The organism is Streptomyces sp. NPDC055966 (genome assembly GCF_042269865.1).
Taxonomy (GTDB): domain Bacteria; phylum Actinomycetota; class Actinomycetes; order Streptomycetales; family Streptomycetaceae; genus Streptomyces.
Genome location: NZ_JBHJYK010000016.1, coordinates 56244 through 113914 on the forward strand (window position 1 = coordinate 56244; position 57671 = coordinate 113914).

Annotated in this window: 52 protein-coding genes, 1 tRNA gene and 1 pseudogene (2 of these 54 cut by a window edge); 42 read left to right on the forward strand and 12 right to left on the reverse strand. The window is 70.9% G+C overall.

The window, feature by feature from the left end; genetic code table 11:
- The 20 genes and pseudogenes from ACFC8N_RS30355 to ACFC8N_RS30450 all read left to right on the forward strand — a co-directional run.
- On the forward strand, positions 1 to 1117 hold the 3' portion of the coding sequence (locus tag ACFC8N_RS30355; protein WP_376291355.1) for a DUF5941 domain-containing protein. 698 nt of this gene lie to the left of the window's left edge; the window shows 1117 of its 1815 coding nt (coding positions 699-1815); its start codon lies beyond the left edge, outside the window; the stop codon is at positions 1115 to 1117.
- Positions 1114 to 1866, forward strand: coding sequence for a phosphocholine cytidylyltransferase family protein (locus ACFC8N_RS30360; RefSeq protein WP_356028340.1), 753 nt, complete (start codon positions 1114 to 1116; stop codon positions 1864 to 1866). Before ACFC8N_RS30355 ends, ACFC8N_RS30360 begins: the two co-directional genes overlap by 4 nt.
- Positions 1854 to 2915, forward strand: coding sequence for an iron-containing alcohol dehydrogenase family protein (locus ACFC8N_RS30365; RefSeq protein WP_356028343.1), 1062 nt, complete (start codon positions 1854 to 1856; stop codon positions 2913 to 2915). Before ACFC8N_RS30360 ends, ACFC8N_RS30365 begins: the two co-directional genes overlap by 13 nt.
- Complete coding sequence (locus ACFC8N_RS30370) at positions 2893 to 3672, forward strand: CDP-alcohol phosphatidyltransferase family protein (RefSeq protein WP_356028345.1); 780 nt, start codon at positions 2893 to 2895, stop codon at positions 3670 to 3672. The genes ACFC8N_RS30365 and ACFC8N_RS30370 overlap by 23 nt, the downstream gene beginning before the upstream one ends.
- Positions 3673 to 3704: 32 nt before the next feature.
- Positions 3705 to 4559: a glycosyltransferase family 2 protein gene (locus ACFC8N_RS30375; protein ID WP_376291627.1), complete on the forward strand. Its 855-nt coding sequence runs from the start codon at positions 3705 to 3707 to the stop codon at positions 4557 to 4559.
- A 60-nt stretch (positions 4560 to 4619) separates the two neighbouring features.
- Complete coding sequence (locus tag ACFC8N_RS30380) at positions 4620 to 5549, forward strand: ABC transporter permease (protein WP_356028350.1); 930 nt, start codon at positions 4620 to 4622, stop codon at positions 5547 to 5549.
- Complete coding sequence (locus ACFC8N_RS30385) at positions 5542 to 6342, forward strand: ABC transporter ATP-binding protein (protein ID WP_376291359.1); 801 nt, start codon at positions 5542 to 5544, stop codon at positions 6340 to 6342. The genes ACFC8N_RS30380 and ACFC8N_RS30385 overlap by 8 nt, the downstream gene beginning before the upstream one ends.
- Positions 6343 to 6701: 359 nt before the next feature.
- Positions 6702 to 7598, forward strand: a complete 897-nt coding sequence (hpnC, locus tag ACFC8N_RS30390; RefSeq protein ID WP_356028355.1) for a squalene synthase HpnC — start codon at positions 6702 to 6704, stop codon at positions 7596 to 7598.
- A complete protein-coding gene (gene hpnD / locus ACFC8N_RS30395) occupies positions 7595 to 8557 on the forward strand; it encodes a presqualene diphosphate synthase HpnD (protein WP_376291362.1) in 963 nt (320 codons plus the stop codon). The genes hpnC and hpnD overlap by 4 nt, the downstream gene beginning before the upstream one ends.
- Entirely contained in the window at positions 8557 to 8727 is a 171-nt protein-coding gene (locus ACFC8N_RS30400) for a DUF6380 family protein (protein WP_376291364.1), read from the forward strand. Before hpnD ends, ACFC8N_RS30400 begins: the two co-directional genes overlap by 1 nt.
- Positions 8658 to 10130, forward strand: a pseudogene (gene hpnE, locus ACFC8N_RS30405) (hydroxysqualene dehydroxylase HpnE); the annotation flags it as partial. The gene ACFC8N_RS30400 and the pseudogene hpnE, both read left to right, overlap by 70 nt.
- A 68-nt stretch (positions 10131 to 10198) precedes the next feature.
- Positions 10199 to 11263 carry a polyprenyl synthetase family protein gene (locus ACFC8N_RS30410; RefSeq protein WP_356028554.1) on the forward strand — a complete coding sequence of 355 codons (1065 nt, stop codon included), beginning with the start codon at positions 10199 to 10201 and terminating at the stop codon, positions 11261 to 11263.
- A gap of 116 nt (positions 11264 to 11379) precedes the next feature.
- On the forward strand, positions 11380 to 13425 hold the full coding sequence (gene shc, locus ACFC8N_RS30415) for a squalene--hopene cyclase (RefSeq protein ID WP_376291366.1): 2046 nt from the start codon (positions 11380 to 11382) through the stop codon (positions 13423 to 13425).
- A gap of 1 nt (position 13426) precedes the next feature.
- Positions 13427 to 14068, forward strand: coding sequence for a 1-hydroxy-2-methyl-2-butenyl 4-diphosphate reductase (locus tag ACFC8N_RS30420; protein WP_356028372.1), 642 nt, complete (start codon positions 13427 to 13429; stop codon positions 14066 to 14068).
- A 5-nt stretch (positions 14069 to 14073) separates the two neighbouring features.
- Positions 14074 to 15102 carry an adenosyl-hopene transferase HpnH gene (gene hpnH / locus ACFC8N_RS30425; RefSeq protein WP_356028375.1) on the forward strand — a complete coding sequence of 343 codons (1029 nt, stop codon included), beginning with the start codon at positions 14074 to 14076 and terminating at the stop codon, positions 15100 to 15102.
- A 4-nt stretch (positions 15103 to 15106) separates the two neighbouring features.
- A complete protein-coding gene (gene ispG, locus ACFC8N_RS30430) occupies positions 15107 to 16240 on the forward strand; it encodes a flavodoxin-dependent (E)-4-hydroxy-3-methylbut-2-enyl-diphosphate synthase (protein ID WP_356028377.1) in 1134 nt (377 codons plus the stop codon).
- 30 nt (positions 16241 to 16270) lie between these two features.
- Entirely contained in the window at positions 16271 to 18205 is a 1935-nt protein-coding gene (dxs, locus tag ACFC8N_RS30435) for a 1-deoxy-D-xylulose-5-phosphate synthase (protein ID WP_376291370.1), read from the forward strand.
- Positions 18202 to 19587 (forward strand): aspartate aminotransferase family protein, encoded by a 1386-nt coding sequence (locus tag ACFC8N_RS30440; RefSeq protein WP_376291372.1) that lies wholly within the window; start codon positions 18202 to 18204, stop codon positions 19585 to 19587. Before dxs ends, ACFC8N_RS30440 begins: the two co-directional genes overlap by 4 nt.
- Before the next feature lie 61 nt (positions 19588 to 19648).
- On the forward strand, positions 19649 to 20272 hold the full coding sequence (locus tag ACFC8N_RS30445) for a helix-turn-helix domain-containing protein (RefSeq protein WP_376291374.1): 624 nt from the start codon (positions 19649 to 19651) through the stop codon (positions 20270 to 20272).
- Positions 20269 to 20391, forward strand: coding sequence for a DUF6126 family protein (locus ACFC8N_RS30450; RefSeq protein WP_071385451.1), 123 nt, complete (start codon positions 20269 to 20271; stop codon positions 20389 to 20391). The genes ACFC8N_RS30445 and ACFC8N_RS30450 overlap by 4 nt, the downstream gene beginning before the upstream one ends.
- A 16-nt stretch (positions 20392 to 20407) precedes the next feature.
- On the opposite strand, the gene ACFC8N_RS30455 is transcribed toward ACFC8N_RS30450, so the two are convergent.
- Entirely contained in the window at positions 20408 to 21205 is a 798-nt protein-coding gene (locus ACFC8N_RS30455; protein WP_356028386.1) for a tyrosine-protein phosphatase, read from the reverse strand.
- 171 nt (positions 21206 to 21376) lie between these two features.
- On the opposite strand from ACFC8N_RS30455, the gene ACFC8N_RS30460 reads away from it, so the two are divergent.
- Positions 21377 to 23461 carry an alpha-galactosidase gene (locus ACFC8N_RS30460; protein ID WP_376291377.1) on the forward strand — a complete coding sequence of 695 codons (2085 nt, stop codon included), beginning with the start codon at positions 21377 to 21379 and terminating at the stop codon, positions 23459 to 23461.
- A 179-nt stretch (positions 23462 to 23640) separates the two neighbouring features.
- Complete coding sequence (locus tag ACFC8N_RS30465) at positions 23641 to 24426, forward strand: SGNH/GDSL hydrolase family protein (RefSeq protein WP_356028556.1); 786 nt, start codon at positions 23641 to 23643, stop codon at positions 24424 to 24426.
- Between the two features lie 57 nt (positions 24427 to 24483).
- Here ACFC8N_RS30465 and ACFC8N_RS30470 read toward each other — a convergent pair whose 3' ends face one another.
- The gene (locus ACFC8N_RS30470) at positions 24484 to 25098 is read right to left on the reverse strand and encodes a TetR family transcriptional regulator C-terminal domain-containing protein (RefSeq protein WP_362821764.1); all 615 of its coding nucleotides are present in this window, start codon (positions 25096 to 25098) and stop codon (positions 24484 to 24486) included.
- 68 nt (positions 25099 to 25166) lie between these two features.
- On the reverse strand, positions 25167 to 26357 hold the full coding sequence (locus ACFC8N_RS30475; RefSeq protein WP_376291379.1) for a Glu/Leu/Phe/Val dehydrogenase dimerization domain-containing protein: 1191 nt from the start codon (positions 26355 to 26357) through the stop codon (positions 25167 to 25169).
- A gap of 182 nt (positions 26358 to 26539) precedes the next feature.
- Here ACFC8N_RS30475 and ACFC8N_RS30480 point away from each other — a divergent pair, with 182 nt between their 5' ends.
- The 12 genes from ACFC8N_RS30480 (at position 26540) to ACFC8N_RS30535 (ending at position 36795) form a co-directional block, all read left to right on the forward strand.
- Complete coding sequence (locus ACFC8N_RS30480; RefSeq protein WP_356028396.1) at positions 26540 to 27712, forward strand: MBL fold metallo-hydrolase; 1173 nt, start codon at positions 26540 to 26542, stop codon at positions 27710 to 27712.
- A 341-nt stretch (positions 27713 to 28053) separates the two neighbouring features.
- A complete protein-coding gene (locus tag ACFC8N_RS30485; protein ID WP_376291381.1) occupies positions 28054 to 30057 on the forward strand; it encodes a sensor histidine kinase in 2004 nt (667 codons plus the stop codon).
- A 112-nt stretch (positions 30058 to 30169) separates the two neighbouring features.
- A complete protein-coding gene (locus tag ACFC8N_RS30490; RefSeq protein ID WP_071382987.1) occupies positions 30170 to 30604 on the forward strand; it encodes a roadblock/LC7 domain-containing protein in 435 nt (144 codons plus the stop codon).
- Between the two features lie 2 nt (positions 30605 to 30606).
- On the forward strand, positions 30607 to 30978 hold the full coding sequence (locus tag ACFC8N_RS30495) for a DUF742 domain-containing protein (protein WP_071376732.1): 372 nt from the start codon (positions 30607 to 30609) through the stop codon (positions 30976 to 30978).
- Positions 30956 to 31555 carry an ATP/GTP-binding protein gene (locus tag ACFC8N_RS30500; protein WP_356028402.1) on the forward strand — a complete coding sequence of 200 codons (600 nt, stop codon included), beginning with the start codon at positions 30956 to 30958 and terminating at the stop codon, positions 31553 to 31555. Before ACFC8N_RS30495 ends, ACFC8N_RS30500 begins: the two co-directional genes overlap by 23 nt.
- A 127-nt stretch (positions 31556 to 31682) precedes the next feature.
- Positions 31683 to 32258 carry a GAF domain-containing protein gene (locus ACFC8N_RS30505; RefSeq protein WP_356028404.1) on the forward strand — a complete coding sequence of 192 codons (576 nt, stop codon included), beginning with the start codon at positions 31683 to 31685 and terminating at the stop codon, positions 32256 to 32258.
- Between the two features lie 207 nt (positions 32259 to 32465).
- Entirely contained in the window at positions 32466 to 33494 is a 1029-nt protein-coding gene (gene tdh / locus ACFC8N_RS30510) for an L-threonine 3-dehydrogenase (RefSeq protein ID WP_356028406.1), read from the forward strand.
- Positions 33495 to 33534: 40 nt separating this feature from the next.
- Complete coding sequence (locus ACFC8N_RS30515) at positions 33535 to 34734, forward strand: glycine C-acetyltransferase (protein WP_376291386.1); 1200 nt, start codon at positions 33535 to 33537, stop codon at positions 34732 to 34734.
- Positions 34735 to 34765: 31 nt separating this feature from the next.
- Positions 34766 to 35671: a LysR substrate-binding domain-containing protein gene (locus ACFC8N_RS30520; RefSeq protein ID WP_356028411.1), complete on the forward strand. Its 906-nt coding sequence runs from the start codon at positions 34766 to 34768 to the stop codon at positions 35669 to 35671.
- A 69-nt stretch (positions 35672 to 35740) separates the two neighbouring features.
- On the forward strand, positions 35741 to 35872 hold the full coding sequence (locus tag ACFC8N_RS30525; RefSeq protein ID WP_376291389.1) for a hypothetical protein: 132 nt from the start codon (positions 35741 to 35743) through the stop codon (positions 35870 to 35872).
- A complete protein-coding gene (locus tag ACFC8N_RS30530; RefSeq protein ID WP_376291392.1) occupies positions 35869 to 36405 on the forward strand; it encodes a GNAT family N-acetyltransferase in 537 nt (178 codons plus the stop codon). The genes ACFC8N_RS30525 and ACFC8N_RS30530 overlap by 4 nt, the downstream gene beginning before the upstream one ends.
- Positions 36406 to 36435: 30 nt before the next feature.
- Positions 36436 to 36795, forward strand: a complete 360-nt coding sequence (locus ACFC8N_RS30535; RefSeq protein WP_356028415.1) for an MmcQ/YjbR family DNA-binding protein — start codon at positions 36436 to 36438, stop codon at positions 36793 to 36795.
- A 44-nt stretch (positions 36796 to 36839) separates the two neighbouring features.
- Here the strand turns inward: ACFC8N_RS30535 and ACFC8N_RS30540 are convergent, their stop codons facing one another.
- The gene (locus tag ACFC8N_RS30540) at positions 36840 to 37769 is read right to left on the reverse strand and encodes a transketolase family protein (protein WP_376291395.1); all 930 of its coding nucleotides are present in this window, start codon (positions 37767 to 37769) and stop codon (positions 36840 to 36842) included.
- A gap of 53 nt (positions 37770 to 37822) precedes the next feature.
- Positions 37823 to 38530, reverse strand: coding sequence for a transketolase (locus ACFC8N_RS30545; protein WP_362821772.1), 708 nt, complete (start codon positions 38528 to 38530; stop codon positions 37823 to 37825).
- Between the two features lie 126 nt (positions 38531 to 38656).
- Here ACFC8N_RS30545 and ACFC8N_RS30550 point away from each other — a divergent pair.
- The 4 genes from ACFC8N_RS30550 to ACFC8N_RS30565 all read left to right on the forward strand — a co-directional run bounded on the left by ACFC8N_RS30550 (position 38657) and on the right by ACFC8N_RS30565 (position 42235).
- A tRNA-Pro gene (locus ACFC8N_RS30550) sits at positions 38657 to 38730 on the forward strand.
- Between the two features lie 1481 nt (positions 38731 to 40211).
- The gene (locus ACFC8N_RS30555; RefSeq protein ID WP_376291397.1) at positions 40212 to 40967 is read left to right on the forward strand and encodes a hypothetical protein; all 756 of its coding nucleotides are present in this window, start codon (positions 40212 to 40214) and stop codon (positions 40965 to 40967) included.
- Positions 40968 to 41005: 38 nt separating this feature from the next.
- Positions 41006 to 41980 (forward strand): ComEC/Rec2 family competence protein, encoded by a 975-nt coding sequence (locus tag ACFC8N_RS30560; protein ID WP_376291400.1) that lies wholly within the window; start codon positions 41006 to 41008, stop codon positions 41978 to 41980.
- Positions 41981 to 42022: 42 nt separating this feature from the next.
- Positions 42023 to 42235 (forward strand): KTSC domain-containing protein, encoded by a 213-nt coding sequence (locus tag ACFC8N_RS30565; protein ID WP_376291403.1) that lies wholly within the window; start codon positions 42023 to 42025, stop codon positions 42233 to 42235.
- Positions 42236 to 42753: 518 nt separating this feature from the next.
- Here ACFC8N_RS30565 and ACFC8N_RS30570 read toward each other — a convergent pair.
- Entirely contained in the window at positions 42754 to 42999 is a 246-nt protein-coding gene (locus tag ACFC8N_RS30570; RefSeq protein ID WP_079176521.1) for an N-6 DNA methylase, read from the reverse strand.
- Positions 43000 to 43172: 173 nt separating this feature from the next.
- On the opposite strand from ACFC8N_RS30570, the gene ACFC8N_RS30575 reads away from it, so the two are divergent.
- From ACFC8N_RS30575 to ACFC8N_RS30590, 4 genes are read left to right on the forward strand one after another with little or no spacing between them, the layout of a single operon-like run.
- Positions 43173 to 43487, forward strand: a complete 315-nt coding sequence (locus ACFC8N_RS30575) for a trypco2 family protein (RefSeq protein WP_071371683.1) — start codon at positions 43173 to 43175, stop codon at positions 43485 to 43487.
- Position 43488: 1 nt separating this feature from the next.
- Positions 43489 to 45651 (forward strand): trypsin-like peptidase domain-containing protein, encoded by a 2163-nt coding sequence (locus ACFC8N_RS30580; RefSeq protein ID WP_376291407.1) that lies wholly within the window; start codon positions 43489 to 43491, stop codon positions 45649 to 45651.
- Positions 45648 to 46664: an AAA family ATPase gene (locus tag ACFC8N_RS30585; protein WP_376291408.1), complete on the forward strand. Its 1017-nt coding sequence runs from the start codon at positions 45648 to 45650 to the stop codon at positions 46662 to 46664. The genes ACFC8N_RS30580 and ACFC8N_RS30585 overlap by 4 nt, the downstream gene beginning before the upstream one ends.
- Before the next feature lie 16 nt (positions 46665 to 46680).
- Positions 46681 to 51147 (forward strand): NaeI family type II restriction endonuclease, encoded by a 4467-nt coding sequence (locus ACFC8N_RS30590; protein WP_376291411.1) that lies wholly within the window; start codon positions 46681 to 46683, stop codon positions 51145 to 51147.
- Positions 51148 to 51608: 461 nt separating this feature from the next.
- Here the strand turns inward: ACFC8N_RS30590 and ACFC8N_RS30595 are convergent, their stop codons facing one another.
- From ACFC8N_RS30595 to ACFC8N_RS30620, 6 genes are all read right to left on the reverse strand, one after another.
- A complete protein-coding gene (locus tag ACFC8N_RS30595; protein ID WP_376291414.1) occupies positions 51609 to 52016 on the reverse strand; it encodes a hypothetical protein in 408 nt (135 codons plus the stop codon).
- A gap of 365 nt (positions 52017 to 52381) precedes the next feature.
- On the reverse strand, positions 52382 to 53179 hold the full coding sequence (locus tag ACFC8N_RS30600) for a hypothetical protein (protein WP_376291416.1): 798 nt from the start codon (positions 53177 to 53179) through the stop codon (positions 52382 to 52384).
- A 364-nt stretch (positions 53180 to 53543) separates the two neighbouring features.
- Positions 53544 to 54572 carry a tetratricopeptide repeat protein gene (locus ACFC8N_RS30605; RefSeq protein WP_376291419.1) on the reverse strand — a complete coding sequence of 343 codons (1029 nt, stop codon included), beginning with the start codon at positions 54570 to 54572 and terminating at the stop codon, positions 53544 to 53546.
- Between the two features lie 444 nt (positions 54573 to 55016).
- Positions 55017 to 55544, reverse strand: a complete 528-nt coding sequence (locus ACFC8N_RS30610; RefSeq protein WP_376291630.1) for an NUDIX hydrolase family protein — start codon at positions 55542 to 55544, stop codon at positions 55017 to 55019.
- A gap of 16 nt (positions 55545 to 55560) precedes the next feature.
- Entirely contained in the window at positions 55561 to 56739 is a 1179-nt protein-coding gene (locus tag ACFC8N_RS30615; protein WP_376291421.1) for an amidohydrolase family protein, read from the reverse strand.
- A 1-nt stretch (position 56740) separates the two neighbouring features.
- Positions 56741 to 57671, reverse strand: the 3' portion of a protein-coding gene (locus ACFC8N_RS30620) for a glutamine synthetase family protein (RefSeq protein ID WP_362821777.1). It continues 473 nt past the right edge of the window; 931 of the gene's 1404 nt are visible here — the last part of the coding sequence; the start codon falls outside the window, past its right edge — the gene reads right to left on this strand; it ends in the stop codon at positions 56741 to 56743.

Consider the following 57671-nt stretch of genomic DNA (forward strand, 5'->3'; position numbering starts at 1 on the left):
CGCGTCCTTCGTGCTCGACTGCACCGACGGCCAGCTCGCCCGCTACGCCCTGAAGTACTCCACGCTCGGCGCCTGGCTCGACGCCACCTTCGACCGGGCCAAGGAGTACGCCTACTACGCAGGCCTCGCCCTCGGTGCGGCCCGGGGCGGTGATGACGTGTGGGCCCTCGCGCTCGGCGCGATGATCCTGCAGACCTGCCGGCACGTGGTCGACTTCTCCTTCAACGAGGCCAACCACGACGCCACCGCCAACACCAGCCCCACCGCCGCCCTCTCCGACAGGCTCGACAGCGTCGGCTGGACGGTCTGGCTGCGGCGGATGATAGTGCTGCCGATAGGTGAGCGCTGGGCGATGATCGCCGTCCTCACCGCGGCCACCACCCCCCGGATCACCTTCTGCGTCCTGCTCGTCGGCTGCGCCCTCGCGGCGACGTACACCACGGCCGGCCGCGTGCTGCGCTCCCTGACCCGGAGGGCGCGGCGCACCGACCGGGCCGCCCGGGCGCTCGCGGACCTCGCCGACTCCGGCCCGCTCGGCGAGGCCGTACGGCGGGCGGCCAAGGGGGGCCTGCCCGGCCTCGCCGTGCCGGCCGTCGCCTTCCTCGGCGGTGCCGCGGTCGTCACCAGCTGCGCCCTCACCGCAAACGGCTCGCCGCTGCCCGTGATCGGTGCCCTGCTCTACGTCCTGACCTCGGCACTCGCCGTCGCCCGCCCCCTCAAGGGCGCCCTCGACTGGCTGGTCCCGCCCTTCTTCCGGGCCGCCGAGTACGGCACCGTCCTGGCCCTCGCGGGCAAGGCGGGGGTGAACGGAGCGCTTCCTGCGGCTTTCGGGCTGGTGGCCGCCGTCGCCTACCATCACTACGACACGGTGTACCGCATCCGCGGCAACGCCGGAGCACCCCCGGCCTGGCTGACGCGCGTCATCGGGGGGCACGAGGGGCGGACGCTGCTCGTCGCCGTCCTGGCCGCGGTGCTCACCGCTTCGCAGTTCACGGTCGCGCTCACGGTCCTCGCCGTGTCCGTCGCCCTCGTGGTGCTCGCCGAGAGCATCCGCTTCTGGGTGTCGTCTCATCTCGGAGGCGCACCCGCCGTACACGATGAAGGAGAACCCGCATGATCGGCCTCGTGCTGGCGGCCGGCGCCGGACGGCGTCTGCGCCCCTACACCGACACCCTGCCCAAGGCGCTGGTGCCGGTGGGGCCGGCAGGTAGGGAGGACTCGATCACGGTGCTCGACCTCACCCTCGGCAACTTCGCGGAGATCGGTCTGACCGAGGTCGCGGTCATCGTCGGCTACCGCAAGGAGGCCGTGTACGAGCGCAAGGCGGCGCTGGAGGCGAAGTACGGCCTCACGCTCACCCTCATCGACAACGACAAGGCCGAGGAGTGGAACAACGCCTACTCCCTGTGGTGCGGCCGTGACGCCCTCAAGGACGGCGTGATCCTCGCCAACGGCGACACCGTCCACCCGGTCTCCGTCGAGAAGACCCTGCTCGCCGCGCGCGGCGAGGGCAAGAAGATCATCCTCGCCCTCGACACCGTGAAGTCCCTCGCGGACGAGGAGATGAAGGTCGTCGTCGACGCCGAGAAGGGCATGACGAAGATCACCAAGCTGATGGATCCCGCCGAGGCCACCGGCGAGTACATCGGCGTCACCCTGATCGAGGGCGACGCCGCCCCCGACCTGGCCGACGCGCTGAAGACGGTCTGGGAGACCGACCCGCAGCAGTTCTACGAGCACGGCTACCAGGAGCTGGTCGACCGCGGCTTCCGCATCGACGTGGCGCCGATCGGCGACGTCCCGTGGGTCGAGATCGACAACCACGACGACCTGGCCAAGGGGCGGGAGATCGCGTGCCGCTACTGACCCGGCTGATCCCCTCGCCGGTCGTCGTGGACATCCGCCCGGGTGCCCTGGACGACCTGGCCGGAGTCCTCGCCGACGAGCGCATCGCGCAGTCCGGCCGGCTCGCCGTCGCCGTCAGCGGCGGCTCCGGCGCCCGGCTGCGCGAGCGCCTCGGCCCCTCGCTGCCCGGCGCCGCCTGGTTCGAGGTGGGCGGCGGCACCCTGGACGACGCGATCCGGCTGGCCGGCGACATGAAGTCCGGCCACTACGACGCCGTCGTCGGGCTCGGCGGCGGCAAGATCATCGACTGCGCCAAGTTCGCCGCGGCCCGCGTCGGCCTGCCCCTGGTCGCCGTGCCGACGAACCTCGCGCACGACGGTCTGTGCTCGCCGGTCGCGACGCTGGACAACGACGCGGGGCGCGGCTCCTACGGGGTGCCGAACCCGATCGCGGTCGTCATCGACCTGGACGTGATCCGCGAGGCCCCGGCCCGCTTCGTCCGGGCCGGTATCGGGGATGCGATCTCCAACATCAACGCGGTCGCCGACTGGGAACTGTCGAACCGGGTCAACGGCGAGAAGATCGACGGTCTCGCCGCCGCCATGGCCCGCCAGGCCGGCGAGGCGGTGCTACGCCACCCCGGCGGCATCGGCGACAACGACTTCCTCCAGGTGCTCGCCGAGGCGCTCGTCCTCAGCGGTATCTCGATGTCGATCTCCGGCGACTCCCGCCCGTCCTCCGGCTCCTGCCACGAGATCAACCACGCCTTCGACCTGCTGTTCCCCAAGCGGGCGGCCGCCCACGGCGAACAGTGCGGATTCGGCGCGGCCTTCGCAACGTATCTGCGCGGGGCCCACGAGGAGGCCGCGCACACGGCCGCGGTGCTGCGCCGGCACGGGCTTCCGGTGCTGCCGGAGGAGTTCGGCTTCACCGTGGACGAGTTCGTCCGCGTCGTGGAGTTCGCTCCCGAGACCAGGCCCGGCCGCTACACGATCCTCGAACACCTCGCACTCAAGCCGAACCAGATCAAGGACATCTACGCCGACTATGTCAAGGCCATCGGTAGCTGAACTCCGTCCGGTCGTCCACCCCGCCGGGGTGAAGGACCGGCGCAGTGGTGAGCATTGGATGGGACGCCTCTACATGCGTGAGGTGTCCCTGCGGGTCGACCGCTACCTGGTCGGCACCAGGGTCACGCCCAACCAGCTCACGTACCTGATGACCGTCTTCGGCGTGCTCGCGGCCCCGGCACTCCTGGTGCCGGGGATCTGGGGCGCCGTGCTCGGTGTGGTCTGCGTCCAGATGTACCTGCTGCTGGACTGCGTCGACGGCGAGATCGCGCGCTGGAAGAAGCAGTACTCGCTCAGCGGCGTGTACCTGGACCGGGTCGGCGCCTACCTGACCGACGCCGCCGTGCTCGTCGGCTTCGGCCTGCGCGCCGCCGACCTGTGGGGCGGCGGCCGTATCGACTGGCTGTGGGCCTTCCTCGGCACGCTCTCCGCGCTCGGCGCGATCCTGATCAAGGCCGAGACGGACCTCGTCGGTGTCGCCCGCCACCAGGCCGGCAAGCCGCCGGTCCAGGAGGCCGCCGCCGAGATGCGCTCCTCCGGCATGGCGCTGGCCCGCCGGGCCGCCGCCGCGTTCAAGTTCCACCGGCTGATCCTCGGCATCGAGGCGTCCCTGCTGATCCTGGTGCTGGCGGTGGTCGACCAGGCGCGCGGCGACCTCTTCTTCTCCCGGCTGGGTGTCGCGGTGCTGGCCGGCATCGCCCTGCTGCAGACCCTGCTGCACCTGGTGTCCATCCTCGCCTCAAGCAGGCTGAAGTGAGTGCCGTGAAGGTCGGCGCCGTCATCATCACGATGGGCAACCGGCCCGAGGAACTGCGGGCCCTCATCGACTCGGTCGCCAAGCAGGACGGCGACCCGGTCGAGGTGGTCGTCGTCGGCAACGGCTCGCCCGTCCCGGACGTCACGGAGTTCCCGTCGGTCGTGCGGACGATCGAGCTGCCCGAGAACCTGGGCATCCCGGGCGGCCGCAACGTCGGCATAGAGGCCTTCGGGCCGAACGGCCGGAACGTCGACATACTGCTGTTCCTCGACGACGACGGCCTGCTCGCCCGGCACGACACCGCCCAGCTGTGCCGCGAGGCGTTCGAGGCCGACCCGAGGCTCGGCATCATCAGCTTCCGCATCGCCGACCCCGAGACCGGCGAGACCCAGCGCCGCCACGTGCCCCGGCTGCGCGCCTCCGACCCGATGCGCTCCTCGCGCGTCACCACCTTCCTCGGCGGCGCCAACGCCGTGCGCACCCGCGTCTTCGCGGAGGCCGGGACGCTGCCGGACGCGTTCTTCTACGCGCACGAGGAGACCGACCTGGCCTGGCGGGCCCTGGACGCCGGGTGGATGATCGACTACCGGTCGGACATGGTCCTGTACCACCCGACGACGGCCCCCTCGCGGCACGCGGTCTACCACCGCATGGTCGCCCGCAACCGCGTCTGGCTGGCCCGCCGCAACCTGCCCCTGCCCCTCGTCCCCGTCTACCTCGGCGTCTGGCTGCTGCTCACGCTGCTGCGCCGGCCGTCCGCTCCGGCCCTGAAGGCCTGGTTCGGCGGCTTCAAGGAGGGCTGGACGACCCCGTGCGGTCCGCGCCGCGCCATGCGCTGGCGCACGGTGTGGCGGCTGACCCGGCTGGGCCGGCCTCCGGTGATCTGAGAAGCTTGCTCTTACCTGAAGAGAGCAAGCTTCTTACCAAGAGATTCCGGATTCCCACTCGTGAGTCACACAACCCAAGACGGCGGTGTCGCGGTGAGCGCGATACCGTCGCCCGACGAGGGGCCGACGGCCGCGCAGCTCGCCGCCGCGTACGGGCTCGCCGTCAGCGGCGCCCGTCCCTCGCTCGCCGAGTACGTCCGTCAGCTGTGGGGCAGGCGCCACTTCATCCTCGCCTTCTCGCAGGCCAAGCTGACGGCCCAGTACAGCCAGGCCAAGCTCGGCCAGCTCTGGCAGGTGGCGACCCCGCTGCTCAACGCGGGCGTCTACTACTTCATCTTCGGTGTCATCCTGCACGCGAGCCGCGGCCTGTCCCAGGACGTCTACATCCCGTTCCTGGTCACGGGCGTGTTCGTGTTCACCTTCACGCAGAGCTCGGTCATGTCGGGCGTCCGGGCGATCTCCGGCAACCTGGGCCTGGTGCGCGCCCTGCACTTCCCGCGCGCCTCGCTGCCCATCTCCTTCTCGCTCCAGCAGCTCCAGCAGCTGCTCTTCTCGATGATCGTGATGTTCGTCGTGGCGATCGGGTTCGGCAGCTATCCGAGCCTGTCCTGGCTGCTGATCGTGCCGGTCCTGGTGCTCCAGTTCCTGTTCAACACCGGGCTCGCGCTGATCGTGGCCCGCCTGGGCGCCAAGACGCCGGACCTCGCCCAGCTGATGCCGTTCATCCTGCGCACCTGGATGTACACCTCCGGCGTGATGTTCTCCATCAGCAAGATGATGGAGGGCCGCTCGGAGCTCGCCGTCCGGCTGCTCCAGGTCAACCCGGCCGCGGTCTACATGGACCTCATGCGCTACGCCCTCATCGACGGCTACGGCGCGTCGAACCTGCCCCCGCACGTGTGGGCCATCGCGCTGTTCTGGGCGGTGGCCGTCTTCGCCGGCGGCTTCGTGTTCTTCTGGAAGGCGGAGGAGAGGTACGGCCGTGGCTGAGCAGCTGCACGACCCGACCACGGGCGCGCGCAGGCCCACGGTCATCGCGGACGAGCTCCACATCGTCTACCGCGTCAACGGCGCCAGGACCGGCAGGGGCAGCGCGACGGCCGCGCTCAGCCGCATCGTGCGGCGGGGCTCCGGCGACGGGGCGCGAGGTGTGCGCACGGTCCACGCCGTGCGCGGGGTCTCCTTCGTCGCCCACCGGGGCGAGGCCATCGGCCTGATCGGCTCCAACGGCTCCGGCAAGTCGACCCTGCTGCGCGCCGTCGCGGGGCTGCTGCCGGCCGAACGCGGCAAGGTCTACACCGACGGCCAGCCGTCGCTGCTGGGCGTCAACGCGGCCCTGATGAACGACCTCACCGGTGAGCGCAACGTCATCCTGGGCGGTCTCGCCATGGGCATGTCCCGGGAGCAGATCAGGGCGCGCTACCAGGAGATCGTGGCCTTCTCCGGGATCAACGAGAAGGGCGACTTCATCACTCTCCCGATGCGGACGTACTCCTCCGGCATGGCCGCCCGGCTGCGGTTCTCCATCGCCGCCGCCAAGTACCACGACGTCCTCATGATCGACGAGGCCCTCGCCACCGGTGACCGGGGGTTCCAGAAGCGCTCCGAGGACCGCATCCGGGAACTGCGCAAGGAGGCCGGAACGGTCTTTCTGGTCAGCCACAACAACAAGTCCATCCGTGACACGTGCGATCGCGTCCTGTGGCTGGAGCGCGGCGAGCTGCGCATGGACGGGCCGACCGACGAGGTGCTGAGGGAGTACGAGAAGTTCACGGGCAAGTAGCCTGTTTTCGGCCAGGGGTCCGCCGGCAGCTGTCCGGTCGGCCCCCGGGTCGCAAAGGAAACGTCAACTCCGGTCTGCGCAAGGAATCTTGACGCCAATCGGTGTGTTGTTGTGATGTGCAGGACACCCCGACGGACCTCGATGCGTTGTACAACGTAAGCTGTACCGGTCCGGAAAGCGGCAAGTGGGGCCATAATGCGCGACATCCCGCGCCAGGGCGACCCCGCGGATCGCCGGGCGGCGTGTCCGAAATAGTGTGTATTGGGTCGGCAGTGTAGAACGGGAGATGTGACGGCAATGGCTACGGAAACTCCCCAGCTCAACGCAGCATGTGCCGTCCCCGCCACGGGCTGCGGGCGATGACGGCCACCGAGACGGCGCCGGACCTGGAACGCGCCACCCTGGACAAGGCCGCGAGCGAGAACTTCCCCGTGGCCCCCTTCTTCCTGCCCCGCGCCTGGCGCGACGACCTCATGGCGGTCTACGGCTTCGCCCGCCTCGTGGACGACATCGGCGACGGCGACCTCGCCCCCGGCGGCGCCGACGCCCGCCTGCTCGGCGTGTCGGCCGCCGAGGCCGAGAACCGCCTGGTCCTGCTCGACGCCTTCGAGGCCGACCTGCGCCGCGTCTTCGACGGCACCCCCGCCCACCCGCTGCTGCGCCGCCTCCAGCCCACCGTCCGCCGCCGCGGCCTGACCCCCGAGCCCTTCCTGGGCCTGATCGCCGCCAACCGCCAGGACCAGCTCGTCTCCCGCTACGAGACCTACGACGACCTGCTCGCCTACTGCGAGCTGTCCGCCAACCCCGTCGGCCGCCTCGTGCTCGGCGTGACCGGTACCGAGACGCCCGAGCGGATCCGCCTCTCCGACGCCGTCTGCACCGCCCTCCAGATCGTCGAGCACCTCCAGGACGTCGCCGAGGACCTCGGCCGCGACCGGATCTACCTCCCCGCCGCCGACATGAAGCGCTTCCACGTGCAGGAAGCGGATCTTGGCGCGAAAACGGCAGGCGCATCGGTGCGCGCCCTGGTTGCATACGAAGCACAACGCGCCCGCGATCTGCTGAATGAAGGCGCCCCCCTGGTGGGTAGCGTCCACGGCAGGTTGAAGCTGCTGCTCGCGGGGTTCGTGGCGGGGGGAAGGGCGGCGATCCGGGCGATCGCCGCCGCCGAATACGACGTACTTCCCGGCCCGCCCAGACCCGGCAAGGTCCAGTTGCTGCGTGAGGCGGGCGTGATCCTGCGAGGAGAGGGGTGATCCGGACCGTGGAGTCTCCGTCGCACGTGTCCGCGCCGGTACTCGCCGCCTACAGCTACTGCGAGGCCGTCACCGGGCAGCAGGCCCGTAACTTCGCGTACGGCATCCGGCTGCTGCCCACGCCCAAGCGCCGCGCCATGTCGGCGCTGTACGCGTTTTCCCGGCGCGTGGACGACATCGGCGACGGCGACCTGCCCGGCGAGACCAAGCTGACCCGCCTGGAGGACACCCGGGCGCTGCTCGCCCGGGTCCACGCCGGCGAGGTCGCCGAGGACGACACCGACCCGGTGGCCGTCGCCCTCGCCCATGCCGCGCGCGCCTTCCCGATCCCGCTCGGCGGCCTGGACGAGCTGATCGACGGCGTCCAGATGGACGTGCGCGGTCAGACGTACGAGACCTGGGACGACCTCAAGGTCTACTGCCGGTGTGTCGCCGGTGCCATCGGCCGGCTCTCGCTCGGCGTGTTCGGCACCGAACCGGGCGCGCGCGGCGCCGAACGCGCCCCCGAGTACGCCGACACGCTCGGCCTCGCGCTCCAGCTCACCAACATCCTGAGAGACGTCCGCGAGGACGCCCAGGGCGGCCGTACCTATCTGCCCGCCGACGACCTGGCCAAGTTCGGCTGCTCGGCCGGGTTCGACGGGCCGACGCCACCGGAGGGCTCCGACTTCGCGGGCCTCGTGCACTTCGAAGTGCGGCGGGCCCGCGCCCTTTTCGCCGAGGGCTACCGGCTGCTGCCCATGCTCGACCGGCGCAGCGGCGCCTGCGTCGCCGCCATGGCCGGCATCTACCGCCGGCTGCTGGACCGCATCGAGCGCGATCCCGAGGCCGTGCTGCGCGGCCGGGTCTCGCTGCCCGGACGCGAGAAGGCCTACGTCGCCGTGCGCGGTCTGTCCGGGCTCGACACCCGGAGCGTGACCCGCCATGTCGCGCCCCGGTCCGTCAGGAGGCGCGCCTGATGGACCTCACCGAACCAGCCGAACCAGGGGACGTGCTGCGGCAGGCAACCCTGCGCTCCGGCGTGGCGTCCCAGTCTGCGACGGCTGACCGTGCACCGTTCGACCCGCGCCGGACGGCCGGTCACGGCACCCCCTGCGGGGCGCATGTATGGAAGGACGACGCACGATGAGCGACAGCTCGCGCCCCGCACCGGCGCACGCCGGCCGTGCCGTCGTGGTCGGCGGCGGACTCGCGGGCATCACCGCGGCGCTCGCGCTCGCGGACGCGGGTGTCCGCGTCACCCTGCTCGAAGGCAGGCCGAGGCTGGGCGGCCTCGCCTTCTCCTTCCGGCGCGGCGACCTGACCGTCGACAACGGCCAGCACGTGTACCTGCGCTGCTGCACCGCCTACCGCTGGTTCCTCGACCGGATCGAGGGCACGGCGCTGGCACCGCTGCAGGACCGCCTCGACGTGCCCGTCGTCGACGTCGCAAGGCCCGAGGGCCGGCGGCTCGGCAGGCTGCGGCGCGACGCGCTGCCCGTCCCGCTCCATCTGGGACGCAGCCTCGCCACGTATCCGCATCTCTCGCTCGCCGAGCGTGCCGCCGTCGGGCGGGCCGCGCTCGCGCTCAAGGGACTCGACCTCGCCGATCCGACCCTGGACACGCAGGACTTCGGCAGCTGGCTGGCCGCCCGCGGCCAGTCGGCGCGCGCCGTCGAGGCCCTGTGGGACCTGGTCGGGGTCGCCACCCTCAACGCGGTCGCGGGCGACGCCTCGCTGGGGCTCGCCGCGATGGTGTTCAAGACCGGTCTGCTGTCCGACCCGGGCGCGGCCGACATCGGCTGGGCCCATGTCCCGCTGGGCGAACTGCACGACCGGCTGGCCCGCAGGGCGCTCGACTCCGCGGGCGTCCGTACCGAGGTCCGTACACGCGTCACCTCCATCTCCCTCAACGAGAACGGCAGCTGGAGCGTTCAGGTTCCCGGCGAGACGCTTCACTCGGACGCCGTCGTCCTCGCCGTACCCCAGCGCGAGGCCCACGACCTGCTGCCGCCCGGCGCCCTCGACGACCCCGGGCGGCTGCTCGGCATCGGCACCGCGCCGATCCTCAACGTGCATGTCGTCTACGACCGCACGGTGCTCGCCCGCCCCTTCTTCGCCGCGCTCGGCACCCCCGTGCAGTGGGTCTTCGACCGCACGGACGCCTCCGGGCTCGACCAGGGGCAGTACCTGGCGCTGTCGCAGTCGGCCGCGCAGGACGAGATCGACCTGCCGGTCGCCGCGCTGCGCGAGCGCTATCTGCCCGAGCTGGAACGGCTGATCCCGGGCACTCGTGGCGCGGTGGTGAAGGACTTCTTCGTGACCCGGGAGCGCACGGCGACGTTCGCTCCCGCCCCCGGCGTCGGGCGGCTGCGGCCCGGCGCCCGCACCAAGGCCCCCGGCCTGTACCTGGCCGGAGCGTGGACCGCCACCGGGTGGCCCGCGACCATGGAGAGTGCGGTCCGCAGTGGAGTGAGCGCGGCCGACGCCGCGCTCGGTTCCCTGGGCCGGCCCCGCCCCCGCCGCCTCTTCGCATTCGAGGAGGCGGCCTGATGCTCGGTGAGCGCGCGGCAGGTCCCCGCACCCCCGGTACCGCAACAAGAGGAGAGACTGTGCCCACTGTGCCCCCGGCCTCGACACCCGCTCGGAGGACCGCGGTGGACGTGACCGCGCTGCTGGAGCGCGGCCGTACCCTGGCCACACCGGTCCTGCGGACGGCCGTCGACCGGCTGGCGCCGCCCATGGACACCGTCGCCGCCTACCACTTCGGCTGGATCGACGCGGCCGGCAACCCCGCCGACGGCGACGGCGGCAAGGCCGTACGGCCCGCCCTCGCCGTGCTCTCCGCCGAGGTCACCGGTGCCGGGCCCGAGGTGGGCGTCCCGGGGGCCGTCGCGGTCGAACTCGTCCACAACTTCTCGCTGCTGCACGACGACCTGATGGACGGCGACGAGCAGCGCCGGCACCGTGACACCGTCTGGAAGGTGCACGGTCCCGCCCAGGCCATCCTGGTCGGCGACGCCCTGTTCGCCCTCGCCAACGAGGTCCTGCTGGAGCTCGGCACCGTCGAGGCGGGCCGTGCCACCCGCCGGCTGACCGCCGCCTCCCGCGCCCTGATCGACGGCCAGGCCCAGGACATCTCCTACGAGCACCGCGACCGCGTCAGCGTCGAGGAGTGCCTGGAGATGGAGGGCAACAAGACCGGCGCGCTGCTGGCCGCGTCCAGCTCCATCGGCGCGGTGCTCGGCGGCGCGGACGACGCCACCGCCGACGCCCTGGAGAAGTACGGCTACCACCTCGGCCTTTCCTTCCAGGCCGTCGACGACCTGCTCGGCATCTGGGGTGACCCGGACGCCACCGGCAAGCAGACCTGGAGCGACCTGCGCCAGCGCAAGAAGTCCCTGCCGGTCGTCGCCGCGCTCGCGGCCGGCGGCGCCGCCTCCGAGAAGCTCGGCGAGATGCTCGCCGCCGATGCCAAGAGCACCGACTTCGAGAACTTCTCCGAGGAGGAGTTCGCGGCCCGTGCCGCCCTGATCGAGGAGGCCGGCGGCCGCGACTGGACGGCCGAGGAAGCGCGCCGCCAGCACACCATCGCCATCGAAGCCCTGGACGCCGTCGACATGCCCGGCCGGGTCCGGGACGCCTTCGCGGCGCTCGCCGACTTCGTCGTCGTACGAAAGAGATGATCATTATCGGCTCGATACAGCTCGCGTAGTCGCCGGCCGGTGTCCCTCGACACAGGACACCGGCCGACGGCGGACCCACAGCAGCACGACTCGCACGACTGCACGAAGGGGAAGCCATGACAGCGACGACCGACGGAAGCACCGGGGCGCCCTCGCCGTCCCACGCGGCCGCGGCCAGCGACACCACCATCACCACCCCCGAGGCGGCCGGGGTGCACGACGCCGCCGCACGCGCCGCCCGGCGCGCCACCGACTTCCTGCTCGCGGGGCAGGACGCCCAGGGCTGGTGGAAGGGCGACCTGGAGACCAACGTCACCATGGACGCGGAAGACCTGCTCCTGCGTCAGTTCCTGGGCATCCGCGACGAGCGGACCACACAGGCCGCCGCGCTGTTCATCCGGGGCGAGCAGCGCGAGGACGGCACCTGGGCCACCTTCTACGGCGGGCCCGGCGACCTGTCCGCCACCATCGAGGCGTACGTCGCCCTGCGGCTGGCCGGCGACGCGCCCGACGCGCCCCACATGGCCCGGGCCTCCGCCTGGATCCGCGAGCGCGGCGGGATCGCCGCCGCCCGGGTGTTCACCCGCATCTGGCTCGCCCTGTTCGGCTGGTGGAAGTGGGACGATCTGCCCGAACTCCCGCCGGAGCTGCTGTACTTCCCGACCTGGTTCCCGCTCAACATCTACAACTTCGGCTGCTGGGCGCGGCAGACCATCGTGCCGCTCACCATCGTCTCCGCCAAGCGTCCCGTGCGCCCGGCGCCCTTCGCGCTGGACGAACTGCACACCGACCCGGCGAACCCCAACCCCCCTCAGCCGCTCGCCCCGGTCGCGAGCTGGGACGGGCTCTTCCAGCGGCTCGACAAGGTGGTCCGCGGCTACCGCAGGGTCGCCGTGCGCCGGCTGCGCAGGGCCGCGATGAACAGCGCGGCCCGCTGGATCATCGAGCGGCAGGAGAACGACGGCTGCTGGGGCGGCATCCAGCCCCCGGCCGTGTACTCGGTCATCGCCCTGCACCTGCTCGGCTACGACCTGGACCACCCGGTGCTGCGCGAGGGCATCGCCTCGCTGGACCGTTTCGCCGTGTGGTGCGAGGACGGCGCCCGGATGATCGAGGCCTGCCAGTCCCCGGTGTGGGACACCTGCCTCGCCACCATCGCGCTGGTCGACGCGGGGCTCCCGGTCGACCATCCGCAACTGGTCAAGGCGGCCGACTGGATGCTCGGCGAGGAGATCGTCCGGCCCGGCGACTGGGCCGTGCGCCGGCCCGGGCTGCCGCCGGGCGGCTGGGCGTTCGAGTTCCACAACGACAACTACCCGGACATCGACGACACCGCCGAGGTCGCGCTCGCGCTGCGCCGGGTCCGTCACCACGACCCCGAGCGGGTGGACAGGTCCATCGGACGGGCGGTGCGCTGGAACCTCGGGATGCAGTCGAAGAACGGCGCGTGGGGCGCCTTCGACGTCGACAACACCAGCCCGTTCCCCAACCGGCTGCCGTTCTGCGACTTCGGCGAGGTCATCGATCCGCCGTCGGCCGACGTCACCGCGCACGTGGTGGAGATGCTCGCGGCCGAGGGCCTCGCCCACGACCCGCGCACCCGGCGCGGCATCGACTGGCTGCTCGCCGAACAGGAGGCGAACGGCTCGTGGTTCGGCCGCTGGGGCGTCAACTACCTCTACGGCACCGGCTCCGTCGTCCCCGCGCTGACCGCGGCCGGACTGCCCGGCGCGCACCCGGCGATCCGGCGGGCCGTGACCTGGCTGGAGTCCGTCCAGAACGAGGACGGCGGCTGGGGCGAGGACCTGCGCTCCTACAAGTACGCCAAGGAGTGGAGCGGCCGCGGTGCCTCCACCGCCTCGCAGACCGCGTGGGCGCTGATGGCGCTGCTCGCGGCCGGGGAGCGGGACTCCCAGGCCGTCGAGCGGGGCGTGCGGTGGCTGGCCGACACCCAGCGCGAGGACGGCGGTTGGGACGAGCCGTACTTCACCGGCACCGGCTTCCCCTGGGACTTCTCCATCAACTACCACTTGTACCGGCAGGTCTTCCCGCTCACCGCGCTCGGCCGGTACCTGCACGGCGATCCCTTCGAGCGCCGGCTGCTCGCCAGGAAGCCGCTCACCGAGGCGCAGAAACCTCTCGCCGAGGCCAGGGTGAGCTGAGGTGACCACCCAGCCCGCCCCGGCCCCGCTGCTGATCGCCTGCGCGCTCGGCATCGAGCACGTCGCCCTGCGCACCGGTGACAGGAGCGGGGCGGGCGGGCCGTACTCCGTCGTCCGCACGGGCATGGGCCCGAAGGCGGCGGAGCGCTCCGTCCACCGGCAGCTCGCCCTCCCGGCGTTCGCCGACGCGGCCGTGCTGGCCACCGGCTTCTGTGCCGGGCTCGCGCCCGGCATGCACCCCGGTGACCTGGTGGTCGCCGACGAGACCCGGGACGCGCGCGGCGCCGTCGCCTGCGTGGCGACCGAACTGCTGGTCAAGGAACTCGTGCGCCTGCTTCCCGGGCGCACGGTCCACACCGGGCCGCTCACCGGCTCCGATCACGTCGTGCGCGGTCCCGAGCGGTCCCAGCTGCTCGCGACCGGCGCGATCGCGGTCGACATGGAGTCGGCGGCCACGCTCCTCGCCGCCGTCCGCACCGGTGACCGCCCCGTGGCAGCCGTCCGGGTGGTCGTGGACGCTCCCGAACACGAACTCGTCCGGATCGGCACCGTGCGCGGTGGGATATCGGCCTTCCGCGTTCTTCGTTCCGTACTTCCCGCATTTTTCGAATGGCACCGTTCTTTGCTGCTCCCCCGGAGGTGAGCCAGATGGCCATGCCGTTGCGCCAGACCGTCAAGGTCGCTACATACCTGCTCGAACAGAAGCTCAGGAAGCGGGACAAGTTCGCCCTGCTGGTCGAGCTGGAACCGCTGTTCGCGTGCAACCTCAAGTGCGAGGGCTGCGGCAAGATCCAGCATCCGGCGGGTGTCCTCAAGCAGCGCATGCCCGTCGCCCAGGCCGTGGGCGCGGTGCTGGAGTCGGGTGCGCCGATGGTCTCCATCGCCGGCGGCGAACCGTTGATGCACCCTCAGATCGACGAGATCGTACGGCAGTTGGTGGCGAAGAAGAAGTTCGTGTTCCTGTGCACGAACGCCCTTCTCATGCGCAAGAAGATGGACAAGTTCACGCCCTCGCCGTACTTCGCGTGGGCCGTGCACATCGACGGGCTGCGCGAGCGGCACGACGCCTCGGTGGCGAAGGAGGGCACCTTCGACGAGGCGGTGGAGGCCATCAAGGAGGCCAAGCGGCGCGGCTTCCGGGTGACCACCAACTCGACCTTCTTCAACACCGACACCCCGCAGACCGTCATCGAGGTGCTCAACTTCCTCAACGACGACCTGAAGGTGGACGAGATGATGCTCTCGCCCGCCTACGCCTACGAGAAGGCGCCCGACCAGGAGCACTTCCTCGGCGTGCAGCAGACCCGCGAGCTGTTCAAGAAGGCGTTCTCGGGCGGCAACCGCAAGAAGTGGCGCCTCAACCAGAGCCCGCTCTTCCTGGACTTCCTGGAGGGCAAGGTCGACTTCCCGTGCACGGCCTGGGCGATCCCGAGCTACTCGCTTTTCGGTTGGCAGAAGCCCTGCTATCTGATGAGCGACGGTTACGTGTCCACGTACCGTGAGCTGGTCGAGAAGACCGACTGGGACAAGTACGGCCGCGGCAAGGACCCGCGCTGCGCCAACTGCATGGCCCACTGCGGCTACGAGCCGACCGCCGTGCTCGCCACGATGGGCTCCCTGAAGGAGTCGCTGCGGGCCGCGCGCGAGACGATGACGACGAGCGGGAAGCAGGACTGACGTCATGGCCGCCGTTCCCTTGGGCGTTCCCGGGGTACCGGCCCGGCCCCTCGCGCCGCGGCGCCCGTCGCGGCAGATCCAGGTCGGGCCGGTGGCGGTCGGGGGCGGAGCCCCGGTGTCGGTGCAGTCGATGACGACGACCCGCACGTCGGACGTCGGCGCCACCCTCCAGCAGATCGCCGAACTCACCGCGTCCGGCTGCGAGATCGTCCGCGTCGCCTGCCCCACGCAGGACGACGCGGACGCCCTCGCCACGATCGCCCGGAAGTCCCGGATCCCGGTGATCGCGGACATCCACTTCCAGCCGAAGTACGTGTTCGCCGCGATCGAGGCCGGCTGCGCCGCGGTCCGCGTGAACCCGGGCAACATCAAGAAGTTCGACGACCAGGTGAAGGAGATCGCGCGGGCCGCGAGGGACCACGGCACGCCGGTCAGGATCGGGGTCAACGCCGGTTCCCTGGACCGGCGGCTGCTCCAGAAGTACGGCAGGGCGACTCCGGAGGCGCTGGTGGAGTCGGCCCTGTGGGAGGCGTCGCTCTTCGAGGAGCACGACTTCCGGGACATCAAGATCTCGGTGAAGCACAACGACCCGGTCGTGATGATCGAGGCGTACGAGCAGCTCGCCGCACAGTGCGACTACCCGCTGCATCTGGGCGTCACGGAGGCGGGCCCGGCCTTCCAGGGCACGGTCAAGTCGGCCGTCGCCTTCGGGGCGCTGCTGTCGCGCGGGATCGGCGACACCGTCCGTGTGTCGCTGAGCGCGCCTCCGGTGGAGGAGGTCAAGGTCGGCATCCAGATCCTCCGGTCGCTGGGGCTGCGGGAGCGGCGCCTGGAGATCGTCTCCTGCCCGTCCTGCGGCCGGGCCCAGGTCGATGTGTACAAGCTCGCCGAGGAGGTCACGGCGGGGCTGGACGGCATGGAGGTGCCGCTCCGGGTCGCGGTGATGGGGTGTGTGGTCAACGGTCCGGGCGAAGCCCGTGAGGCCGACCTCGGAGTTGCCTCAGGCAACGGAAAGGGCCAGATCTTCGTCAGGGGTGAGGTCGTCAAGACCGTGCCCGAGTCGAAGATCGTGGAGACCCTGATCGAGGAGGCCATGAAGCTCGCCGAACGGACGAGCCCCGCAGAGCAGTCGAATTGAGGCAAGGCACGGACCGAGAGGGGGCCCAGCGTGACCATTCTGGAGAGCATCCGGGAACCGCGCGACCTGAAGGCGCTGTCCGAGACGGAACTCGGTGAACTGTCCCGGGAAATACGAGAGTTCCTGGTGCAGGCGGTGTCGAGGACGGGAGGTCACCTCGGGCCCAATCTCGGGGTGGTGGAACTGTCCGTCGCGCTCCACCGGGTCTTCGAGTCGCCGGTCGACCGGATCCTGTGGGACACCGGCCACCAGAGCTATGTGCACAAGCTTCTGACGGGCCGTCAGGACTTCTCCAAGCTGCGCGGCAAGGGCGGGCTGTCCGGCTATCCCTCGCGCGAGGAGTCCGAGCACGACGTCATCGAGAACAGCCACGCCTCCACCGCGCTCGGCTGGGCCGACGGCCTGGCCAAGGCCCGCCAGGTGCAGGGGGAGAAGGGCCATGTCGTCGCGGTCATCGGCGACGGCGCGCTGACCGGCGGCATGGCCTGGGAGGCGCTGAACAACATCGCGGCCGCCAAGGACCGGCCGCTGATCATCGTCGTCAACGACAACGAACGTTCCTACGGCCCCACCATCGGCGGCCTCGCCAACCACCTGGCCACCCTGCGCACGACGGACGGCTACGAGAAGGTGCTGGCCTGGGGCAAGGACGTCCTGCTGCGGACCCCGGTCGTCGGGAGCACCATCTACGAGTCCCTGCACGGCGCGAAGAAGGGCTTCAAGGACGCCTTCGCCCCGCAGGGCATGTTCGAGGACCTGGGCCTGAAGTACGTCGGCCCGATCGACGGCCACGACATCTTGGCCGTGGAGTCGGCGCTGCGGCGTGCGAAACGCTTCCACGGGCCGGTCCTGGTGCACTGCCTCACCGAGAAGGGCCGCGGCTACGAGCCCGCCCTCGCCCACGAGGAGGACCACTTCCACACCGTCGGCGTGATGGACCCGCTCACCTGCGAGCCGCTCTCGCCGTCCGGGGGGCCGTCGTGGACCTCGGTGTTCGGCGACGAGATGGTGCGGATCGGCGAGGAGCGGGACGACGTCGTCGCCATCACCGCGGCCATGCTCCACCCGGTCGGGCTCACCAAGTTCGCCGAGCGCTTCCCCGACCGCGTGTGGGACGTGGGCATCGCCGAGCAGCACGCGGCGGTGTCGGCGGCCGGCCTCGCCACCGGCGGGCTGCATCCGGTCTTCGCCGTCTACGCCACCTTCCTCAACCGCGCCTTCGACCAGCTCCTGATGGACGTCGCCCTGCACCACTGCGGGGTCACCTTCGTCCTCGACCGGGCCGGTGTCACCGGCGTCGACGGCGCCTCGCACAACGGCATGTGGGACATGTCGGTCCTCCAGGTCGTGCCCGGCCTGAGGATCGCCGCCCCGCGCGACGCCGGACAGCTGCGCGCCCAGCTGCGCGAGGCCGTCGCCGTCGACGACGCGCCCACCCTGGTCCGCTACCCGAAGGAGTCGGTCGGCCCGGACCTCCCGGCGCTCGACCGGATCGGCGGCATGGACGTGCTGCACCGCGCCGAGGACCCCGAGGTGCTGCTCGTCGCCGTCGGCGTGATGGCGCCGGTGTGCCTCCAGGCCGCCGACCTGCTGGAAGCACGCGGGATCAGCTGCACGGTGGTGGACCCCCGTTGGGTCAAACCCGTCGACCCCGCCCTGCCGGGCCTGGCCGCCGGGCACCGGCTGGTGGCCGTCGTGGAGGACAACAGCCGTTCCGCGGGCGTCGGTTCGGCGGTCGCCCTGGCCCTCGGGGACGCCGACGTGGACGTGCCGGTACGGCGCTTCGGCATCCCGGAGCAGTTCCTCGCGCACGCCAAGCGCGCCGAGGTACTGGCCGACATCGGTCTCACGCCCGTCGAGATCGCCGGGCGGATCAGCGCGAGTCTGGCCGTCACCGACGCCGCCGGCCTCGCCGGGCAGAAGACCCTGAAGAAGGCCGAAGAGAAGGCCGAGGAGAAGGAATGAGCACGGAGTTCGACCTCGGTGCCCTGCTCGCCGAGCGCGGCGCCGAACGCTACGAGCTGCACGCGAAGTACCTCAACCCGCAGCTCCCGCGCATGCTGCACACCATCGGCTTCGACCGGGTCTACGAACGGGCCGAGGGCGCCCACTTCTACGACGCGGACGGCAACGACTACCTGGACATGCTCGCCGGGTTCGGGGTGATGGGCCTCGGCCGCCACCACCCGGTCGTCCGCAAGGCGCTGCACGACGTCCTCGACCTCGGCCTCGCCGACCTCACCCGCTTCGACTGCCAGCCGCTGCCCGGCCTGCTCGCCGAGCGGCTGCTCGGGCACAGCCCGCACCTGGACCGGGTGTTCTTCGGCAACAGCGGCACGGAGGCCGTGGAGACCGCGCTGAAGTTCGCCCGGTACGCCACCGCGAAGCCCCGCGTCCTCTACTGCGACCACGCCTTCCACGGCCTGACCACCGGCTCCCTGTCGGTCAACGGCGAGGGCGGCTTCCGCGACGGCTTCGCCCCGCTGCTGCCCGACACGGCCGTACCGCTCGGCGATCTCGACGCCCTGGCACGGGAGTTGAAGAAGGGCGACGTCGCCGCGCTGATCGTCGAGCCGATCCAGGGCAAGGGCGTGCACGCGGCGCCGCCCGGCTATCTGCGCGCCGCCCAGGACCTGCTGCACCGGCACAAGGCGCTGCTGATCGCCGACGAGGTGCAGACCGGCCTCGGCCGCACCGGCGACTTCTACGCCTACCAGCACGAGGACGGCGTGGAGCCCGACCTGGTGTGCGTCTCCAAGGCTCTGTCCGGCGGGTACGTCCCGGTCAGCGCCACTCTGGGACGGGACTGGATCTTCAAGAAGGTCTACTCGTCCATGGACCGCGTGCTCGTCCACTCGGCGAGCTTCGGATCCAACGCCCAGGCGATGGCGTGCGGCCTCGCCGTGCTGTCGGTGATGGAGGACGAGCAGATCGTCGCCGGCGTGCGCGCCACCGGCGAGCTGCTGAAGTCCCGGCTGACCGCGCTGATCGAGAAGTACGAGCTGCTCGCCGACGTCCGCGGCCGCGGACTGATGATCGGCATCGAGTTCGGCAGGCCGTCCTCGCTGAAGCTGCGCAGCCGCTGGACCATGCTCCAGGCGGCCCGCAAGGGGCTGTTCGCGCAGATGGTGGTGGTCCCGCTGCTCCAGCGGCACCGGATCCTCACCCAGGTCTCCGGCGACCACCTGGAGGTGATCAAGCTGATCCCGCCGCTGGTCTTCGACGCGGCCGACGTGGACCGGTTCGTGGACGCCTTCACCGCCGTCATGGACGACGCGCACAGCGGCGGCGGCCTGATGTGGGACTTCGGCAAGACCCTGATCAAGCAGGCGGTGGCGGGTCGCTGAGCTTGTTTGCCTCTGAGGCAATAAAATTGCCCGTGGGGCAAAGCTGCGGCTGAATGGAGGCATGAACGCCTCAGACGCCGGATCGCCGGCGGAACCGGGCGACGCACTGCCCGTGGTCGCGCCACAGCTGCGCGCACTGCGCCGGCGGGCCGCCCTCACCCTGGAGGCCGCGGCCCGCGCCGCCGGGCTCTCGGCCGCCCATCTGTCCCGGCTGGAGACCGGGCAGCGCCAGCCGTCACTGCCGATGCTGCTCGCCCTCGCCCGCATCTACGGTACGACGGTCTCCGAACTGCTGGGCGAGACGGTCGCCGACCGGGACGCGATCGTGCGCTCCGGCGGCATGGAGCCGACCCGGGCGGGCGGCTGGACGTACTTCCAGGCCGGGGCGCCCGGCCGCGGTATGCAGGCGCTGCGCGTGCGCGTGCCGTACGGCTCGCAGGGCGACGTCGTCCGCGTGCACCCCGGCGAGGAGTGGCTCTACGTCCTCAGGGGCCGCCTGCGCCTGCGCCTCGGCGACACCGTGCACCTGCTCGCGCCCGGTGACAGCGCCCACTTCGACTCGCTCACGCCGCACCGCCTCGCCGCCGAGGACCACGACGGCGTCGAGCTGCTGTTCGTCCACACCCTGCTGCAGAGCCCCACGGCCACGCTGTGCCTGGGGCCGTCGACCGGAGAGCTGCCATGAGCGACTTCGAGACGAAGTTCCCCCGTTCCCTGTGGATCCGCCTGATCATCTACATCGCCGTCGGCCATGTCCTCGCCGCGTTCCTCTACCTGCTGTTCGCGATCGGCGCCAAGGGCTGACCGAGTCGGCCGCCGGTCAGTCCAGCAGGCGCTCGCGCAGTCGCTCGCGGTGGCCGGGGGTGAGGGACAGGCCCTGCTCCAGGTAGGTGTCGACGCCGCCCCAGGTCTCCTCGATGCTGTCGAAGGCCGCCTGGAGGTACTCGGCGCGGGCGTCGAAGAGCGGGCTGAGCAGCTCCATCACCTCGGGCGTGTACGCGGACTCGGCGCTGCCGCTGCGGCGGACCTTGTAGCGCCGGTGCTTGGCGTTGGACTCCAGGTAGTCCGCGACGATCGCGTCACGCTCCACACCGACGGCGAGCAGCGTCACGGCTATGGAGATGCCGGCGCGGTCCTTGCCCGCCGCGCAGTGCATGAGCGCGGGCACGCTGTCCTCCACGAGCGCGTGCAGCACCCGGGAGTGCTCGGCGGTGCGCTCCTTGACGATCGTGCGGTACGAGGCGGTCATGCGGGCCGCGCCCTTGCCGTCGGCGAGGATCCCGCGCAACTGGCCGAGGTCGCCGTCGCGGACCATCGTCCAGAACTCGGCGCCGTCGGCCGGGTCGCTCAGCGGCAGGTTCACGTTCCGCACGCCGGGCAGCGCGACGTCCGGGCCCTCCAGCTTCTGGTCGGCCGCGTTGCGGAAGTCGAAGATCGTGTGCAGGCCGAGGGAGGCGAGGAAGGCCGCGTCGTCCTCGGTCGCGTGCGCCAGGTGTCCGCTGCGGAACAGCACGCCGTGGCGCACCCGGCGCCCGTCCGCGGTCGGCAGTCCGCCGACGTCGCGGAAATTGCGCACGCCGGCCAGCTCCGGCTCGGTCGACGGGACCTGCTGCGTCACGGGGGCTCCTCCCGGTCGGGCCCGCCGTCGCGACTCGTCGGCGGGCGCTCTGTCGACCATACGACATCGGTTTCCTCGGGCAAGGAGTCGTCCACAGGCATTGTCACCAGCGCCGGGCGGCTTGATGATGTTGGCACTTGAGCGGATCTGTTGGCACCTGTGAGGTTGTACGTGCTGGACATCGCAGAAGACGGTCGCACCTGGCTCCTGACGGGGCCCACCAGCGGTTATGCGCTGCATCTCACCGATGCGGACGAACTGCTCCACCTCCACTGGGGGCCCCGCATCGCCCTCGCGGACGCCGAGGCCCTGGCCCGGGACCCGCTGCCCGGCTACTGGCCCTTCGAGTCCCCGCTCGACGGCCGCGAGGAGTACCCCGTCGAGGGCGGCCCCCGCTTCGTCCGCCCCGCCCTGTCCGTGCGCACCGAGGAGCGGCGCGGCACCGAGTGGCGCTTCGTGTCGTACGACACCGCGCGCGAGGGCGGCGACGACGAGCTGCGGCTGCGCTTCGACGACGACGGGATCGCGATCACCCTGCACCACCGGATGCGCGGCGACGTCGTGGAGCGCTGGGTGAGCGTGGAGAACGGCACACGCGCGCGCGTGGAGCTGCTGCGGGCCGACGCGGCCACCTGGACCCTGCCCGACCGCGAGGGCTGGCGGCTGTCCCAGCTGCACGGCCGCTGGGCCGCCGAGTCCCGGCTCACCACCGCCCCGCTCACCTACGGTGAGAAGGTCATCGGCAGCCGCCGCGGCCACACCGGCCACCAGCACCTGCCCTGGGTGGCGCTGGACACCGACGCCACCGAGGAGCGGGGCGAGGTCTACGGCTGCGCGCTCGGCTGGTCCGGCTCCTGGCGGATCGCCGTCGCCCAACTCCCGGACGCGCGCGTGCAGATCACGGGCGGCGCCGGCTACGACGACTCGGGCCTGCTGCTCCTGCAGCCGGGGGAGTCGTACACCACCCCCGTCTTCGCGGGCCTGTGGAGCGACGGCGGCTTCGGCGGCGCGAGCCGCGCCTGGCACGCCTACCAGCGCGCGTACGTCGTCCCGGACGCCGAGCAGGACCGGCCCGTGCTGTTCAACTCCTGGGAGGCGACGAACTTCGACATCTCCGAGGAGCAGCAGCTCGCCCTCGCGCGCCGGGCCGCCGCGATCGGCGTCGAGCTGTTCGTCGTGGACGACGGCTGGTTCGGCGCCCGCACCAGCGACCGCGCAGGGCTCGGCGACTGGACGCCCAACCCCGACCGCTTCCCGCAGGGCCTGAAGCCGCTCGCCGACCAGGTGCACGGCCTCGGCATGCGGTTCGGCATCTGGGCCGAGCCGGAGATGGTCAACCCGGACAGCGACCTGTACCGCGCGCACCCCGACTGGGTGCAGTACCAGCCGGGACGCCGGCGGACGGAACTGCGCAACCAGCTCGTCCTCAACCTCGCCCGCGAGGACGTCCGGGCGTACCTGTGGGACCAGTTGGACACGCTGCTGTCCAGCGCCCCGGTCGACTACGTGAAGTGGGACTTCAACCGCTGCTTCACCGACGCCGGCTGGCCCGGCGAGCCGTACCCGCAGCGGCTGTGGGTGGACCACGTCCGCGGTCTGTACGCCCTGCTGGACCGGCTGCGCGCGGCCCACCCCTCCGTCGCCTTCGAGTCCTGCTCGGGCGGCGGCGGCCGGATCGACCTCGGAGTGCTCAGCCGCACCGACCAGGTGTGGACCTCCGACAACACCGACCCGCTCGACCGGCTCGCCATCCAGCACGGCTTCAGCCAGCTCCACCCGGCCCGGGTCATGGCCGCCTGGGTCACCGACAGCCCCAACACCCAGCTCAACGGGCGTGTCAGCTCGCTGCGGTTCCGGTTCGTCAGCGCCATGGCGGGCGTGCTCGGCATCGGCGGCGACCTGACCGAGTGGAGTGAGGAGGAACTGGCCGAGGCCCGGCGCTGGGTGGATCTCTACAAGGAGATCCGCCCGGTCGTCCAGCACGGCGAGCTGTACCGGCTGCGGCCCCCGGCCGGCGGTCTGAGCGCCGTCCAGTACGTCCGGGGCGAGGAGACGGTGGTCCTCGCCTGGCTCCAGGCGCAGAGCTACGGCGAGCCGGTACCGGCACTGCGGCTGCGCGGACTCGACCCGGCCGCGTCGTACGCGTGCCGCGAAACCGGCCAGGTGCACCGCGGAGCCGTGCTCCTGCACCACGGACTGCGCACCGGACTGACCGGCGACCTGGACGCGACGGTCGTGCGGCTGCGACGCGTCTGAGCCGGGTGTGGAGATCGCACGGTCAACGCGCCCGGCGGCCGGGGTATTCCTGATTCGCGCATTCTTTTGGAGTGTCTCATCTCACCGTTCGTCAACCCCTGCCTACGGTCGCGTAGGTCACATCCGAAGGTGAATCATGGTCCGACGTGGCAGACGATTCGAAGAATGACAACAGATCAGTGATCGGGTCGTACGTGGCGGTGGGGGACAGCTTCACCGAGGGCGTCGGCGATCCCGGCCCCGACGGGGCGTTCGTCGGTTGGGCCGACCGGTTCGCGGTCCTGCTCGCCGACCGACGTCCCGAGGGGGACTTCAAGTACACCAATCTCGCGGTCCGCGGGAAGCTGCTCGACCAGATCGTGGAGGACCAGCTCCCGAAGGCCGTCGAACTGGCCCCGGACCTGGTCTCGCTCTGCGCGGGCGGCAACGACATCATCCGCCCGGGCACCGACCCGGACGAGGTGGCCGAGCGCTTCGAGCGGGCCGTGGCCCGGCTGACCGAGGCCGCGGGCACGGTCATGGTGACGACCGGGTTCGACACCCGGGGCGTCCCGGTGCTCAAGCATCTGCGGGGCAGGATCGCCACGTACAACGGGCACGTACGGGCCATCGCCGACCGGTACCGCTGCCCGGTGCTGGACCTGTGGTCCCTGAAGTCGGTGCAGGACCGCAGGGCGTGGGACAGTGACCGGCTCCATCTCTCGCCCGAGGGGCACACGCGCGTGGCGCTGCGCGCCGGTCAGGCTCTCGGCCTGGAGGTCCCGGCCGACCCGGAGCAGGCGTGGCCGCCGCTGCCGCCCCGGGGCACGCTGGAGATCCGCCGCGACGACGTCCACTGGGCCCGTGAGTTCCTCGTCCCGTGGATCGGCCGCAGGCTGCGCGGAGAGTCCTCCGGCGACCACGTGACGGCGAAGGGCGCCCTGTCCCCGGACGACATCAAGCACCGCATCGCGTCGGTGGCCTGACACCGCCGCTGTCGCCCGTGCCCCGCCGGACCAGCGGGGCGCGGGCGACGACGCGCCTCAGCGCTCGGTCAACGCCTCCCGGGCCAGGCCCAGTTCGCGGGCGAGGGCGTCGTCGACCCACTGCTGGGCCCGGCTGCGCGGCACCGAGCCCGGGTACGACGTCAGCTGCACCGCCAGTCCGTCCAGCAGGGCGGTCAGACGCAGGGCGGCACCGGCCGGGTCGGCGCACGTGAACTCGCCCGCCGCCACGCCCTCGGCGATCACCTCGGTGATCGCCGCCTTCCACTGCCGGTCCAGGTCCCGGGTGACGTCGCGCAGCGCGGGCTCGCGCAGCGCCACGGCCCAGCCCTCGATCCACAGCCGCCAGCCCTTGGCCTGCCCGGTCGGCGCGTACCAGCGCACCGCCGCGCGCAGCCGGCGCAGCGCGGACGTGCGCCGCCCCAGCAGCTTGCGCAGATGCGCGAGATCGTCCTCGGCCGCGTACGCGAACGCCGCGGCGACCAGCCGCTCCTTCGTCGAGAAGTGGTACAGCACCAGCGCGTTGCTCACCCCGAGCGCCGCGGCCACGTCGGCGATCCTGACCGCCGCCACGCCCCGCGCCTCGATCTGCCCGATGGCGGCCCGCAGCAGTTCCTCCCGCCGCTCGGCCACGCTCAACCGCACTCTCGCCACGCGGTCACCCTAATCCGTTGTCATGGGCAGCGCCGAAGTGCCCCGGTTCCCCCGGACGGTTCCGGCCGTCAGCGGTACCACCCGAAGCGTTCCGCGATCGCCGGCAGCCGGTCGGTCACGAGGGCGTGGGCGGCCGCGCGCGGGGTCGTGCCGTCGGCCTCCGCGCGGTCGAGCATCAGGCCGGTCAGGGCGCGCATGGAGTGCCGGATGTGCGCGAAGGCCCCGTCGGCGTCCGCCCCGATGTCGCCGAACAGGGTCCACCACCACCAGGCGTTCGTCGCCGAGTTGACCACCACGTCCGGCAGCACGGTCACCCCGCGCGCGGTCAGCATTTCCTCCGCCGCGGGCAGGACCGGCATGTTGGCGGCCTCCACGATCCAGCGGGCCCGGATCCGCTCCGCCTCGGCGGTGCCGACGGCGTACGACACCGCCGCCGGCACCAGCACCTCGGCGTCGGCCGACAGCCAGGCGTCGCCGGGCAGTTCCCGGTCGCCGGGGCGCAGCACCCGGCGGTCGACCGTGCCATGGCCGTCCCGCGCGGCCAGCAGGGCCTCGACGTCCAGCCCCGCCGGATTCGCGAGCGTGCCCTTGATGTCGGCGACCGCCACCACCGTCAGCCCCGCGCGCGCGAGGAAGCGCGCGGTGGCGCCGCCCATCGTGCCGAGTCCCTGGAGGGCCACGCGCGTGCCCGCGTACGGCACCGACGCCCGGTCCAGCGCCGTGAGCACCGACTCGGCGACCCCGCAGCCGCCCGCCAGTTCGTCCAGGCCGATGCCGTCCACCTCGACGGCGAAGGCGTCCGCGAGCCGCGCGCGTGCCGCCGCCTCGTCGTCCAGCAGCGGATACACGGCCTGGACGCAGGAGACCAGACCCGCCTCGGCCGCCGCCCGGTCGACCAGGTCCTGGGTGAGGCCGAGGTCCTCGCCGGTGGTCCACAGACTCTCGATGTACGGCCGCATCGCGCGCAGATAGCGCACCAGCAGCCCGTACGCCTCCGGGGCCCGGGGATCGCAGTCGATGCCGCCCTTGGCGCCGCCGAGGGGGACGTAGCGGCCCTCGGGGTCGTAGTGCAGCGCCTCCTTCATCGTCATGCCGCGGGCGAGCCCCGCCACCTCCTCCAGCGTGCAGTCCGGGCGCATCCGCAGCCCGCCGCTGGCCACGCCCCGCACCAGCCGGTCCACGACCAGGAAGCCCCGGCGGCCGGTCACGTGGTCGGTCCAGACGAGCGACATCAGGGGCGTGGGGACGGGCGCCGTCATGGGGTCTCCTCGGGCACGGTACTGAATCGCCAGTCAGTATCCGGAGCCGCTCCGGGCCCTGTCAACGCGCCGAACGCAGGGTCGGCGGGGCCCTGTGAGGCAGGCCTCGTGCTCCGGGGGCCCCGGGTTGTCGGAGGCGCCGACCATAATGGGGAACCTCACCCACTTCACCGGGAGGTACCGTGACCGGTTTGCGTTCCTCGATCTCCGGGCTCCGCGCGCTGCGTCCGGAGGCCTTCGGCGCGGACCCGGGCGGTGAGCGCATGGCACGCATCCGCCGCTCCCCCCACTTCAAAGACGGCGTCTTCCAGAACCCCGGCGGCCCCGCGCGCACCCGCCCCTCCGGCTCCTCGCTGGACCTCGCGAAGGTCTTCCTCGACAAGGAGACCCGGCCGCTGCGCGCCCCGAAGGGCACCGTCCCGGTGTACCCCACGACCTTCGCCGACCTGGCCAAGCCGCCCGCCACGGGGCTGCGGCTGACCTGGGCGGGACACTCCAGCGTGCTGGCGGAGATCGACGGCCACCGGGTCCTGTTCGACCCGGTCTGGGGCGAGCGCTGTTCGCCGTTCCCGTTCGCCGGACCCCGGCGGCTGCACCCGGTTCCGCTGCCGCTGGCCGCGCTGGGCCCGGTCGACGTCGTGGTGATCTCGCACGACCACTACGACCACCTCGACCTGCCCACGATCAAGGCGCTGGCCGGCACGGACACCGTGTTCGCCGTGCCGCTCGGCGTCGGCGCCCACCTCGAACGCTGGGGCGTCTCCGCGGACCGTCTGCGCGAGCTGGACTGGCACGAGTCCACCAGGGTCGGCGGTCTGACCCTCACCGCCACCCCGGCCCGCCACTTCTGCGGCCGCGCCCTGCGCAACACCCAGCACACCCTCTGGGCCTCCTGGGTCGTCGCCGGCGAGGAGCACCGGATCTACCACAGCGGCGACACCGGCTACTTCGACGGCTTCGAGGACATCGGCGCCGCCCACGGCCCGTTCGACGCCACGATGATCCAGATCGGGGCGTACAGCGAGTTCTGGCCCGACATCCACATGCGCCCCGACGAGGGCCTGCGCGCCCACCTGGACCTCCAGGGCGGCGCACCGCACGGCGCGCTGCTGCCGATCCACTGGGGCACGTTCAACCTCGCCCCGCACCCGTGGGCGGAGCCGGGGGAGTGGACCAAGGAGGCGGCCGAGGAGGTCGGTCAGGCGGTGGCCCTGCCCCGGCCCGGCGAGCCCTTCGAACCGGCGGGCAAGCTCCCGGCCGAGGCCTGGTGGCGGGGCGTCGCGGCCACGGAGCGCCGGACCTGGCGCTCGGTCGGTGCACTGGTGGCGGAGCCGCCCGCGCGGGGCCGGTCGTAGGACGCGGCCGACGGCCAGGAAGGTCTGCCCGACCGGCCAGCAAAGGCCAAAGCGGATACTCTCCGCAACAATCCGCCCCAGGTGATCGACGCGCGGGCCGGGCCGATTCCATGCCCGGCCGGTTAATCGGTCTGTCGTACGAGGCTTCATACCAGAGCGGGACGCTCCTCGGGGGAGTTTGTCAACTGCCCACCGCACATGATGCTCAGGCCATTACTGTGAGTGTCCGTCGGCTGACGGGTGGCCGGATTTCCCGGCTCCGTCCGCCGACGCTGCGATGACGCATGCCCGCCTCGCACATCCCGCGAGGACAGGCCCGACGGACCAGTACGAGGACGCAGATGTCTCACCTCCGAGCACCGGCCACGCGCGCCGACCGCCGAGAGGGCGGGCGGCACGGGCGGCCGGGCGCCCGAACCGCTCCCGCACTGCCCGAAATGCACATACGGCCCCAGCTCATGCGGCTCGCCGTGCTGCCGCCGCTTGCGGTCGCGCTCAGCGCCAGCGCCGCGGTCCTGTTCAGCATCCGCTCCACCGGCGCCCGCACCGGCCCCGTCCTGTGGGCCGTGCTCGCCGGAGCGGTCACCGTGACCGTCGCCGGCATCCTCATCGCCGCCGTGGCCGCCGACCGCGCCGCCCGCTCGGTCGCCGACCGCGTCGACGTCCTGCGCCGCACCGCCGCGCGCGGCGAGGCCGACCTGCACGCGCTGGTCGACGCGCTGCGCCAGGGCGAGGCGCCGCCGCAGCGCTCCACGCGCCGCCGACTGCCCGCCGACGCCGACGACTTCGAGCTGCTCGCCGCCGACCTGGCCCGTGCGCACGACGGCGCCGTCACCGCCGTCGTACGCGCCGCCCAGCTCTCCAGCCACGCGGGCAGCGAGCAGAAGCTGGAGGTGTTCGTCAACCTCGCGCGTCGGCTTCAGTCCCTCGTGCACCGGGAGATCTCGATCCTCGACGAGCTGGAGAACGAGATCGAGGACCCCGACCTGCTCAAGGGCCTGTTCCACGTGGACCACCTGGCCACCCGGATCCGGCGGCACGCCGAGAACCTCGCCGTGCTCGGCGGCGCCGTCTCCCGGCGGCAGTGGAGCAACCCGGTGAGCATGACCGAGGTGCTGCGCTCCGCCATCGCCGAGGTCGAGCAGTACTCCCGGGTCAAACTGGTGCCGCCGATCGACGGCGAGCTGCGCGGCCACGCCGTCGCCGACGTCATCCACCTGCTCGCCGAACTCATCGAGAACGCCTCGGTGTTCTCCGCCCCGCAGACCCAGGTGCTGCTCCGCGCGGGCCTCGTCACCTCCGGGCTCGCCGTGGAGGTCGAGGACCGCGGACTCGGCATGCCCGTCGGCGAGCAGAACCGGATGAACGCCCTGCTCGCCGACCCCGACCAGGTCAACGTCGCCAGCCTGCTGGCCGACGGCCGCATCGGGCTCTACGTCGTCTCCCAGCTCGCCCGCCGGCACGGCATCCACGTCCGCCTCCAGACCAACATCTACGGCGGTGTCCAGGCCGTACTCGTCGTCCCGCAGGCGCTGTTGGGCACGGCGGCGGCGCCCGGCGAGCCGACAGCGGCTGAAGCGCAGGCGCGGGTCCAGCCACAACCCCACTCGCACCCGCACCCGCACCCGCAGCAGCAGCCGCAGGTTCAGGTTCAGACGCAGGCTCAGGTGTCCGCGGCGGTCTCCCCGCAGGGTGTCGTGGACCGGCCGCCGGCCGCCCACGCTTCCGGCACCGGCCACGCCCCCGGTGAGGTCAGGCGGACCGGTACCGGGAACAGCGGGGCCGAACAGCACGGGGCCCGGGCCGAGTCGAGCCGCCCCGGCGCCGAGGACGCGCGCGGGGAGCGGGACGCCGGGGCGCCCGCGCCGCTGCCCGTGCGGGGCGCCCGGCAGGACCGGCCCACCCCCGCCGCGGCCGTCCCCGGCATCGGCGCCGGGGACCGGTCCGCCGTGGAGGCGCACGCGGGCGTCCTGCCCACCCCGCGCACCGGCGCCGTGCGCGGCACCATGGGCAAGCCCCAACTGCCCCGCCGCCGCGCCCAGGAACACATCGTCCCCGAGCTGCGCGGCGGCCCGGCACCCCGCCGGGACGCCGACACCGTCGCGGGCCACGACCCGGGGCTGATGGCCGCCTTCCAGCGCGGGATCGGACTCGCCGAGGCCCAGCAGCACCTCGAACACCTCGAACACCTTGAGAACACAGCGGCCGTACCCATGGAGCCCCCACCCATGAACGGGGCGGAACTCCTGGGACCGACGCCCATATCCCCAGGGCGCGCCCCCGCGCCCGGAATCGACGGTGCCCATGGCGTCGGCCGGTCCGACGGGAGCGCCCCGGCCGGCTGACCGCCGCGCACCCACCCCCGCCCACCCCCGCTCCACCCGACCTTTCCCCGACCTTCCCCCCTCGACTGTCCGCGCTCCCGCAGACCTTCGTACCCCAAGGAGTCGATCCACCATGGCGAGCGATGCGCCGACCGCCCATGCATCCGACCTCGACTGGCTGCTGAGCGGCCTCGTGCAGCGCGTACCGCACACCACCAGCGCGGTGCTCCTGTCCTGCGACGGGCTGGTGAAGTCCGTGCACGGCCTCGACATCGACAGCGCCGACCACATGGCCGCCCTGGCCTCCGGCCTGTACTCGCTGGGCCGCAGCGCGGGCGTCCGGTTCGGCGACGGCGGGGACGTCCGCCAGGTCGTCGTCGAACTCGATTCGAGCCTGCTGTTCGTCACCACCGCGGGCTCCGGCACCTGTCTCGCCGTGCTCGCCGGGCGCGAGGCCGACGCCGCCGTGCTCGGTTACGAGATGGCGATGCTCGTCAAGAGCGTCCGCCCCTACCTGGTGACCGCGCCCCGCCAGCACCCCGTCGACTCCGCGGCGACGAGGCCTTGAGCGTGGCCGCAGCCGGCGACGGGCCCTGGCTGGATGACGCGGCCGGACGGCTCGTGCGCCCGTTCACGGTCAGCAACGGACGCACCGAGCCCAGCGTCGCCCTGGACCTGATGTCGCAGGTGATGGCCACCGGCGTCGCCCCGCTCGGCTACCTCGGTCCCGAGCACGCCCAGGCCCTGGACCTGTGCCGCGGGCCCGTCTCGGTCGCCGAGGTCGCAGCCCAGCTGAAACTGCCCGCGGTGGTCACCAAGGTGCTGCTCTCCGACCTCGTCGACTGCGGGGCGCTGACCACCAAGCCCCCCGTCTTCCACCACACACCCACTGACCGGTCTCTGCTGGAGGCAGTGCTCGATGGACTACGACGACAGCTCTGACCCGTTCCCGACCGCGCTGAAGATCCTCGTCGCGGGCGGGTTCGGGGTCGGCAAGACGACCTTCGTGGGCGCGGTCAGCGAGATCGCCCCGCTCAGCACGGAGGAGCTGCTCACCACGGTCAGCGTCGGAACGGACAGTCTCGACGGCATCGAGAACAAGATGGAGACCACGGTCGCCATGGACTTCGGCCGGATCACCCTCGATCCGGAGCATGTGCTGTACCTGTTCGGCACGCCCGGGCAGGAGCGGTTCTGGTTCATGTGGGACGAGCTGTCCGAGGGCGCGCTCGGCGCGGTCATCCTCGCCGACACCCGGCGCCTGGAGGACTGCTTCGCGGCCGTGGACTTCTTCGAGGAGCGCGGGCTCGGCTTCATCGTCGCCGTCAACGAGTTCGACGGCGGCTACCGCTACGACCCCGAAGAGGTCCGCGCCGCCATCGACCTCGACCCGGAGATCCCCGTCGTCCGCTGCGACGCGCGCATCTCCAGTTCCGGCGTGCAGACCCTGCTCACCCTCGTCCGCCACCTCCTGGCCCATGCCCCGGCGACCGCGCCGAGCCATGGCGCCCGCCGGTGATCCCGCCCTCTCGCCCACGGAGTTCCCGTATGACGTACACCCGCAGCGCCGAAGCCCCGCCAGGAGCACGGTCACGAGCCGGCACCGCGGCGGGGCCGGGGCCGGACGTACGGCCCGGAGCCCGGCCATGAGCTACGAGCCGCCCCGGCCGGTCCGGGGTCTGCTGCTCACCCCCGAGGACAGGGAGGCCCCCGCCCGTGTGCACCGGCTGCGCCGGCTCGGCCTGGCGGACCGCCCCGACCCGGCGCTGGACTCCTTCGCGGATCATCTCGCCCGGCTCACCGGCGCGCCGTACGCCATGGTCAACTTCATCGGCGAGGAGCACCAGTTCTTCGCCGGCCTGAGCGCCCCCGCCGTCGCGCCGGTCGTCCGCGAGGACGGCAGCAGCGCCGAGCTCGGCCGGGTGCTGCCCCGCGACCACGGGTTCTGCCCCCATGTGGTGGTCCGCCACAAGGCGCTGGTCCTGGAGGACGTCCGCGACTACCCGCGCTTCGCGGGCAACCCGGTCGTCGACGCCTACGGCATCCGCTCCTACCTCGGCGCCCCGCTCATCGACAGCTCCGGCATGGCGCTCGGCACCGTGTGCGCGGCCGACGTCGAGCCCCGGGTGTGGGGCAGGGCGGGCCTGGAGGGCATCAAGGCGCTCGCCGCCGACCTCGTCGTACGCCTCGAACGCAGCGCCGAGGACGGGTTACCGCTCTGAGCACGGTGACCTCAAGCCCTGTGGCCCGTACCGGGGTGCGGGAAACTCCGGAGGCGTGAAGGAAAGCTGAGGCGGCGGTTAAGAAAAGCTCGATGGACCCGCGGCCCGCGCATACGGCAGATTGCAGGGTGATTCCACCCCTCTGACCCGGTGCGGGCGCCTTCGGCATGCCCGCGGGCCGGGATCTCACGCACAGGAGCCGCATTCGTGAAGGCGCTGGTCAAGCAGAAGGCGGAGCCGGGACTCTGGCTGACGGACGTCCCGGAGCCCGAGATCGGCCCCGGAGACGTACTGATCAAGGTCATGCGGACGGGTATCTGCGGCACCGATCTGCACATCCGGGCCTGGGACGGCTGGGCGCAGCAGGCGATCAGCACCCCGCTCACGGTCGGGCACGAGTTCGTCGGCCAGGTCGTCGAGACCGGCCGGGACGTGACCGACATCCGCATAGGGGACCGTGTCAGCGGCGAGGGCCATCTGGTGTGCGGCAAGTGCCGCAACTGCCTGGCCGGACGCCGTCACCTCTGCCGGGCCACCGTCGGCCTCGGGGTCGGCCGCGACGGCGCGTTCGCCGAGTACGTGGCCCTGCCCGCGACCAACGTGTGGGTGCACCGCGTCCCCGTCGAGCTCGACGTCGCCGCGATCTTCGACCCGTTCGGCAACGCCGTGCACACCGCGCTGTCCTTCCCGCTGGTCGGCGAGGACGTCCTGATCACCGGCGCCGGACCGATCGGCCTGATGGCCGCCGCCGTCGCCCGGCACGCCGGCGCCCGCAACGTCGTCGTCACCGACGTCAGCGAGGAGCGCCTGGAGCTGGCCCGCAAGATAGGGGTGAGTCTGGCGTTGAACGTCGCACGGTCCACCATCGCCGACGGCCAGCGCGAGCTCGGCCTGCGCGAGGGCTTCGACATCGGCCTGGAGATGTCCGGCCGCCCCGAGGCCATGCGGGACATGATCGCCAACATGACGCACGGCGGACGCATCGCGATGCTCGGCCTGCCCGCGCAGGAGTTCCCGGTCGACTGGTCCCGGATCGTCACCTCGATGATCACCATCAAGGGCATCTACGGCCGCGAGATGTTCGAGACCTGGTACGCGATGTCGGTGCTGCTGGAGGGCGGCCTGGACCTCGCCCCCGTGATCACCGGCCGGTACGGCTACCGCGACTTCGAGGCGGCCTTCGCCGACGCCGCGAGCGGCAAGGGCGGCAAGGTCATCCTCGACTGGACCGCGTAAGCAACCCCTGTTCCGCGCACGCACTTTCAGGAGCTTCCCCATGTTCGACACCGTCCGCGACGACCTGCGCGCCACCCTCGACGAGATCCGCGCCGCCGGCCTGCACAAGCCCGAGCGGGTCATCGGCACCCCGCAGTCCGCGACCGTCGCCGTCACCGCCGGCGGCCGCCCCGGCGAGGTCCTCAACTTCTGCGCCAACAACTACCTCGGCCTCGCCGACCACCCCGAGGTGATCGCCGCCGCCCACGAGGCCCTGGACCGCTGGGGCTACGGCATGGCCTCGGTCCGCTTCATCTGCGGCACCCAGGAGGTGCACAAGGAGCTGGAGGCGCGCCTCGCGTCCTTCCTCGGGCAGGAGGACACGATCCTGTACTCCTCCTGCTTCGACGCCAACGGCGGTGTCTTCGAGACGCTGCTCGGCGAGGAGGACGCGGTGATCTCCGACGCCCTCAACCACGCCTCCATCATCGACGGCATCCGCCTGTCCAAGGCCCGCCGCTTCCGCTACGCCAACCGCGACCTCGCCGACCTGGAGGCGAAGCTCAAGGAGGCCACCGAGGGCGGCGCCCGCCGGAAGCTGATCGTCACCGACGGCGTCTTCTCCATGGACGGCTATGTGGCGCCCCTGCGCGAGATCTGCGACCTCGCCGACCGCCACGACGCGATGGTCATGGTGGACGACTCGCACGCCGTCGGCTTCGTCGGCCCCTCCGGCCGCGGCACCCCCGAGCTGCACGGCGTCATGGACCGCGTCGACATCGTCACCGGCACCCTCGGCAAGGCCCTCGGCGGCGCCTCCGGCGGCTACGTCGCCGCCCGTGCCGAGATCGTCGCCCTGCTGCGCCAGCGCTCCCGCCCCTACCTGTTCTCCAACACCCTCGCCCCGGTGATCGCCGCCGCCTCCCTGAAGGTCCTCGACCTGCTGGAGTCGGCGGACGACCTGCGCGTCCGGCTGAGCGAGAACACCGCCCTGTTCCGCCGCCGGATGACCGAGGAGGGCTTCGACATCCTCCCCGGTGACCACGCCATCGCCCCCGTGATGATCGGCGACGCGTCCCGGGCCGGCCGCATGGCCGAGCTGCTGCTGGAGCGCGGGGTGTACGTGATCGGCTTCTCGTACCCGGTCGTCCCGCAGGGCCAGGCCCGCATCCGCGTCCAGCTGTCCGCCGCGCACTCCACGGACGACGTCGACCGCGCGGTGGACGCGTTCGTCGCCGCCCGCGCGGAACTGGAGGCCTGAACAGCTCGGACGTCTTGCGATAATTGAGGACATGATCGAGGCACGGCGGCTCCACATCCTCCGTGCGGTGGCCGACCACCGCACGGTCACGGCGGCGGCCGCCGCGCTCTATCTCACCCCCTCCGCCGTCTCCCAGCAGCTCACGGCCCTGGAGCAGGAGACCGGCCACCGGCTGGTCGAGCGCAGCGCGAAGGGGGTACGGCTCACCCCGGCCGGCGAGATCCTGCTCGGCCACACCAACGCGGTCCTCGCCCAGCTGGAGCGGGCCGAGGCGGAGCTGGCGGCGTACGGCTCGGGCGAGGCGGGCACGGTCACCGTGGCCGCCTTCGCGACCGGCATCGCCCAGGTCGTGGCCCCGGCCGTGGCCCGGCTCGCCGACACGGCGCCCGGCATACGCATCCGTGTCCAGGACGCGGAGGGCGACGCGAGCCTGCCCATGGTGCTGGACCGGCAGGTCGACGTGGCGGTCGCGGTGGAGTACCGGGGCGCACCGCCGGCCGACGACCCCCGGCTCACCCATGTCCCGCTCTACGCCGAGCCGTTCGACGCCGTCGTGCCGGTCGGCCACCGCCTCGCGGACACCGCCGAGGTCCCCCTTGCCGACCTGGCCAAGGATCCCTGGATCGGCCCGTACCCCGGCAATCCCTGTCACGAGGTGGTCGTCCTCGCCTGCGAGAGCGCGGGCTTCCAGCCGCGGCTGGAGCACTCCTCCGACGACTTCCGCGCCGTCGTCGCCCTGGCCTCGGCCGGCGCGGGCGTGGCCCTCGTACCGCGCTCGGCGCTGAACGGCATGGACCTGACCCGGGTGATCGTCCGCCCCGTCGACGGCGTGGCCCCGACCCGCCGCGTCTTCGCCGCCGTACGGCGCGGAGCCGAGGGGCACCCGCTGATCCGCCCGGTGCTGGAGGCGCTGGGGCGGGCGGCGCAGGAGGCGTGAGCGGGCGAAGAGGTGAGGGCGTGAGGCTTTCGTAACGCGGCCGTCTCCTGTCCGGGTCAGCGTCCCGGCGTGAGCCGCTCGACCCTGTCACCCGCCGAACGCGCCGAGATCAGCCCCACCGCCGCCCTGGAGGCGACCGTCGGGGAACACGCCCACCACCCGGACACCGGCGGCTGCCCGCTGGTGGTGGTGCGTCCGTGAGGGTGGAGCGCTGGGACGGCGGCCAGGTACGGGAGCGGGCGGGGGAGTTGGCGGAGCTGCTGGCGGACACCGTGTCCGACGGCGCCTCGGTCGGCTTCCTCGCCCCGCTCGGGCACGCGGAGGCCGCCGCCTGGTGGCGGGAGCGGGCGGCTGCTGCGGCGGCGGGCCGGCTCGCGGTGTGGGCGGCCGTGGCCGACACCGGCCGGGTCGCCGGGACCGTGAGCCTCGCCCACCCCGACAAGCCGAACAGCCGCCACCGCGCGGAACTGGTGAAGCTGATGGTGCACCGCTCCGCGCGCGGGCGGGGCCTCGGCCGCCTCCTCCTCGCCACCGCCGAGGAAGCCGCCGCCGCGACCGGCGTCACCCTGCTCCACCTCGACACCGAGACCGACAGCCCGGCCGAGCACCTCTACCGCTCGGCCGGCTGGACCCGGGCCGGCGTCATCCCCGACTACGCGCTGAGCCCGGCGGGCGAGCTGCGGCCGACGACGCTGTATTTCAAGCGGCTCGATTTCCAGCGGCTCGCAGGATGACTGTCAGTGGCAGGGGCTACGGTGCGTTGCATGCCGGACGCTGAAGACGTACGCCGTATCGCCCTGTCCCTGCCGGAGACCACCGAGAAGATCGCCTGGAGCATGCCCACCTTCCGGGTGGCCGGGAAGATGTTCGCGACCCTGCCCGAGGAGGAGACGTCCATCGCCGTGCGCTGCCCCAAGGAGGAGCGCGAGGAGCTGGTGCTGGCCGAGCCCGAGAAGTTCTGGGTCGCCGACCACGAGGCCCAGTTCGCCTGGGTGAGAGCGAGACTCGGCGCGCTGGAGGACGAGGACGAGCTGCGCGACATCCTCGCCGACTCCTGGCGCCAGGCCGCCCCGCCCCGACTCCTCGACGTCCACCCCGAGTTGGGCCGCCCGTCCGCGGACTGAGAATTCCCGCACGACACGACCGCACCGCCCAGGACGCACACGGGTCACACCGCGGCGTCGGCGGGCACCCGCCCCGCAGCCCCCACGAACGCGCCGATCCGCTCCCGCAGGCTCCGCGCGTCCAGCCCGTGCGCGGCCACGTGCTCCTCGACCGTCCCGTAGCGGCGCAGCTCCCGGCGTCCCACGCCCAGGCCCAGCACCCGGTGCGGCACGTCGGACAGGGCCTCGCCCACCGCGGCCGTCGAGGTGCCGGCCAGATACGGCTCGACCAGGACGACGTCGGTGCCCGCCGCCTCCGTGGCCCGGCGCAGGCCCGCCGCGTCGAAGGGCCGTACGGTCGTCGCGTACAGCACGGTCACGTCCAGCCCCTCCGTGGCGGCGAGGACGGCGTCCAGCATCGGCCCGACCGCGACGACCACCCCGGCGCGGCCCTCGCGGACCGTGACGAGGTGCCGTCCGTCGATCACCCGCCCCCGCCGGTTGGACTGGACGGAGAGCCGCACGTAGACCTTGTCGTCGCCTGCGGCGACCGCGTGGTGCAGCAGGGTCTCCGCCTCGTCCGGGTGCCCGGGCACATGGACGGTCCAGCCGTCCAGGGTGTCGAGGAGCGCCAGGTCCCCGGGGGACATGTGGGTGTAGCCGCCCGCCGGCCAGTCGAACGAGGCCGCCGCGCTGACCAGCACCGCCCCCGCCTCCTGGTGCCCCAGATCCAGCTTGACCTGCTCGAACGGCCGCTCCACGAGGAAGCTCGCGAAGGTGTGCACGACGGGGCGCAGCCCGGTCAGCGCCAGCCCGGCCGCCGCCCCGACCAGCAGCTGCTCCCGGATGCCGACGTTGATCACCCGGTCGGGATGCCGGGCCATGGCCTCGCGGAAGCCGTCCTTGCCGATCTCGGCGAGGACCACCGCGACCCGCGGATCCTCGTCCAGGATCCGGGAGACGACGGGGGCGAATCGGTCACGCATGGTTTCCATGAAAGAGAGCCCTTCGAGAGTGCGGGGGAGGAGGGGAGCCAGGCGGTGGGGAGTCAGGCGGTCTTCGGCTCGACCCGGGCCACGACCACGTGCGGCCGCCCGGGATGCGGCGCGGTGAAGGCGGCGTACAGGGCCTCGTGGTCGCGTCCGTCGACGGTCACCGCGGACCAGCCCGCGGCCTCGAACCGGGCGGCGATCCCGCCGGGCCGCGCATGGCTGGCGGAGGAGTTGTCGACCACGATCGTGTGCAGCCGCTCCAGGGCTGCGGGCCCCGCGAAGGCGATCGCCTCGTGGTTGCTGCCCTCGTCCAGCTCGGCGTCCCCGATCAGCACCCAGACCGCCGGGTCGTCGAGCCCCTGCGCCCGCAGCCCCAGGGCGCTGCCCACGGCGATGGGCAGCCCGTGCCCGAGCGACCCGCTCGCGATCTCGGCCCCCGGCACCAGGACCCGGTCCGGGTGATGGCCGAGCGGGGAGTCGTACGCCCCGAACCCGGACAGCCAGTCGACCGGTACGAACCCCCGCGCGGCCAGCACCGCGTAGTACGCCATCGGCCCGTGCCCCTTGCTCAGCAGGAACCGGTCCCGGGCCGGATCGGCCTGCCGCTGCGGAGTCACCCTCAGCACCCGGTCGTAGAGCACCCACAGCACGTCGAGCGTGGAGGTGGCCGCCGGTCCGTGCTTCTCGTCGCCGGTCATCAGGCCCATCAGCCCGGGGAGATCGTCGTAGCCGTAGGTCCGGCCGTGGTCCGCTGTGATCGTCATGCCGTCGATCGTGCAACCTCAACCAAACTTGAGGTCAACGGCGAAAAGCGGGGCGCGGCGACCGAGCCGAGTGCGGTATTGTTTCCCTGCGCGTTTCGACCGGGGAAACCCCAGGTCAAACGGCATCGGGACGTGGCGCAGCTTGGTAGCGCACTTGACTGGGGGTCAAGGGGTCGCAGGTTCAAATCCTGTCGTCCCGACTTTACGAAGTCGCAGGTCAGGGGCCGTTTCAGAGGAGATCTGGAGTGGCCCCTTGATCATTCTTGGGGACCGCTTGGGGACCAGTGCACTTTGAAGGGGCTGTGGCGCATCTTGACCCAGTCAAGGTGCGCCACAGATGGCAGGCCGGTGGCGCGGGTACATGTTCTGACCTGTGACTTTCTAGTGCGTCCTGGACGGATGATGACGGCGGGGCGCGTCTCGTGGAGTGGCCGTCGGTACACCACTCCATCGGACGTGACCTCCCGGAGGCTGGCGCTACCGACGTCTGGCATCGCGCCGGTTTGGCTCTGAGGCAGCGTGTGGCACGGATATCGAAGGGCCTGCTGACCTGTCCCAATGACGGCTGTTGAACGCTAGTGCCCGTTCATGCAGCCGGAAGGCCCAACAAGGCCAGGGCGCTCCCAGCGGCGATGAGGTCCATTGCGGCATGTGCCTGCATGGGCTGCGAACTTCACAGTGACGGGGGCCTCGACGTCGGGCGGTGGCGGAGCAGGTCGTCGACGCCGACTGCCAAGTAGGTCTCGGGAGTGGCGGCTTCAAGGGTCGACGTGGACGGGTGCGGCTTGGTCCAGCATGAGACAGGGGCCATCCGGCACCTAGAGGCCCGTCTGGGGGTCGGACACAACTCGGCTGAGAGGATGCCCGCGTTGCGGTATAGCTCGCGCCCTGGACACAGGGACCGGCGGACGGCCGAGGCGTGAGGTTCGTCGCCACAGTCCGGTAGGAAGTATCGCTCTGTGTCGCCCAGCCTGCTGCTGGCTTCTTCTGTGTCTCCATGCTGGACGCGTACCCGGAGGTTCTGACCGACCCAGCGTCTACAGCCGCGTGGTAGTTCGAACCCATAGCGGTCACGACGCGTTGTCGCTGGAAGTTGCCGTCGACGGCAAGTTGCAGAGCACCCGCCCCAGTGTCCGCGCTTGCCCGGCCGACCAAGGACTTTCGGTCTGAACTTTGGTACGGCGATTGCGGTATCCGCTACATGAAGGTCTTGGACTACCTCGCCGGTTCATGCCAGCCGCGGCATGCGTAGCTCACCGCATCGGCTCCGTCGCCGAGCGTCGAAGTTGCTTACGAAAATGGACGTTCCTCAAGGAGGGCGTGACGTTCGTGTGGGTGCTGGAGCGAGAGATGCGTACGGTCACCAGTCGACAAAAGTGATCACAAACAGTCAGGAGCATGGGTGGTCTACTCCCTTTGTCTGCCCCGAACTTGACGGAGCGTGAGCGAATGTCGGTATGTGGGGCTACTGTGTGGAGTGATTGGCCGAAGGCACGGGGTGCGGCGGCCGTCTCTTTGTGTGATGCGCCAACGCGCCTATACGCCAAGGAACCAACGTGCGAAACGAGATCGGCTTCCTCTCAGTCGGGGAGGCGTCCAGGGGGCGCAATGCCACCGCCCTCCGGCATGGGAACCGCAGCGGGAACCGTCACGAGCAGACTGCTGCCGGGGGTGTCTGACCGTGGTGTGGCTCGACGAGTACGAGCGTCGGGCGCGACTCGTGCCCGGTCTGCTTGCGATCTTTCCGGTGGCGATTCTGCTGTCGGTGCTGAGCTTGCGTCAGCTCCCAACGGTGTCCTACGCCATGGGCGCGGTGGTCCTCATCGGCACCCCCGTTGCGGTGGCTGACATAGTCCGTCAGAAAGGCCGAAAGGCCGAGAAGACCCTTTGGGCCAGCTGGGGTGGCCCGCCGACCACGGCGTGGCTGAGGCTGCGGGAGCCCTCGGACAACGAGGTCCAGCGGGACCTGTGGCGCAAGGCAGTAGCGGAAGTGTCCCGCGTAGAGCTTCTGAGCCTGCGAGCGGAGCGCGCGAATCCTTTGCGAGCCGACCAAGCGATTGCAACGGCTATTGGCCAGGTGCGAGACCGCACGCGAGACAACGAGAAGTTCAAGCTGTTGTTCAACGAGAACCGCAACTACGGGTTTGCGCGCAACCTGTATGGGGTTCGCTGGATCGGCCGCGGCATCAGCCTCGGTGGAGTCCTGGTTGTGGGTGCCTACATGGCGTGGTTGTCGCTCGGGCGGCACCAGGACGGCATAACGGCCGAGAATTTGTTCGGCGTGGCTGTGTGCTTCGCATTCTTCATCTACTGGTGTCTTTGGCCTTCTCCAGGGCGGGTGCGAGAAGCGGCAAACAAATACGCCCAGCAGTTGTTGCAGTCCGCCGTCACGTTGAAGGGGGACGCCGTTGCGACTGTGTCGGATCCGAACGCGTGAGTCTGCACGATCTTGAACGGAGTGGTGGAACAACTGTGATGAAGATTCATTTCCTCAACGTGGGGCACGGAGACTGCACGATCGTTGAGCTGCCCTCGGGCAGGATCATGATGATCGACATAAACAATTCGAAGAAGCTTCCCGAGGAGGATGAGAAGGCTCTGGCCCTCGCCAAGGGCATCTCCCTGTACGACTTCCGGCACCAGGCGCGATTCATCAAGGGCAAGTTCCGCTCTTGGGAGGAGTACTACAAGTCCCTGCTGGTCGATCCGGCTGACTACTTCAAGGAAAACTTCCCAGGCAAGAGCCTCTTCCGCTACATCCAAACGCACCCCGACATGGATCACATGAGCGGTCTGCGTCGGATCTTCTGGGACGAGAAGGTGGATCTGGTCAACTTCTGGGATGTCAACCACGACAAGACGTTCAAGGAATCCGACTTTGACTACGGGCCGTTCGACTACGCCGACTGGGAGGCGTACGAGAACCTACGCAAGGGAAAGGGGCCGGACGGCAGCACCCTCAAGGTCCTGAACAAATTCAGGGGCTGGACTGGGGAGTACTGGACCGACGACAACATCGAGATCCTGTCGCCCACGCGAGAGTTGATCGACGGCTGCGATGCAAGCGGAAGCTACAACGACTGCTCCTACGTCCTGAAGCTGACGCACGCCGGCCGTACGGTGATCCTGCCTGGCGACGCTGAGGCGGCTGCCTGGAAGTCCATCCTGGACGAGCCTGGGGAGGACGCGATCAAGTGCGACATCCTCAAGGCGTCGCACCACGGCCGGGAGTCTGGATACCACAAGGAGGCCGTGGACGCCATGACACCGGAAGTCGTGATCTGCTCGGTCGGCAAGAAGCCCGACACCGACGCCTCCGACGAATACAAGAGCCACGGTGCGAAGGTGCTCTCCACGCGATTCAACGGCACGATTACCGTCACGATTTGCGATGACGGCGATGTGTGGGTGGAAAACCAGGAGGGGGAGAGGATCTACACGATCGACTAGGGCAATATCAAGGAAGTCAGACTAATATCAGTAGGAGGGATCTTGCAGCGACAGCCTGTCGTCTCGAGTAACGTTGCTTCGATAGGTTATGATCTCGAAGGATCGATTCTTGAGGTTGGGTTCCATAGTGGAACTGTGTACCAGTACTACGGTGTTACGCAGTCGGTATATGCCGCGTTCATGAATGCTCCGAGCAAAGGCCGCTACCACGCTCACTTCATCAAGGATCGGTATTCGTATCGGCGTGTGATGTAAGGGTGGTTACTCGCCCGTCCTCTTCCTTCGCCGACTGCTTCGGCTGGATCCGGTTTCTGGGGCATCGCTTGCTGAACTTGCCGCCGCCCTCAGCACCTTTTCGACGGCCGCACGTCGCTCCGGAGTCTGCGTTCTTCTTCCTCGGCGATGGTGCCACGGCGTCACGGATGCCCCGAGCGCTGACACAAGCGTCCACTCCTCCAACTGGGGTGAGGGCTCGGCGATGTTGGCTTGGGGACCAGCTCTGGGGACCAGTGGTCAGTGCACGGATCTGCATGGCAGGGTCGGCCGTGGTGAAGACCCGGGAAGAGAGTGAATGCGCCCAGCAGGTCGACCTCCTTAGCGACGATAATCTCGGGCCTCACTGTCAGGCGCCGTGACAGAGCTTGATCCGGGATCTTGGACACGGGCCACGCGGCTGGCGCCGGGTCGTTGATGTTGCTGGGAGGAGGCGTTCCTGCTCGTGTTTGTGAACCTGCAGGAGGCCAAGGGCCTCGGGACTTGCCTTTGGTCAGGAATCACAGGCAGGTCGGGATCTGGGTCGTCCCGAAGAGTTGGGGCGGCAATGCAACTATGCCGGCGACCCGGTCCGCTTCCAACATCGACTGGCGGATCTGAGGCTCGACTCTGGGCGAGGAGCGCGAGCCGTTGGCAAGGGCTACGGTCGTCCGTGGTCGGCCAGCTTCGAGACGGCGTGCTGGAGCCACGCGAAGTGGGCAGCACGTCCTGCGCCGGCTTCCCGTCATAGCCAGCAAAGTGGGCATCGCTGACCAGATCGACCAGACGCGGTGGACTCATTCTCGCGCGGTGGCATGCCGTGGACGGCTCCTTCCACAAGTCATTGTCCGTGACCGTGGTTTGCGGTGTCTCGCGAGCGTTGTACCGTACCGGCGACCCACTGTTTTTCTGATTTGCTTGAACCGGGGGCGGGGCGAAGTTGTCGACTATCGGTCTGGCCGCAGCTATCGAGGAGCTGCGGCAGGAGCTGTACGAGGCGCAGCGGCTTGGTGTCAACCAGCAGTTTTCCTTCGGCGTTGAAGAGGCGGCGCTGGAGCTGCAGCTCGAACTGCGCAAGTCCGCCAAGGGAGACGGCAAGCTTTCCTTCGGCGTGGTTGCGGTCGGCGCGGGGGGCGAGCAATCCACCGTCCGTACCCACAAGCTGGTGCTGAAGCTGTCAGTTAAGGACCGGGCCTTCGGAGGCGCGCGCCCCGAGATCGGCGACGATGAGTTCGGGTCGCTGGACGAGGAGTGACATGGATCCGCGCAGACTGGCGCTGATCCGCAGCGGAGACACAGTCGAGGGGCGGCTCACCGTCGGCTCCGGCTATCTGATCGCTCCGCGGCTCGTGCTGACCGCCCGCCACGTGTTGGAGGATCGCGACACGGGAACGTTGTGGCCGGTCATCACCGTGCGCGTAGGCCACCATCTCGACGGCGAGACGACGCGCGTGGACGCGGAACTGCTCTGGGCCCACCCGGACGGACTGGACGTCGCGCTGCTGCGCATTGACCGTGAGATCGATCTGCCCGGCTCCGTTCGCTGGGGCTGCCCAGCCAGCACCGCGCCACTGCCGTACGAGGGTCTTGGCTATCCCTGGGCCGCCAAAGGGGAGACCCGGGCGCCGGAGCACCTGCGCGGTGTCCTACCGGTCCTCTCCGGAGGTAAGGACCGTTACGTCCTCGACCAGGGACCGGCCCCCACCGCCCGTACCGACGGCGGGAACGCGTGGGGCGGGGCCTCGGGGGCGGCGATCTTCTGCGGCGGTCATCTCGTCGGCGTCGTGACCGAGGAGGACCACGCCTACGGAGCCCGTCGGCTGATTGCCCTGCCCGTGTCCTCCTTCTCTGGAGACGGCGGCTTTGCGTCCCATGTCGAGGAGCAAACCGGTCGGTCTCCCGAGCTGAGTGCGATCGGCGCGTCCCTGCCCGAGGCCAGGCACGTCGCCGAGCGCACACCCGCTGAGCGTGAACTGGAGAAGCTGCTCGCACCGTTGTTCTCGTATCCCGGCGTTCGTGTCGATCACGCCCGGGCCCTGGCGCGCGAACTGGGCTACGAGGCCGAGGGCTATGAGCCCACTGCTGCCGACCTCGTTGCGCTCCTCATGGCGCATCCCCGGGCGCTCGCCTCGCTCGGCGAAGCCCTCGCGAGCAGTGTGCAGGGGACAGCCCGCGCCGCTCTGACTCGTCTGTTCTCGTGGGCCAGGGCACTCGACTGCGGGTTGCTGCTCTCCGTGAACGAGTACGACGCCCTGATCGGCCTGCTGCGCCAGGTCTGCGAGAAGCAGCCGGCGCTGCTGCCCCGGACAGCCGGTGAGGCGCTGCGGTACGTCGTACTTCCGGAGATCCTCACCCGTCCGCAGCTCGGCGAGGACGATGTCTTCGGCGTGGTCGAGGGCTTGGAGGATCTGTCCGATGGTGTGAGCGGCCCCGAGGGCGCCCCGCCGGTGCCGGCCCTACTGCGGCTCGTCGAGTACGTGGCGGCGGCCATGGGCGACGTACTGGGCGACGACCTGCGCGCGTGGTCAGGGAAGACCGCCCGGCGGCTCGGTATCCACGCCGGGGCACTGGGCGAGCGGCGTGCGGACGCCGCCCAGTGGGCGAAGCGGGCAGCGTCGCCGGTGTCGCGGGTCGTGATGGATTTGGCACACGACCCCGCCGCCGGGGGCGACCGGTACCGGGTCCGGATTCTGCTTGTCCGCGACGACGGTTCGTACCGCGTGCTCAAGGAGGCGGAGTCAGAGCCCAAGACCCCGCGAGAGGCGGCAAGCAGCCTGAGCGAAGCAGTCTTCGCCGTGACCCAGGAGCCGGGGCAAGGCGACCATGCGCCGTGGGTGACCGTCGTGGTCGACCGGGCGGGGCTCGACTTGGCAGTCGACGAATGGGAGCCCGGAGCGCTCGACAACATCCTTCCCGCGTGGCCGATCGGAGGGGACTACCGCGTCTCCCTGAGCTGCCCGGAACTCAGTGACCAGAGGCCGCAACGCGAAGGCGACCAGGTACGCCGGTGGAAGAACGGACGCGCCTCAGTGCTCGTCACCAGCCAGACGTCCGGCGACGCCAGGCAGCTCGTGAATCTGCTGAAGACCAAGCATCGTGATACCGCACGGGTGGTCCTCCACGGCCCTGCCAACGAGCGCCGGTCCTGGTTGCTGACATGTCTCGTCCTGGGCGTCCCGGTTGTGCTCTGGGACCGTGAGGCCACCGGCTACGAGGACGCAGGCAGACTGGAGGGCCTGGCTCCCGCTGGCGATCTGGAGGGACTTCCCGAGCGGGTCCGTGGCTTCCGGAGCGACTCGGCGGCTTGCCCGGCGGAGCGGCGGGCACGGCCCTCCCTCGTGTGGGAACCGGAAGGCTGTCTCCCACGGACTGAGTCGCTTCAACTGAGTGACCCTTGGAGAGGATCGCACGCGTCATGACCACCTCAGAGCCCCTGGCTGGTACAAGCCCTCGGCTTTCATCCTCCGACGGCGGAGGTGACGACTGGTGGCTGTTCCGCGGAGACGGGGAACGCCGTGAGGTGCCGTTCCCCGCTGCACCCCCGTGGCGCCGTTTCGACCGTCAGGAGACCGTGACCGGTGACAGGGTTCCGTATCAGCGGCCGTACCTCATCGACCCCGACGAGGTGGAGGTGGTGAACGCGGCACTTCACCTGCGCCGGCCCCTCCTGGTGACCGGGCAGCCTGGTACGGGCAAGTCCTCGCTGGCCCACGCCATCGCTCACGAACTCGCGCTCGGCCGCGTCCTGCAGTGGCCGGTGAACAGCCGCTCAACTCTTCAGGACGCCCTATATCACTACGACGCCGTCGGCCGGCTGCGCGAGGCGACCCTACGGCGGGACGGGGACGGGGACGGCACGGAACCAGACATCGGCCAGTACATCCGGCTCGGCCCTCTGGGCAATGCGCTTGTGCCCCGGGAGCGCCCCCGCGTGCTGCTCATCGATGAGCTGGACAAGGGTGACGTCGACCTGCCCAACGACTTGCTGACCGTTTTCGAGGAAGGTGAGTTCGCCATCTCCGAACTCACCCGGCTGCCCGCGAGTCAGGCACCGGTACACGTTCGGACCGATGACCTGGATGAGACCACCCCGGTCACGCGCGGCCACGTCCGCTGCAGTGAGTTCCCGGTCGTAGTCATCACCAGCAACGGCGAACGGGAATTCCCGCCCGCCTTCCTGCGGCGCTGCGTCCGCCTCGATCTCCCCGAGCCCAACGAGCGACGGCTTCGGGAGATTGTTGCCGCGCACCTCGGTCCCGACGCCCTGGACGACACCGACGACCTACTGCGGGAGTTCCTCGAGCGCCGTGCCGAGGGCGAACTGGCCACCGATCAGCTGCTCAACGCCGTCTTCCTCCGCAAGGGTGGTGTGAACCTCGACGCGGCTTCCCTTCTCCAAAGCGTCCTGCACCGTCTCGGCGGGGCTGTGTGACGCCGTGTTCTCGCGCGTGACGAAGGTCCTGGCCGAGAGCGGGGTGGAGCTCTCCCACGAGGAACTCCTCGACGCCATGTGGCTCGCCGGGAAGCTGCCTCGGGACTCCAGGCCCCTGGTGCGCTCCGCTGGCGTGGCCGCTGCGACCTCGGAGCGGCACGGAGAGCCGCACCGCGACGGGCCGACGGTGGCGGCGGCCGAGACCGTGGAGCCCGCACCAGAGCCGACCGCTGCGGAGTCCACGAAGAAGCGATCCGAGCGATCGCTGTTGGCCTCGGCGCAGCCCAGTCTCGACGAAGACGCGCAGGCGCCCGCGGGCCTGTCGCCGGCGGTCGCAGTCCGCACCCCGGACAGCAGTACCCTCGGCGTCGGGCAGCTCCGGCTCGGCAAGTCCCTCCGGCCGCTGCGGCAGCGCTTCCCCGACCGGCGCCAGCAGGAACTCGACGTCACACGGACCGTCGCTGCCATCGCTGACACGGGCGTGCCCGAGACCGTCACCAGAGCGGTGCGCACCCGCTGGCTGTCCCTGGCCCTCGTAGTTGACGACGGCGTCTCCATGGTCCTCTGGCAGCGGCTCGCCGCCGACGTCCGGGCGCTGATGGAACGTGCCGGGGCCTTCCGAAACGTGCGCGTGTACGGACTTGATACGCGCAACGGCACTCCGTCCCTGCGGACCAGCCCGTACCGCTACCGCGGTCGGCTCTTTACGCCGGAGGCCCTGTGCGACCCGACCGGCAACACCCTCGTGCTGGTCGTCAGTGACGGTGTGGGCGAAGCCTGGCGGGACGGTGGGATGCGCCAGGTGATGGACCACTGGGGACGTTGCGGTCCCACTGCGATCATCCAGGCACTGCCTTCCCGACTCTGGGCGAGCACCGGCATCGGCGCACGGCGCTGGCAGGTCACCACCCATCGCCGCGGCGGCCCCACCCGCGCCTGGCACGTCACCGACCCGGATCTGCCGCCGGACCTCGTCCGCTTCGACTCCGTACCCGTCCCCGTTCTCGCGCCGACCCCTGCGGCCGTCGCCGACTGGGCGTGGCTCGTTGCCTCGCCCGGCGGCACAGCGCTCCTCCCGCTCTGGGACGCTAGCCGTCTCGATTCCAACCGGACCGTGGCCGACGCCCGGGACGGCGATGCCGACGAAGCGGTACTCCGATTCAGGGAGGCTGCGTCCGCCGACGCGTATCGGCTCGCGGCCCATATGGCGGCCGTCGTCCCCGCCACACCGCCCGTGATGCGCCTGGTGCAGGCCGCCCTCGGGCCACCGACAGACATCGGCCACCTCATGGAAGTGTTCCTGGGGGGCTTGATGCACGAGCTCGACGCCGAGGGGGCAGATCGTCTGCCGCACCACCGGCGGTTCGACTTCACGGACGACGCCCGGCAGGTTCTCCTCAGCGCCGTCTCCCCGAGGGAACTGCTGCGCATCGCCGAGGCCGTGACGCGACGCATTGAGGCCGCCGTCGGCCGCGCCCCGGTCTTCCCGGCATGGGTCGGGCACCCGAACGGCCCGGCCGCCATCGACGACACCGGGCGCTCCTTCGGCTGGCTTCGCGAGCAGGTGCTAACGCGGCTCGGCATCCCGTCCGCCGGTTCCGAGCCGGTGGCGCTCGGGCCGGAACGGCGCCGTGTCCCCGGGGGCGAGACCGGGGGTTCCGCCGGCTCCCAGGACTCAGCTGCCGGGACTGACGAGGCGTACGAAGACGCCCCCGGTGAAACCCTGCCAGCCGGCTGGATAGAGCTCTTGCCGGAGGACCCGGTGCAGCTCGGTCGGTTCCGGCTCCGTGCACGCAGTGCCCACGGTTGGCCCCACCTGACGATGTACCTGGCCGAGGACGAGGACGGCACCGTCGCCATGGTCCGAGCGCCGGTCATGCTGTATACCCGCGACCCGGGAACCGCGCTGGACCTCGTCCGGACGGAAGCCGAGTGCCTGACGCGCATGCAGGGCACGCTTGTCCCCGCACTCCTCGGCGCGGCGGCGAACACCGCAGGGGAGCTGCCGTGGGTCGCGACGAGTTGCGTCCACCGCCGCGCAGACACGCCGTCCTCACCGCCCGCACCAAACTTGCGCGCCGTCCTCGACGAACACGGGGGGACGGTCCCAGAGGAGCTGTTCCTGCGAATCGGACTGGGCCTGACGGAAACAGTTGCGCTTGCCCACTCCCGGGGGCTCGTGCACGGCTCGCTCTCCCCCCGGTCCGTTCTCGTGACCGATCGCGACGTCCGGCTCGTCGGCTGGGCGACGGCGACAGTCGACGGAGTCGACAGCGCTCACCGCGACGTGCTGCCCCTCAGTGACACCTACCTGGAGGCGGACGACGAAGGGCAGCCGCTCACGCCGCAGAGCGATGTGTACGCCGTCGGGGCGCTGCTGCTGGCCCTTCTCTCGGGACGGTGGAGCGATCCGACGGTCGACATCTCGGAAAATGCCCGATTGACCAACTCCGGGATCAGCCCGGTGCTCCTGCGGTCCCTTTGGCGTTGTATGGAATACGATCCCACCCGCAGACCCTCCGCCGCCGATCTGGCCGGGGCGTTTGCCCTTTGCTCCGGAGGACCGACGGCGGACCGAGCGTCGGCAGGGGAGTTCCCCATCGCGGTGCCGGGCGAGAACACCGCGATGGGAGGCCGACCGCACAGAAATCCCTTGGCCGTGGTTTCCGAGGAGCCCGCACAGAAGCCGAGCCGTGATCCGGGCATCCCCGCCGACGAGTCGGGAATGGTGGTTGAGGGACGCTACCGGCTGACCCGGCAGCGGTACGTCGGAACGACGTCAACCACTTGGCAGGCGACGGATGAGCTACAGGCCCGGGAGGTCGCTCTCAAGCTCTTCGACACACCGAGGGCAGGCACGGGGTCCGGAGAAGAGGACTTCCTCGCCGATGCGGAGCGCCTGGCCGCACTCGACATTCAGGGAGCGGTGCGGGTCAGCGGCTACGGGTTGCACGATGGTCGTCCGTACCTTGTGACGGATGCTGTCGACGGCGACGACCTGGGGCGACTGCTGGACCTTGCACCTGGCACTCTGCCCCTGGAAAAGATCAGCGAAATCGGCGGGCAGGTCGCGGGGATGCTCGCCGATCTCCATCGGAACGGGTTGCTTCACCTGGACCTCAGTCCCTCAGCCGTAATGTTGTGCCATGACGGTCGGGTACTTGTGACCGATCCCGGTCTGTGCGTCCGCCGCCTGCCGCGCATCAACCCGAGTAGGCACATGCGACCCACCCCCAATCCCTTCGGGCTTCTGCCTCCCTACCGCTCGTACGAGGAGTTCTTCGAGGACGTTGCCGTCGACCACCGGAGCGACCTGTACTCACTGGGCTGTCTGCTGTACACCATGGTCACTGGCGCTCCGCCCGCCGCCGCGCTCACCCAACGCGAGGCAGAGGCTCACCGACGCTCGCATCCCCGACCTGCACTGCCCTCTGGCTTCCCTCCCGAACTCGAAGCGCTAGTCACGGACCTTCTAGCGATCAACCCCAAGGATCGGCCGGCTAACGCGGCCGAAGTGCTGGAAAGGCTCACGAGTGCGGGAGCAGACGATGAGGAGCTCATCGCGGCCCATCGTGCAGTGCAGGTTTTGGACCCGGACGGTACACGTATGGGGCGGGTCCTGCGGGATGCTATCGACGAGGTGCTGAACGGCGAGGTGACGGGTCGTTACGACTTGAAGCATCTGACCAAGGCAGAGCGGGCGCACCTCGGGAGCCTGGTCAACATTGCGATCCAGCGTGAGTTCGTCTTCGAGGACGGCCTTGCGATGGACTTCAGCATCGCCGACGTCGATGTTGACTGCCGTTTTAGCCTCACATTCGGCGGCTGGACGTTCCCTCACGGGACGCTGGGTCACATCTGCCTTCTAGTCTGGGCTGACGACTACGTGAGCCGGTGGAGTGTCGGCTTGCTGCGCGTCAAACAGGAGTGGCTCAACACTGGGCGTAATCGGGACCTGAGAGCCACGCTCAAAGCCGGGCACCGCGACAAGATCCTTTGGCTCTGGCGCGAGGCCGAGCTCTCGGAGAACATCTTGCTGCACATGCCCGGCACCGATCTCGAGGCGGTCTTTGGGAATAGGTCCGGTCAGGGCCGAGTCAACGAACTGTTCCGGCGCGCCCAGAGGCGCCGAATCGGGCGCAATGCGGTCCGTACCGTCGTTCAGCAGAAGGACTACATGAAGCGCGTCCGAGGGAACGGCGGATCCCGCTCGGCACTCCGGGACGAGGGGATCATCATCATGGGCGACAACGATGCACACCGGCACATCGCCCGTCAGCTCGGCCTTCCCGTCCCCCGGGAAGGAGAATTCGTCAGCGCGCGGATCGTGCCGGCTTTGCCTGGGATCGGCAAGCCTCTAGTGGAGATGGACGGCCGACTGTGGTGTCTGGCCTCTCCGGAAGACCCTGTGCACCGCGCGCCGGTGCTTCCTTCACAATCGGAAGCAAGCAGTGATCATATGGACGGGCCCCGCTGGAGGTGATGTCGGCCTCGTCGCCCCATCGCCGTGCAGCCAGGGGTGCCCGTTCTGGGGCGCAGAGCAGTCGGCACGAGTTTGACGCTGCTGCCGAGGACGACGCTTGTGGTGAGTGACGCCAGCGAGCAGGCACGACGGGTGCGCGACCTGCCGGGACCGCGACACGCATCGTGCATGGCTCGATCCGTCCGGAACCTATGGGTCTACGGCAGGCAGATACCCACGCTGTTACCACTGCCCTGGGGACCATTTGGGGACCACACGGTTCTCCCGACCCTGAACAGCACGCGCGGGGAGGCACCTTCTGCACGCTCTTTCTGCCTGATATGTGCAGGTAGTTCCCATGGCCTTCACTCCTGGGGGTCAAGGGGTCGCAGGTTCAAATCCTGTCGTCCCGACGTGTATGGCATGCACGTCAGGGGTCGTGTCGGAGAAGTCCGGCACGACCCCTTTCTGCTTCTCCCGGCTCACTCCCGACGCAGGTCGAACGTCAGGTTCGTGATGTCACGGGCCTGAAGCACCGGACCGTTCTGTGTGCCCCCGTCGATGGTGTTGTGCACGGCGCCGCCGGTGTCGCCCTGCATGCTGAGCCACCGTTGCTCCAGCCGCGCGCGGAACTCGTCGTCGAGGGCCGCCCGCACGCCGAGCGCGGTGGCCAGGGCCTGGGCATGGGCGGTGTTGTCCGGTTCGCGCTGCAGGGCGGCCAGTTCCACCTCGCCCGAGCCGGTCACCGGGTCCTCGCCGGACTCCTCGTCCGCAGTCCGCCGAAAGGGGCGGCGGACCAGCGCGGCCAGTCCCTGCCAGGCGTTCCGTCCGGCCTCGCCGCCGAGGTTTCCGGCCAGCGAGGTGAGCGCGGCCGCGGTGATCGGGTCCATCGGTGTACCCCTCGCTCGGTGTGTGCGGCCAGCTCAGGGTGCCCTGTGCGGCGCCCGCCCCGCCCGCGTCGCGATGTGGCCGGATCAGTCCCCGCCCGGAAGGGAGACGCGCAACAGGAGGGACGGGTGCGGGGATGCGGTCGTCGGGGCCCGGACGTGCGACCGCGGCCGTCGAGGGCGCACGGGTCATGTCGGGCCGTCGGCAGCCGAGTTGGCCGGAACCGGTGAGGTCGGCGAGGCCGCCGTCGCGGGCGCGTGCTGTCCCGGCCGGCGGCCGAACCGACCGGAGAGCGGACATCCTCCTGTGAGCCGGGAGCCGGGAGCCGGGAGCCGGGAGCCGGCCCCCGAGTCCAGGAGGGTCCCTGTCAGGCGGCAGGCGCGGTGTCCCGCCGCGACAGCGCGAGGAAGACCACGAAGCCGACGATCGCCACCGTCCAGGAGAGCGTCACCGGGCCGAGACCCCAGTCCAGGCCGCCGCGCTTGCCCGGCAGCGCCATCCAGTCGGCGAGGGAGGCGCCGAGCGGGCGGGTGATGACGTACGCCGTCCAGAACGCGGTCACCGCGCCCAGCAGGCCGCCGCGGTGGGCGACGGCCGGGACGCAGATCGCCACGGCGAACAGGACGGCCGAGCCCAGGTAGCCGAGGCCGATGGTCGCGGTGAGGTCGCCCGCGGCGGTGCCCAGCGCGAACGTGGCGAGGACGGCCGCCCAGTAGAAGAACTCCCGGCGGCGCGTACGGATGGAGTGGATGGACAGGGTGCGCTCGCTCGCGTACCAGAGCGCGAACACGGCCGCGAGGGCGGCGAGGAAGAGCGGGGTGGACAGGGTGTACGGGACCCCGAGCCCCACGTGGAGCACGTCGGCGGCCATCGTGCCGAACACGCTGACCATGACGATCGCCGTCCAGTAGATCCAGGCCACGTACCGGCGGACGGCGAACTGGAGCACGAGCGCCCCGGCGAAGGCGAGAAAGCCGAGGGCGACCGCCGGGACCGGGCCCAGCAGGTGGCCCAGGAAGTCGGAGGCGGTCTCGCCCATGCCGGTGGTGAGGACCTTGATGATCCAGAAGTAGACGGTGACCTCCGGCACCTTGTTCGCGCTCTCGCGTATGCGCGCGCGTGCGTTACCGCGTGGCGGGTCCTGGAGGACGTGCTCTGTGCTCATGGCTCGCACCTTCGCATGTCCAACTGTTCGTTCCCCAGCCCCCTTTGCCATTGTTTTGAGGCTTCTGGTGCAGCTGTTGCCTCAGCCGCTCACGAACCTGAACGCAACCTGAACGCCTGCCGGTGATCCCTGGTGGAGCACCGTGTGACCTGCTAAGAGCGTGGGGTGGGGTGGCCCGAGGGGCCACCCCGGGGTGATCCCCTCGGCGTCAGATCATGATGCAGCCGTCCTGGCTGACTTTCGCCGCCGAGGACGGTACGGCGGCCGAGGCGTCCGGCGCCGGCAGCAGGAGTTGCTACTCGGTTGTCATGTGGATCTCAATGGTGTTCGCCTGCTGCTCGATGGAGTGCGTTTTCCGCGGCCGTCAGCTCGCTCGCGTTCTGCGTCCGGTCGGCCAGGCGGACGGCGGTGCGCAGGAGCGCGACGGCGTCCTCGGATCGGCCCAGGTCGCCGTAGGTCTCACCGAGGCAGCGTGTGGCCCTGGCCTCCTGGTGGGCCGCACCCGGGGCGTGTGCGTTGTCCAGTGCGGCACGGAAATACCGCACGCCTTTTCCCTCTCGCCCGCGTGACGCAGGACTTCCCCGAGTCCGATCAACATGTCCGCCTCGCTCTTCGGGTCCTTGAGCGCCCGGAATTCCGCGAGGGCCTCCTCGTGGAGCTGCAACGCGCGGGCGGATTCTCCGCAGGAGGCCAGAATGTCGGCCAGACCGCCCTTCACCGTCGCCCGGTCGTATCGATTTCCTGAGGAGTCGAGAAATTTCAGCGCCTCCTCGAAGGAGCGCCGGGCGGATTTCAGTTCGCCGGTCCGGAAATAGAGGTCACCCGTGTTGTTGAGGGTCTTTCCGAGCGACGTGTGGCCGTCGGTCGCGGTGAATCCGCTGACGGCCTTCTCGAAGTGTTCCAGGGCCCTTTCGTGTTCGCCGAGGAACAGCAATGTCACGGCCATGTTGTTGTGGCCCCGGGCGCTGTCCCAGGCGTCCCCCGTGATCTTCCTGATGGCGAAGGACCGCTGGAGGAGGGAGAGCGCGGAGCGGTGGTCCCCGACATGCCATTTCAACGTGCCCAGCGTCCGGAGTATCTCCGCCTCCGTGTCGCCGCTGCGCCGGGCGATGTCCCGCGCCCGCTCGCCGATCCGCGTGGCCTGCGGGTAGTGGCCGGCGCAGGTGTGGGCGGTGCTCAGGTGATCGAGGGCGCGGCACAGCGCGGGCTCGTTCCCGGTCCGGCTCCAGTGGGCGGCCGCCGGTTCGAGGACGGCCCGTGCCTCCTGCCAGTGGCATTCGGCGTTCAGGAACTCCGCGAGGACGTAGGCCAGTTGGGCGGCTCCTCGGCCCGGCCGTGCGTACGGCAGTGGTGCTCCACGGCCAGCAGGTTCGGACGTTCGACGGACAACCACGCACGGCCACGTCGAAGGGTGTGCGGACCGCCTCCTCCCAGGGCAGCACGGCACAGCCGAGCCGCCCGAGGAAATGCGGCACTTCGTCGCCGAAGACGTGCGGCGGCGCGGTGGACGCCACCTGGACCCGGAAGTCGTCCTCCAGCAGCGACAGAATGTCGACCAGTCGTTTCGCGTAGGTGACGGTGTGCGCGACGGTCAGGACCGTCCTGCGCCCGAGCAGCGTCGGCCACTGGCGTCCCGTGGCCGACGACTCCGTGTCCGAACCCACTGCCGACACGGTGTACCCGCGTTGTCTCTCGCGAGTCCCTTACGGGCTGTCCACCGTGGCTCTGCCCGGCCGCGCGGACGGAGGGCTTGCCGCCGCCTTGCGGAAACCTTGCGGCGGTGGGGCGCCGGGCGCGGGCCGGCGCCCGGCCCGGCCGGCTGGTCCTGCCGCCGTCCTCAGACCGCCACTCCCGCATGGGCGAGCGCCTGCTTCAGCAGCACCGCGTGCCCGCCCGGCATCTCGCCCTGCACGGCCGCCGAGGCGGCCTCCTGGGGGGTGAACCAGACCAGGTCCAGCGCGTCCTGGCGGGGGCGGCAGTCGCCGGTGACCGGGACGATGTAGGCGAGCGAGACCGCGTGCTGGCGCGGGTCGTGGTAGGGGGTGATGCCCGCCGTCGGGAAGTACTCGGCGACGGTGAAGGGCTGGAGCGAGGTGGGGATGCGGGGGAGCGCGACCGGGCCGAGGTCCTTCTCCAGGTGGCGCAGCAGGGCGTCGCGGACCCGCTCGTGGTGCAGGACGCGGCCGGAGACCAGGGTCCGGCTGACCGTCCCGTCCGGGCCGATGCGCAGCAGCAGTCCGATGCTGGTGACCTCGCCGCTGTCGTCCACGCGCACGGGCACGGCCTCGACGTACAGGATCGGCATGTGGGCCCGGGCCATTTCCAGCTCGTCCGAGGTGAGCCAGCCGGGCGTGGTTTCGGTCATGTCTGACATTGCTTGATCATACTTTCCGGGCGGGGCGCTCGCTGGGGTCGCGGGCCGGTTCGGGTGCGGGCTGTCCGTAGAGGCGGCGGGCGTTGTCGGCGCCCGTCCAGGCGGCGATGCGCAGGGCGTCGGGCAGGCTCAACTCGTCGGCGTCGACGCGTTCCTGGAGGAGATCGGCGAGCCCCTGGCGGAAGCAGAGGGCGCCGAGATGGTGGAACTCGGCCACACCGTACGCGTCCGAGCTGTACAGCAGCTTGCGGAACGGGGTGATCTCCAGCGCCTCCGCCAGCACCGCCCGGCAGCGGGCCGGACCGGTGTGGTGCAGGGCGAGGCCGACGTCCAGGTACACCTGCTCGAACACCGCTGCCAGATAGGCGGCTTGGCGGTGGTACGGCCAGCAGTGCAGCAGCAGGACCGGGATCGTGCCGGAGATCAGGCGCAGCCAGTCGGTCAGCAGGGCCGGGTCGGCGTGGTGCAGCCGCAGGTCGGCGTCGCCGAAACCGGTGTGCAGCTGGAGAGGGAGGCCGAGGTCCACGGCGGTCCACAGCAGGTGCCGGACCAGGACCGGGTCGCTCAGCCGCCCGCCCGCCGCCAGCCAGGCCCCCGCGGCCCGGGTCACCTCCCGTGCCGGCGGGCGGGCCGGGTCCAGGGCGAAGCCCGTGCGGTAGGCGGCCACCGACTTCACCGCCACCACGTCCGGCCCGCGGACCGCCTCCTCGGCCGCCGCCCGGAACACCTCGGCGTACGCGTCCGCCGCGACGCCCCGCGCGGCCACCGCCTCCGCCACCTGCTCCAGTCGTACGACCTCGAAGGCGGCGGCGCCGGAGGCCGCGGCCAGTTGTGCGGGGGAGGTGAGCGGGTGGGTCGTGTAGCCGGTGTCCACGAAGAACGCCGCGGCCCCGGCGGCGGTCAGGAAGCGGCGGTTGACCTCCCGCCAGCCCAGCTCCGTACGGCGGGCCGTGTAGGCGTCCGGCGGCGCGTGCCGCGGGAGGTCCAGCAGGGGCGCGCAGTGCCGGCGCACGGCCACTCCGGCGGGCGTGTCGAAGGGCGACACGCCGGGCCAGGCCGCGCCCTCGGTGAGGAGTGCGGCGAACTCCCCCGGCGCGAGGTCGGCCGTCACGGCGCCGTGGCAGTGGTGGTCCACCAGCGCGAGGCCGGCCAGGGCCTCGTGGACCGGTCCCGGTGCGGGGGCCACCTCAGTACACCCAGCGGTAGGCGGCCGCCACCTGCGCGTCGTCCAGACCCTCGACCGCCGCCGCCTCGCCGAGCCGTACGGCGCTCACCGCGTCCGCGAGGACCGGGCCCAGCGCGGACCGCAGCACTGCGTCGGCGCGGAACTCCCGGACGGACTCCGGCAGGGAGCGCGGCAGCCGGCGGACGCCGAGCGCCGCCGCCTCGTCCGGGCCGTAGCGGGCCGGGTCGCCGGTGATCTCCTCGGGCAGCGTGCGCGCCCCGGCCAGACCGTCGAGGCCTGCGGCGATGACGCAGCCGAGTGCCAGATAGGGGTTGGCGGCCAGGTCCACCGGCTTGACCTCCAGATTGGCGTCCTGCTCGTGGCGGCCCGCCGTACCGGTGACCACCCGCAGTGCCGCCTCCCGGGTCTCCCGGCCCCACGCGGTGAACACCCCTGCCCACTGGGAGGGTCTGAGCCGCAGATGACTGGCCGGGCTCGGGGCGGTGACCGCCGTCAGCGCGGGCAGCCGGGCCAGGATCCCGGCCGCGAAGGACTCCGCCTCGGGCGTCATGCCGTAGCGCCGCTCCCCGCCCGCGTGCAGGTTCACCCCGTCGCGCCGGCAGGACAGGTGCAGATGGCCGCCGTTGCCGACGCCCTCGGCGGACACCGCCGGCGCGAAGGAGACTCTCAGGCCGTGCCGTGCGGCGAGCGCGCGGATCGTCTGCCGGACCAGCACGCTGCGGTCGGCCGCCGCCACCGGGTCCAGCGCACCCACCGAGATCTCGAACTGGCCGGGGGCGTACTCGGGGTGGAGCTGGTCGACCGGGACGTCCTGCGCCTCGAACGCGGCGAGCAGGTCGGCGGTGTAGTCGCTCAGCTCCACCTGCCGGATCGCGCCGTACGCCGGACCGGAGACCGCCGGGACGAACTCACCGGCGGGCGCCGAGTCCAGG

Coding starts and splice junctions, on each gene's coding strand:
- ACFC8N_RS30360 (WP_356028340.1), top strand. CDS start 1,114: ATGATCGGCCTCGTGCTGGCGGCCGGCGCCGGACGGCGTCTGCGCCCC.
- ACFC8N_RS30370 (WP_356028345.1), top strand. CDS start 2,893: ATGTCAAGGCCATCGGTAGCTGAACTCCGTCCGGTCGTCCACCCCGCC.
- ACFC8N_RS30375 (WP_376291627.1), top strand. CDS start 3,705: ATGGGCAACCGGCCCGAGGAACTGCGGGCCCTCATCGACTCGGTCGCC.
- hpnC (WP_356028355.1), top strand. CDS start 6,702: ATGACGGCCACCGAGACGGCGCCGGACCTGGAACGCGCCACCCTGGAC.
- ACFC8N_RS30400 (WP_376291364.1), top strand. CDS start 8,557: ATGGACCTCACCGAACCAGCCGAACCAGGGGACGTGCTGCGGCAGGCA.
- shc (WP_376291366.1), top strand. CDS start 11,380: ATGACAGCGACGACCGACGGAAGCACCGGGGCGCCCTCGCCGTCCCAC.
- hpnH (WP_356028375.1), top strand. CDS start 14,074: ATGGCCATGCCGTTGCGCCAGACCGTCAAGGTCGCTACATACCTGCTC.
- ispG (WP_356028377.1), top strand. CDS start 15,107: ATGGCCGCCGTTCCCTTGGGCGTTCCCGGGGTACCGGCCCGGCCCCTC.
- ACFC8N_RS30440 (WP_376291372.1), top strand. CDS start 18,202: ATGAGCACGGAGTTCGACCTCGGTGCCCTGCTCGCCGAGCGCGGCGCC.
- ACFC8N_RS30445 (WP_376291374.1), top strand. CDS start 19,649: ATGAACGCCTCAGACGCCGGATCGCCGGCGGAACCGGGCGACGCACTG.
- ACFC8N_RS30450 (WP_071385451.1), top strand. CDS start 20,269: ATGAGCGACTTCGAGACGAAGTTCCCCCGTTCCCTGTGGATCCGCCTG.
- ACFC8N_RS30475 (WP_376291379.1), bottom strand. CDS start 26,357: ATGACGGCGCCCGTCCCCACGCCCCTGATGTCGCTCGTCTGGACCGAC.
- ACFC8N_RS30485 (WP_376291381.1), top strand. CDS start 28,054: ATGTCTCACCTCCGAGCACCGGCCACGCGCGCCGACCGCCGAGAGGGC.
- ACFC8N_RS30490 (WP_071382987.1), top strand. CDS start 30,170: ATGGCGAGCGATGCGCCGACCGCCCATGCATCCGACCTCGACTGGCTG.
- ACFC8N_RS30500 (WP_356028402.1), top strand. CDS start 30,956: ATGGACTACGACGACAGCTCTGACCCGTTCCCGACCGCGCTGAAGATC.
- ACFC8N_RS30505 (WP_356028404.1), top strand. CDS start 31,683: ATGAGCTACGAGCCGCCCCGGCCGGTCCGGGGTCTGCTGCTCACCCCC.
- ACFC8N_RS30515 (WP_376291386.1), top strand. CDS start 33,535: ATGTTCGACACCGTCCGCGACGACCTGCGCGCCACCCTCGACGAGATC.
- ACFC8N_RS30520 (WP_356028411.1), top strand. CDS start 34,766: ATGATCGAGGCACGGCGGCTCCACATCCTCCGTGCGGTGGCCGACCAC.
- ACFC8N_RS30535 (WP_356028415.1), top strand. CDS start 36,436: ATGCCGGACGCTGAAGACGTACGCCGTATCGCCCTGTCCCTGCCGGAG.
- ACFC8N_RS30540 (WP_376291395.1), bottom strand. CDS start 37,769: ATGGAAACCATGCGTGACCGATTCGCCCCCGTCGTCTCCCGGATCCTG.
- ACFC8N_RS30545 (WP_362821772.1), bottom strand. CDS start 38,530: ATGACGATCACAGCGGACCACGGCCGGACCTACGGCTACGACGATCTC.
- ACFC8N_RS30560 (WP_376291400.1), top strand. CDS start 41,006: ATGAAGATTCATTTCCTCAACGTGGGGCACGGAGACTGCACGATCGTT.
- ACFC8N_RS30570 (WP_079176521.1), bottom strand. CDS start 42,999: ATGCCCACTTTGCTGGCTATGACGGGAAGCCGGCGCAGGACGTGCTGC.
- ACFC8N_RS30580 (WP_376291407.1), top strand. CDS start 43,489: ATGGATCCGCGCAGACTGGCGCTGATCCGCAGCGGAGACACAGTCGAG.
- ACFC8N_RS30585 (WP_376291408.1), top strand. CDS start 45,648: ATGACCACCTCAGAGCCCCTGGCTGGTACAAGCCCTCGGCTTTCATCC.
- ACFC8N_RS30595 (WP_376291414.1), bottom strand. CDS start 52,016: ATGGACCCGATCACCGCGGCCGCGCTCACCTCGCTGGCCGGAAACCTC.
- ACFC8N_RS30600 (WP_376291416.1), bottom strand. CDS start 53,179: ATGAGCACAGAGCACGTCCTCCAGGACCCGCCACGCGGTAACGCACGC.
- ACFC8N_RS30610 (WP_376291630.1), bottom strand. CDS start 55,544: ATGACCGAAACCACGCCCGGCTGGCTCACCTCGGACGAGCTGGAAATG.